This window comes from Bifidobacterium sp. RTP21102st3_E2_RTP21102_210122 (assembly GCF_040916945.1).
Lineage (GTDB): Bacteria > Actinomycetota > Actinomycetes > Actinomycetales > Bifidobacteriaceae > Bifidobacterium > Bifidobacterium longum.
Window position 1 is genome coordinate 1 of sequence record NZ_JBCPAN010000001.1, and the last position, 56869, is coordinate 56869.

59 protein-coding genes and 2 tRNA genes (1 of these 61 cut by a window edge) are annotated in these 56869 nt (G+C 59.7%); 55 read left to right on the top strand and 6 right to left on the bottom strand.

Annotated elements, in window-relative coordinates; all coding sequences use genetic code 11:
• Positions 1 to 481 (top strand): DUF3459 domain-containing protein (locus tag AB5287_RS00005; RefSeq protein ID WP_368220291.1); only part of this gene is annotated, 481 nt, incomplete at its 5' end.
• A gap of 210 nt (positions 482 to 691) precedes the next feature.
• On the opposite strand, the gene dinB is transcribed toward AB5287_RS00005, so the two are convergent.
• Positions 692 to 1966, bottom strand: a complete 1275-nt coding sequence (dinB, locus tag AB5287_RS00010) for a DNA polymerase IV (RefSeq protein ID WP_368220293.1) — start codon at positions 1964 to 1966, stop codon at positions 692 to 694.
• 228 nt (positions 1967 to 2194) lie between these two features.
• Here dinB and AB5287_RS00015 point away from each other — a divergent pair, with 228 nt between their 5' ends.
• The 9 genes from AB5287_RS00015 to rpsI all read left to right on the top strand — a co-directional run bounded on the left by AB5287_RS00015 (position 2195) and on the right by rpsI (position 11246).
• Entirely contained in the window at positions 2195 to 3142 is a 948-nt protein-coding gene (locus tag AB5287_RS00015) for a DMT family transporter (protein ID WP_007053020.1), read from the top strand.
• Positions 3143 to 3213: 71 nt separating this feature from the next.
• Positions 3214 to 3300: transfer RNA gene (locus tag AB5287_RS00020), tRNA-Ser, on the top strand.
• 376 nt (positions 3301 to 3676) lie between these two features.
• On the top strand, positions 3677 to 5020 hold the full coding sequence (locus AB5287_RS00025; RefSeq protein WP_007053796.1) for a CapA family protein: 1344 nt from the start codon (positions 3677 to 3679) through the stop codon (positions 5018 to 5020).
• 73 nt (positions 5021 to 5093) lie between these two features.
• Positions 5094 to 6110, top strand: a complete 1017-nt coding sequence (locus AB5287_RS00030; protein ID WP_007053022.1) for a D-2-hydroxyacid dehydrogenase family protein — start codon at positions 5094 to 5096, stop codon at positions 6108 to 6110.
• 61 nt (positions 6111 to 6171) lie between these two features.
• Positions 6172 to 6813, top strand: coding sequence for a YigZ family protein (locus AB5287_RS00035; protein WP_368220298.1), 642 nt, complete (start codon positions 6172 to 6174; stop codon positions 6811 to 6813).
• Between the two features lie 7 nt (positions 6814 to 6820).
• Positions 6821 to 7552 (top strand): AbrB family transcriptional regulator, encoded by a 732-nt coding sequence (locus tag AB5287_RS00040; RefSeq protein ID WP_029679970.1) that lies wholly within the window; start codon positions 6821 to 6823, stop codon positions 7550 to 7552.
• Between the two features lie 167 nt (positions 7553 to 7719).
• Positions 7720 to 9885, top strand: a complete 2166-nt coding sequence (gene malQ / locus AB5287_RS00045; protein ID WP_007053798.1) for a 4-alpha-glucanotransferase — start codon at positions 7720 to 7722, stop codon at positions 9883 to 9885.
• Positions 9886 to 10282: 397 nt separating this feature from the next.
• A complete protein-coding gene (rplM, locus tag AB5287_RS00050) occupies positions 10283 to 10732 on the top strand; it encodes a 50S ribosomal protein L13 (RefSeq protein ID WP_007053026.1) in 450 nt (149 codons plus the stop codon).
• Positions 10733 to 10754: 22 nt separating this feature from the next.
• A complete protein-coding gene (gene rpsI, locus AB5287_RS00055; protein ID WP_003829868.1) occupies positions 10755 to 11246 on the top strand; it encodes a 30S ribosomal protein S9 in 492 nt (163 codons plus the stop codon).
• Between the two features lie 90 nt (positions 11247 to 11336).
• Here the strand turns inward: rpsI and glgX are convergent, their stop codons facing one another.
• On the bottom strand, positions 11337 to 13877 hold the full coding sequence (gene glgX / locus AB5287_RS00060; RefSeq protein WP_368220302.1) for a glycogen debranching protein GlgX: 2541 nt from the start codon (positions 13875 to 13877) through the stop codon (positions 11337 to 11339).
• 283 nt (positions 13878 to 14160) lie between these two features.
• On the opposite strand from glgX, the gene AB5287_RS00065 reads away from it, so the two are divergent.
• The 6 genes from AB5287_RS00065 to AB5287_RS00090 all read left to right on the top strand — a co-directional run bounded on the left by AB5287_RS00065 (position 14161) and on the right by AB5287_RS00090 (position 21120).
• Positions 14161 to 15165, top strand: a complete 1005-nt coding sequence (locus AB5287_RS00065; RefSeq protein ID WP_012472149.1) for a zinc-dependent alcohol dehydrogenase family protein — start codon at positions 14161 to 14163, stop codon at positions 15163 to 15165.
• Between the two features lie 248 nt (positions 15166 to 15413).
• Positions 15414 to 16751, top strand: coding sequence for an MFS transporter (locus AB5287_RS00070; protein ID WP_012472150.1), 1338 nt, complete (start codon positions 15414 to 15416; stop codon positions 16749 to 16751).
• A gap of 180 nt (positions 16752 to 16931) precedes the next feature.
• A complete protein-coding gene (locus AB5287_RS00075; RefSeq protein WP_014485325.1) occupies positions 16932 to 17336 on the top strand; it encodes a VOC family protein in 405 nt (134 codons plus the stop codon).
• Between the two features lie 322 nt (positions 17337 to 17658).
• Entirely contained in the window at positions 17659 to 18909 is a 1251-nt protein-coding gene (locus AB5287_RS00080) for an MFS transporter (protein WP_012472151.1), read from the top strand.
• An 85-nt stretch (positions 18910 to 18994) separates the two neighbouring features.
• On the top strand, positions 18995 to 20035 hold the full coding sequence (locus tag AB5287_RS00085; RefSeq protein ID WP_010081604.1) for an NAD(P)-dependent alcohol dehydrogenase: 1041 nt from the start codon (positions 18995 to 18997) through the stop codon (positions 20033 to 20035).
• Between the two features lie 194 nt (positions 20036 to 20229).
• Complete coding sequence (locus AB5287_RS00090; RefSeq protein ID WP_012472152.1) at positions 20230 to 21120, top strand: helix-turn-helix transcriptional regulator; 891 nt, start codon at positions 20230 to 20232, stop codon at positions 21118 to 21120.
• A gap of 312 nt (positions 21121 to 21432) precedes the next feature.
• On the opposite strand, the gene AB5287_RS00095 is transcribed toward AB5287_RS00090, so the two are convergent.
• Positions 21433 to 22575 (bottom strand): ROK family transcriptional regulator, encoded by a 1143-nt coding sequence (locus AB5287_RS00095; protein WP_131224436.1) that lies wholly within the window; start codon positions 22573 to 22575, stop codon positions 21433 to 21435.
• Positions 22576 to 23088: 513 nt separating this feature from the next.
• Here AB5287_RS00095 and adhE point away from each other — a divergent pair.
• On the top strand, positions 23089 to 25818 hold the full coding sequence (adhE, locus tag AB5287_RS00100) for a bifunctional acetaldehyde-CoA/alcohol dehydrogenase (RefSeq protein ID WP_368220306.1): 2730 nt from the start codon (positions 23089 to 23091) through the stop codon (positions 25816 to 25818).
• Positions 25819 to 26149: 331 nt separating this feature from the next.
• On the opposite strand, the gene AB5287_RS00105 is transcribed toward adhE, so the two are convergent.
• The gene (locus AB5287_RS00105) at positions 26150 to 27181 is read right to left on the bottom strand and encodes a YwiC-like family protein (protein ID WP_013410640.1); all 1032 of its coding nucleotides are present in this window, start codon (positions 27179 to 27181) and stop codon (positions 26150 to 26152) included.
• A 232-nt stretch (positions 27182 to 27413) separates the two neighbouring features.
• On the opposite strand from AB5287_RS00105, the gene rpsJ reads away from it, so the two are divergent.
• From rpsJ to rplQ, 29 genes are all read left to right on the top strand, one after another.
• Positions 27414 to 27722, top strand: coding sequence for a 30S ribosomal protein S10 (rpsJ, locus tag AB5287_RS00110; RefSeq protein WP_003827292.1), 309 nt, complete (start codon positions 27414 to 27416; stop codon positions 27720 to 27722).
• 16 nt (positions 27723 to 27738) lie between these two features.
• On the top strand, positions 27739 to 28380 hold the full coding sequence (gene rplC / locus AB5287_RS00115) for a 50S ribosomal protein L3 (protein WP_007053031.1): 642 nt from the start codon (positions 27739 to 27741) through the stop codon (positions 28378 to 28380).
• 6 nt (positions 28381 to 28386) lie between these two features.
• Positions 28387 to 29043 carry a 50S ribosomal protein L4 gene (rplD, locus tag AB5287_RS00120; RefSeq protein WP_007053032.1) on the top strand — a complete coding sequence of 219 codons (657 nt, stop codon included), beginning with the start codon at positions 28387 to 28389 and terminating at the stop codon, positions 29041 to 29043.
• 5 nt (positions 29044 to 29048) lie between these two features.
• Positions 29049 to 29345: a 50S ribosomal protein L23 gene (gene rplW, locus AB5287_RS00125; RefSeq protein WP_007053033.1), complete on the top strand. Its 297-nt coding sequence runs from the start codon at positions 29049 to 29051 to the stop codon at positions 29343 to 29345.
• Between the two features lie 36 nt (positions 29346 to 29381).
• Positions 29382 to 30212, top strand: coding sequence for a 50S ribosomal protein L2 (rplB, locus tag AB5287_RS00130; RefSeq protein ID WP_007053034.1), 831 nt, complete (start codon positions 29382 to 29384; stop codon positions 30210 to 30212).
• A gap of 15 nt (positions 30213 to 30227) precedes the next feature.
• Positions 30228 to 30506, top strand: a complete 279-nt coding sequence (rpsS, locus tag AB5287_RS00135; RefSeq protein WP_003814508.1) for a 30S ribosomal protein S19 — start codon at positions 30228 to 30230, stop codon at positions 30504 to 30506.
• A gap of 16 nt (positions 30507 to 30522) precedes the next feature.
• Complete coding sequence (gene rplV / locus AB5287_RS00140; protein WP_007053035.1) at positions 30523 to 30882, top strand: 50S ribosomal protein L22; 360 nt, start codon at positions 30523 to 30525, stop codon at positions 30880 to 30882.
• A gap of 2 nt (positions 30883 to 30884) precedes the next feature.
• Positions 30885 to 31688, top strand: coding sequence for a 30S ribosomal protein S3 (rpsC, locus tag AB5287_RS00145; RefSeq protein WP_007053036.1), 804 nt, complete (start codon positions 30885 to 30887; stop codon positions 31686 to 31688).
• A 6-nt stretch (positions 31689 to 31694) separates the two neighbouring features.
• Entirely contained in the window at positions 31695 to 32114 is a 420-nt protein-coding gene (rplP, locus tag AB5287_RS00150) for a 50S ribosomal protein L16 (protein WP_007055335.1), read from the top strand.
• On the top strand, positions 32114 to 32365 hold the full coding sequence (gene rpmC / locus AB5287_RS00155; protein WP_003829891.1) for a 50S ribosomal protein L29: 252 nt from the start codon (positions 32114 to 32116) through the stop codon (positions 32363 to 32365). Before rplP ends, rpmC begins: the two co-directional genes overlap by 1 nt.
• Positions 32366 to 32367: 2 nt before the next feature.
• A complete protein-coding gene (gene rpsQ, locus AB5287_RS00160; RefSeq protein ID WP_007055338.1) occupies positions 32368 to 32628 on the top strand; it encodes a 30S ribosomal protein S17 in 261 nt (86 codons plus the stop codon).
• A gap of 94 nt (positions 32629 to 32722) precedes the next feature.
• On the top strand, positions 32723 to 33091 hold the full coding sequence (gene rplN, locus AB5287_RS00165) for a 50S ribosomal protein L14 (protein WP_003829893.1): 369 nt from the start codon (positions 32723 to 32725) through the stop codon (positions 33089 to 33091).
• 1 nt (position 33092) lies between these two features.
• On the top strand, positions 33093 to 33428 hold the full coding sequence (gene rplX / locus AB5287_RS00170; RefSeq protein ID WP_007053803.1) for a 50S ribosomal protein L24: 336 nt from the start codon (positions 33093 to 33095) through the stop codon (positions 33426 to 33428).
• Entirely contained in the window at positions 33425 to 33997 is a 573-nt protein-coding gene (gene rplE, locus AB5287_RS00175) for a 50S ribosomal protein L5 (RefSeq protein WP_007053039.1), read from the top strand. The genes rplX and rplE overlap by 4 nt, the downstream gene beginning before the upstream one ends.
• Before the next feature lies 1 nt (position 33998).
• A complete protein-coding gene (locus tag AB5287_RS00180; protein ID WP_003814530.1) occupies positions 33999 to 34184 on the top strand; it encodes a type Z 30S ribosomal protein S14 in 186 nt (61 codons plus the stop codon).
• A gap of 89 nt (positions 34185 to 34273) precedes the next feature.
• Positions 34274 to 34672 (top strand): 30S ribosomal protein S8, encoded by a 399-nt coding sequence (rpsH, locus tag AB5287_RS00185; RefSeq protein WP_003829896.1) that lies wholly within the window; start codon positions 34274 to 34276, stop codon positions 34670 to 34672.
• 17 nt (positions 34673 to 34689) lie between these two features.
• The gene (gene rplF, locus AB5287_RS00190; protein WP_007053040.1) at positions 34690 to 35229 is read left to right on the top strand and encodes a 50S ribosomal protein L6; all 540 of its coding nucleotides are present in this window, start codon (positions 34690 to 34692) and stop codon (positions 35227 to 35229) included.
• Position 35230: 1 nt separating this feature from the next.
• Positions 35231 to 35602, top strand: coding sequence for a 50S ribosomal protein L18 (gene rplR / locus AB5287_RS00195; RefSeq protein ID WP_007053041.1), 372 nt, complete (start codon positions 35231 to 35233; stop codon positions 35600 to 35602).
• A complete protein-coding gene (gene rpsE / locus AB5287_RS00200; protein WP_007053804.1) occupies positions 35599 to 36330 on the top strand; it encodes a 30S ribosomal protein S5 in 732 nt (243 codons plus the stop codon). Before rplR ends, rpsE begins: the two co-directional genes overlap by 4 nt.
• A 5-nt stretch (positions 36331 to 36335) precedes the next feature.
• Positions 36336 to 36521 (top strand): 50S ribosomal protein L30, encoded by a 186-nt coding sequence (gene rpmD / locus AB5287_RS00205; protein ID WP_007053043.1) that lies wholly within the window; start codon positions 36336 to 36338, stop codon positions 36519 to 36521.
• Positions 36522 to 36523: 2 nt separating this feature from the next.
• Positions 36524 to 36976: a 50S ribosomal protein L15 gene (gene rplO, locus AB5287_RS00210; RefSeq protein WP_008783622.1), complete on the top strand. Its 453-nt coding sequence runs from the start codon at positions 36524 to 36526 to the stop codon at positions 36974 to 36976.
• 273 nt (positions 36977 to 37249) lie between these two features.
• Positions 37250 to 38587, top strand: coding sequence for a preprotein translocase subunit SecY (gene secY / locus AB5287_RS00215; protein ID WP_007053045.1), 1338 nt, complete (start codon positions 37250 to 37252; stop codon positions 38585 to 38587).
• A 169-nt stretch (positions 38588 to 38756) separates the two neighbouring features.
• Entirely contained in the window at positions 38757 to 39317 is a 561-nt protein-coding gene (locus AB5287_RS00220; protein WP_007053046.1) for an adenylate kinase, read from the top strand.
• 176 nt (positions 39318 to 39493) lie between these two features.
• Complete coding sequence (infA, locus tag AB5287_RS00225) at positions 39494 to 39712, top strand: translation initiation factor IF-1 (RefSeq protein WP_003808114.1); 219 nt, start codon at positions 39494 to 39496, stop codon at positions 39710 to 39712.
• 23 nt (positions 39713 to 39735) lie between these two features.
• Entirely contained in the window at positions 39736 to 39849 is a 114-nt protein-coding gene (rpmJ, locus tag AB5287_RS00230; protein ID WP_003808136.1) for a 50S ribosomal protein L36, read from the top strand.
• A 148-nt stretch (positions 39850 to 39997) separates the two neighbouring features.
• Positions 39998 to 40375, top strand: coding sequence for a 30S ribosomal protein S13 (gene rpsM / locus AB5287_RS00235; protein ID WP_007053047.1), 378 nt, complete (start codon positions 39998 to 40000; stop codon positions 40373 to 40375).
• Positions 40376 to 40462: 87 nt separating this feature from the next.
• On the top strand, positions 40463 to 40861 hold the full coding sequence (rpsK, locus tag AB5287_RS00240) for a 30S ribosomal protein S11 (RefSeq protein ID WP_003829907.1): 399 nt from the start codon (positions 40463 to 40465) through the stop codon (positions 40859 to 40861).
• An 80-nt stretch (positions 40862 to 40941) separates the two neighbouring features.
• Entirely contained in the window at positions 40942 to 41937 is a 996-nt protein-coding gene (locus AB5287_RS00245) for a DNA-directed RNA polymerase subunit alpha (protein ID WP_007053048.1), read from the top strand.
• A gap of 99 nt (positions 41938 to 42036) precedes the next feature.
• On the top strand, positions 42037 to 42579 hold the full coding sequence (gene rplQ / locus AB5287_RS00250) for a 50S ribosomal protein L17 (protein ID WP_007053049.1): 543 nt from the start codon (positions 42037 to 42039) through the stop codon (positions 42577 to 42579).
• Positions 42580 to 42660: 81 nt separating this feature from the next.
• Here the strand turns inward: rplQ and truA are convergent, their stop codons facing one another.
• Positions 42661 to 43572 (bottom strand): tRNA pseudouridine(38-40) synthase TruA, encoded by a 912-nt coding sequence (gene truA / locus AB5287_RS00255; protein ID WP_007053050.1) that lies wholly within the window; start codon positions 43570 to 43572, stop codon positions 42661 to 42663.
• Between the two features lie 221 nt (positions 43573 to 43793).
• Between truA and AB5287_RS00260 the strand changes: the two genes are divergently transcribed.
• From AB5287_RS00260 to AB5287_RS00280, 5 genes are all read left to right on the top strand, one after another.
• Positions 43794 to 45974: a circularly permuted type 2 ATP-grasp protein gene (locus tag AB5287_RS00260; RefSeq protein ID WP_131218669.1), complete on the top strand. Its 2181-nt coding sequence runs from the start codon at positions 43794 to 43796 to the stop codon at positions 45972 to 45974.
• Positions 45975 to 46180: 206 nt separating this feature from the next.
• Positions 46181 to 46981, top strand: coding sequence for a transglutaminase domain-containing protein (locus tag AB5287_RS00265; protein WP_368220320.1), 801 nt, complete (start codon positions 46181 to 46183; stop codon positions 46979 to 46981).
• A 397-nt stretch (positions 46982 to 47378) separates the two neighbouring features.
• Positions 47379 to 47463 (top strand) — tRNA-Ser (locus AB5287_RS00270).
• Positions 47464 to 47790: 327 nt separating this feature from the next.
• Positions 47791 to 49359 carry an alpha-N-arabinofuranosidase gene (locus AB5287_RS00275; RefSeq protein WP_007055345.1) on the top strand — a complete coding sequence of 523 codons (1569 nt, stop codon included), beginning with the start codon at positions 47791 to 47793 and terminating at the stop codon, positions 49357 to 49359.
• 532 nt (positions 49360 to 49891) lie between these two features.
• The gene (locus tag AB5287_RS00280; protein ID WP_007055331.1) at positions 49892 to 50935 is read left to right on the top strand and encodes a LacI family DNA-binding transcriptional regulator; all 1044 of its coding nucleotides are present in this window, start codon (positions 49892 to 49894) and stop codon (positions 50933 to 50935) included.
• 40 nt (positions 50936 to 50975) lie between these two features.
• Here AB5287_RS00280 and AB5287_RS00285 read toward each other — a convergent pair whose 3' ends face one another.
• Positions 50976 to 51704, bottom strand: a complete 729-nt coding sequence (locus AB5287_RS00285; protein ID WP_060867792.1) for a hypothetical protein — start codon at positions 51702 to 51704, stop codon at positions 50976 to 50978.
• Between the two features lie 207 nt (positions 51705 to 51911).
• Between AB5287_RS00285 and nusA the strand changes: the two genes are divergently transcribed.
• The 4 genes from nusA to AB5287_RS00305 form a co-directional block, all read left to right on the top strand.
• The gene (gene nusA / locus AB5287_RS00290) at positions 51912 to 52979 is read left to right on the top strand and encodes a transcription termination factor NusA (RefSeq protein ID WP_007053813.1); all 1068 of its coding nucleotides are present in this window, start codon (positions 51912 to 51914) and stop codon (positions 52977 to 52979) included.
• Positions 52980 to 53248: 269 nt separating this feature from the next.
• Positions 53249 to 56176 (top strand): translation initiation factor IF-2, encoded by a 2928-nt coding sequence (infB, locus tag AB5287_RS00295; protein WP_347013260.1) that lies wholly within the window; start codon positions 53249 to 53251, stop codon positions 56174 to 56176.
• Positions 56177 to 56326: 150 nt separating this feature from the next.
• Positions 56327 to 56800: a 30S ribosome-binding factor RbfA gene (gene rbfA / locus AB5287_RS00300; protein ID WP_007052308.1), complete on the top strand. Its 474-nt coding sequence runs from the start codon at positions 56327 to 56329 to the stop codon at positions 56798 to 56800.
• Between the two features lies 1 nt (position 56801).
• Positions 56802 to 56869, top strand: the 5' end (the start) of a protein-coding gene (locus tag AB5287_RS00305) for a tRNA pseudouridine(55) synthase TruB (RefSeq protein WP_368220325.1). Its footprint extends 1096 nt past the window's final position; 68 of the gene's 1164 nt are visible here — the first part of the coding sequence; its start codon is at positions 56802 to 56804; the stop codon falls past the right edge of the window.

Below are 56869 nucleotides of genomic sequence, written 5' to 3' on the forward strand. Positions count from 1 at the left end.
CGGTCTGGCCGCGCGCAGCCGTGACAACGCGCGTACTCCGATGCAATGGGACGGTTCCGGCTACGCCGGTTTCACCGCTCCGGACGCCGCCACTGAGCCATGGATTTCCGTGAATCCGAATCATGCCGAGATCAACGCCGCCGGTGAATTCGATGATCCGGATTCGGTGTACTCCTTCTACAAGCAACTCGTTGCGCTGCGTCACAACAGCCCGGTCGTGGCCGCCGGCGACTGGCGACTGATTGACGCCGCTGATCCGCACGTCTATGCCTTTACCCGTGAGCTCGACGCTGAGAAGCTGTTGGTCGTAGTCAATATGTCCAGTCGAACCGTTGACCTGCCACGTGAGGCTGCCGAACTGGTGCAGCACGGGGTGACCGAACCGGATATCGTGATTTCCACCTACGACGCCTCGCACGCCGTGGTCTCCCTCGCCAACCGTGAGCTTGGCCCCTGGGAGGGCGCGGCCGTCCGCGTGTGAGCTAGCGTATGTTGTTCCAGACTATTTTCGTCCTTGTCTGAGGTGCCGTGCGTTTGCTTCGTCTCGGCGTACGTTGTTCCAGATGATGGGGAAATTGGTCTGGGGAAACGTATGCCAAGAGGCTGGTGCCTGCTTGGTGCCTGCCCGGTGTTTGTTGATGTCCAACGTGGAAAGCCCGCGCGGCTGGCGGGAAGCCACGCCGCAGGGCCGTCACGCCCCAAACTGGGCGGCCTTGCTGCCAAATTTGCGGCGCACAGCGTCCAGTGCGGCCTCGGCATCATGCAAACGCGCCTGTGAGGTCTGGCCGCAGGCATTGTCGGCCTCTTCGAGCATGTCATCCAGTGAAGGCTGCACGGCCGTAGCCGCCGCCTTACTGAGCGAAGACGTGCTCATACCGGCCAAGCGAATAGTTTTGGGCAGGGGAGTGGCAGACTCCGCCGAGGCCGGTAGCCCCAGCATGACTTTCAGCTGCCGCACGCATTCCGGGTACAGCACGCCGGCCGTATCGGTCGGCCGCTCCATCGTAAAAGACCGGGTCTGATAGCTCAGGTCGGCGAACCGCAGCTTCACCGTCAGCGTGCGCGCCACCAGCCCCTTGCGCCGCAGCGTGCTGGTTACTTCGTCGCAGGCCGAACGCAGTAGCCCACACACCACGCGCATATCGCGTGTATCCTCGGCCAAGGTTTCCTCGGACCCAATGGATTTCTCCTCGCGTACCGTGGTAATTTCGCGGGAATCCAACCCGTGCGAGGCCGCCCATAATCCACGTGCCGCAGCCGGGGAGCCAGTGGCACGAGTCAATGCAGCCTCATCCAGCTGAGCCAATTCAGCCACCGAATGCACGCCCCAAGCGTTAAGCCGCTTCTCCAAAGACGGCCCGATGCCCGGAATGCCACGCAATGGCATCATCTGCACGAATTCGGCCGATCGGGCCGCGGGAATCAGCAGCATGCCGTCCGGCTTGGCATTGGTCGAGGCCATTTTGGCCACCAGTTTGTTACAGGCGATACCCACTGAACACGTCACGTGGAAGCGCTCGGCCACCTGAGCGCGAATCCACGCGCCGATCGCGCTCGGCCGCCCCCACTCCAGCAGTGCGGCGGACACATCCATATAGCCCTCGTCCACCGAAACCTGCTCGAACCGGTCGGTGACGGTCAAAAACACCTCATGCATGATTCGGTGCGACATTATGCGGTAATACGCCATATCCACTGGCAGAAAAATGCCGTTCGGGCACAACTGATGGGCGCGCGCGGCCGGCATCGCCGAATTGATGCCGTATTTCCGGGCTTCGTAGCTCGCGGCGGACACCACCGCGCGCGGCCCGGTGCCGATGATTACCGGCTTGCCTTTGAGCCCGGGGTTGCGCGCCACCTCCAATGAGGCATAGAAGGCATCCATGTCGATATGCAGCACGGTGCATCCGGTCTCGTCGTGGCCCCAATCGCGTTTGGCGGCCTCAAGTCTCGGTGCGGTGCTCATGCCACCATTGTAGGAATGCCGAACGAGGTCATGCTCACTATGTGGCGCGCATGACGCGGCGCTCATTGTCATAATGCCGAATATCGCCGGAATTCCAAGGGTTTACGCACTGTGCGGCTGTTTCGCATGGTGGGTGCGATTCCACGGAATCGTCCACATTGCGTCACTGTCCGTAACGCCTTCCAAGTCAATGCGCGCTGTCCCGGCTCTCCGAGTAGCGTAAACCTCATGAAGAAGGCAGTGGTCGGTATCCTCAACCGTGTTCCCGTGGTTCTTATCGTGATTGGTGAGGCACTGGTGATTTATTTGGCTACGGCCGTCGCCAAACTTGCGTTCACCCAGCTCGATCCGCTGTACTCGGTGTGGTATCGCGTGGGATTTATGGCGGTGCTGTTGCTGCTGTGGCGCAGGCCCTGGAACAAGGCGAAGCGAGCGCAACTGTTTCACCGCGACGCCCGCAGCTGGGGGCTGGTCGTACTGCTCGGCTGCTCGCTGGTGCTGATGAATACCCTGTTTTATGTGGCCATCAGCAATATGGATATGGGCATTGCCGTGTCTATCGAATTTTTGGGACCGCTTTCGGTGGCGGTGATTACCGGCAAAAGCTGGCGCGAGCGGGTCGGTATCGGTATCGCGGCGGTCGGTGTGGTGCTGTTAGCTGGCATATCATTGGCCAATCCGTCCGGCAATGGCACGTTTTTGTATGGTCTGATTGCGATTTTGATCGGCGGGTCGATGTGGGGCATGTATATCATCACCGGCCGGCGCGTGGCGGCTGGCGGCAATTCGCTGGATAATCTGTGCATCGCCGTGACCATCGGCTGGCTGGTCCAGTCCCTGTTCCTTGGCGTGCCGGCTGTGGCTCATGTGGTTCACCCCAAGGCCGATGCCACGTGGGCGCTTGAGCCCGGCGGCTCGCTGAAGCTGCTGGCTCTGCTGTTTGTGATTTCCCTGATGGCCTCGTTCATTCCCTATGTGGTGGAGCAGATCACGCTGCGACGCACCACATCCGGCGCATTTTCGGTAATGCAATCCATCAATCCCGCCATGGCGGTGGCCGTGGGACTGGCGTTCGGCGAGATTCCCAGCGTTGGTGAAATCGTCGGTGTGGCGTTGGTGATTTGCGCGGTTATCGTTACGTTCTCCGGCGACGCCGCACCCGCGGACGTTCAATAATGTGTCGTTCGGCACGCCGTATCCGCAGGACGTGGTACAGTAATTTGCTGTTGCGCATTATTGCGTAACGTGGAGTCATGCCTGAGTGGCCGATAGGGGCACCCTGCTAAGGTGTTAGTCGTGTAAACGGCTCGAGGGTTCGAATCCCTCTGACTCCGCCGATTAAGGTTCCGGGTGAAAGCTCGGAACTTTTTTGTTTTCCGGAAACTCCGGGTTAAGTAACTCCTGAAATAACCGAGGACGGGCGGTCTCCGCTTGTGGTAAGCGGAGTCGGAGGTACGCCATTGTCCGCCCGCCTCCAAACCGCCATTTTAGTGGGCGAACGAGTGCGGCACGTCGGGAAAAGTCCGAGCGACGAAAGAAAAATGTCCACTAAGTGAGACTTTTGCGTGGTGTTCGTGAATGGTGATTGAAGATTAACCGGTTTATATATTGCTTGTCCAATCGCTTGCTCATCGCCTCCCTCCCCGCAGTACTTGACCGAGATGGGCGGTACCCTAGAGAGAGAAGAAGAGTTCCGAAGGGCGGGCAAAGATGAGCCATATCGCTGGGCAGGGGCAACATCGCTCCAACTCGACACGAACCAACCGTGCGGCGCTGATTATCGTGTTCGTGATCGTGCTCGCCGTTGCGCTGGGCATCGGCGCATGGTTCGCAACCCATCGCACGGACGGCAATGGCCCCGCACACGCCGGAGTGTCGGACGTCGCGTTGAATAAAGCGAAGAACACGCCCAAACCGGTGACCGAACATCACGGCAATTCACCGGATTGCCCGGATACGGACTGCATCGCCATGCTGGTCAACGGCGATTTGTTGTTCCATGAGGGATTGTGGAGCCATTTCCAAGGCCCGAACCCCAACGCCACGGATGGCACCGCCTTCAACTTCGACCCGCTGTTCGCGCCGATGAAGCAGTACATTCAGGCTTCGGACATCGCCGTGTGCGAATTCGAAACCCCGATCGCCCAGCGCGGCGGCCCATATGCCGCGTACCCGATCTTCAACATTCCGCCGGAAGTGGCGGATGCCGCCCGCAACGTGGGATACAACGCCTGCACACACGCCACCAACCATTCCTGGGATCAGGGGGCGGATGGCATCGCCCGTCTGTGGGACACGCTTGAGGCCAATGGCATCGCCCAGACCGGCTCGTACAAAACCGAAGCCGACTCCACCAAACCGTTGGTCATCGATTCCCCGACCGGCGGCGGCAAGCTGGGTCTGGTCACCGGCACGGTCTCCCTCAACGGCATGACCGCCGACGAGGACTGGCAGGTGGATCGTCTGCGCGAAGACGGCGACCCGAATCACGACAGCGACATCCAGCGCGCGGTAGACAAGGCCAACAAGGCCCGCGAGCAAGGTGCCGATGTGGTGGCCATCGCCATGCACTCGGTGCAGGAATACCTTGATTACGCCGATTCCTGGCAGATTTCGGAAGCCCATGAGCTTGCCGACACTGGTGCCTTCGACGTTATTTACGGTGCCGGTTGCCATTGTGCGCAGCCCATCGAGAACTATAACGGCACGTGGATTATCTACGGTCTGGGCAACGCCGTCACCGAGTCGGCGAACACGCCGGAAACCTTGGTCAACAATCAGGGTGTGACCGCACGCATCCAGTTCGCCGGCAAGAAGGGCGTCAAGGGGTCGTGGCGCGTCAACCGCATCGATTGGGTGCCCACCGCCAACGTGCATCAAGGCAACTACCAATGGTGCCCGATATCCAGCGACCATCCCATAGGCACATGTTGGGACGAAGCCTACGACGCTCAGATACGCCAACGCATCTGGGATGTCATCTATTCGATGGGCGCGGACCAGAACGTCGTCAAGGAATGGAACATCACGCAGGAGCAGGCGGCAAAGCAATAGTTGCTCGGCTTGGTCTCAAGGAGGGGAAGCCGCAAGGTGACGCTTTTCCCGCCGGCCTCCTAATGTGGAGCCCATGACCGAGATTTACGAAACCCAAAGCGAACGCACCGATCTGCCCCTCGTCGTGATGCCGTCCGTGCTTGACTCGATGATCGAGCCCATCAAGGCCCAGTTCCCCGCGCTCCACGACGTTGCCCGCGTGCGTATGTTCGAGGAATTCACGTCCGACGAGGCGACCATAGCCGAGCGTCTGAAGGATGCCGACGCCCTGCTGGTGGGCGGCTACCACATTTCGGACGATCTGCTGCGCACCATCAGCGGGCAGGGGCACGTCAAGTGCATCGTGTTCTGCGGTACCGGCGTCGCCAGCTACCTCAATCTCGATAAGGCGCGCGAGCTGAAGATCCGCGTCTGCAACGCCGAACATTATGGCGATCACGCCGTGGCCGAGCACACCTTCGCCCTTCTGTTCGAGCTCATCCGCCGCGTTGGCCAACTCGATAAGGACGTCAAGGCCGGCAACTGGGCGTGGGCCAGCGGCGATGGACTGCAACTCGCCGGCCGTCGCATGGGCATCATCGGACTGGGCGGCATCGGCTCCACCGTGGCCGGCATCGCCCGCGCCCTCGGCATGGAGGTCGCCGCATGGAATTCGCATGTGCCGCCCGAGCATTTCGAACGCTCCGGTGCCACTCCGGTCGACGATCTCAACAAGCTCATCGAAACCAGCGACGTCATCTCCGTCCATCTGCCGCTGAACAACGCCACGCGCGGCATCGTCACCGCCGAGAACCTTGCGCATGTGAAGCCCGGCACCCTGTTCATCAACACCGCCCGCTCCGAAGTCATCGAATCCGGTGCGCTGCTTGCCCGACTGCAAAAGGGCGATGTTCCCGCCGCACTCGACGTGTTCGACCATGAGCCGCTGACCGCCGACGACGCCATCTGCCATGTGCCCGGCATCGTCCTGACCCCGCACGTCGGCTGGCGTGCCGACGGCGCGTTCAAGGAGCTCACCCGCCAGATGATCGCCTGCCTGACCGCCTACTTCGCCGGCGAAGACTATAACGTCGTCGTCTCCGAACGCTGATAGCCCTGCCTAGCCTCGCGCTCAATCGAACACCCAGCCAGTCGACCACCGGAACACGCTCATGCAGACGATTCTCAACACGCCCGACGATCCTGCCCACGATTCGCTCGTCGAAAAAAAGTCCGAATTTATCGGCGACGCCGCCCATGTCGATACGCTCGACGAGGCGCTCGCGTTCGTGGCTGCGATCCGTGAGCAGCATCCGAAAGCCCGACACGTGGCGTATGCCGCCGTGTGCGGAGGCGCGGATGGGCGACTGTCCGAACGCATGAGCGATGACGGCGAGCCGTCCGGTACCGCCGGCAAGCCGATTCTCGACGTACTCAAGCAGTCGGGCACCACCGATTGCGTGGTTGCCGTCACCAGATATTTCGGTGGTATTCTGCTGGGCTCCGGTGGGCTGGTCCGCGCGTACTCATCCGCCGCATCATTGGCGATGAAAGCCGCCCGCGCCGCCCGCATCATGACCGCCAAGCGATACCGGGTCCGTCTCGAATACCCGCAGCTGGCACGATTCCAGCAGATCCTGGCGCAGCTCGGTGGCAACCAGGAGGATGAATCGTATGCGGTGAACGTCGAACTGACCGCGGTGGTGCCGCAAGATGATTGCGTGCGATTCGAGGAGCGTGTGCGGGAAGCGTTCAATGCCGCGGTGGTACCGGACCCGATTGACGTGGTCAACATTCCGATTCCGTTCGCGTGACGCCTGTATGACTAAGCTGGGCATCATGACCGACGAGAACACCACCACCCAGCGGACCCAGCCCACCGAGGCCGCAACTGAGGCTGCAATCGACACGGGCGCCCAGCAGCGGGACCAAGGCGCGCAGGCCGCAGCCGAGTCCGCCGCTCCGGTGGATTTCGAACCGCTGACCGCTACATACGAACGTCTGCGTCATTCCACCGACCCGGCCGAACTGTCCGAATTCGCCCGTCGGCCGTTGCCTGACCGTGCCGATCAGGCGGCGTTCTCCCGCGCCACCGCACTTTTGGAGGCTGTGGCCGGCAACCCGCACACCCCGGTGGCCGATCGCGTGTTCCTCGCCGACACCATGCCGTTCCCGAACGTATTGGTCAAACTCTCCGAAGACCCCGAACCGTCCGTGCGCCAAGCCGTGGCCGCCAACGGGGATGACAAGAATTGGCTGGTCGGCCGCCTGACCAAGGATCCGGTACCTGCGGTCCGGGATACGGCGTTGAAAAACAAGCGCACCAGCTGGAAGATGCGGCTTGAGGGTGCGCAGGACCCCACTGCGGATGCGGAGACATTGGATTTCTTGGGCGTACTTGGCACCGAATCCGAAGAGGGAGCACCGGCAGTGCTTTCCTCGATGGTCCGCCGTGCCGTGGCACTGAACCCCAATACGTCCGAAGCGATGCTTGCCAAATTGGCCAACGACCCCTCGGCCGAGGTGCGGCACGCCGTGGAAAGCCGCCGCTAAGCACACTATTGCTGTGTTTTGCCGCGCAAATTTGGCCGGCAATCACCCCCTGTCCACCATTGTGAGCGCTCACATCTCACTATGTGAGGGTAAAAAGTACATAATTTGGCGGAATCATGGCATTTTTCTTACGGTGTGGCGCAATCAAACGGCGTTAGACTGGGGCTATGAGTGAGATTACCGAGAGTGAAGAGCGTCTGGCCCGTCCGTTGATTCGACTGGCCAAGTTGGTCGGTGTCGGCACGAGTTATTTGGGCATGAGCCATGACTACCACGAGATAGACGATGACGTCCTGATCGAGGTGCTGGCAGCGCTGGGCATCGACGCCTCCAGCGAGAGCGCCCAACTCATCGCCATCCGACGCATTCTGAACGAGCGTTACGCCCGATTGGTGGCACCCACCGTGCTGCATATCGCCGGTAGCGAGGACCGGGTGCTGGTGAACACCGGTATTCTGGACGTGCCTTCGGCGAGCATCACGCTGGAGAATGGCGAGCCATATCAAGGCACCATTGAAGTTGGTCCTGGAGATGGATCCCAGGCCTACGACTTGGATGGTACGTTCATTTCGAATGCGGCTGTGGTCATTCCCGCCGATCTGCCGATTGGTTACCATACGCTGCACGTCAAGGTCGCCGACCGTGTGCAAGACGCCACTTTGATCAGTGCACCTGATCGCGTCGATCTGCTTGACCCGATGAAGGGCGGCAGTCTGTGGGGCTGGATGGCCCAGCTGTACTCGATTCGCTCCTCCAACTCCTGGGGCGTGGGCGATTACGAGGATCTGAAGACCATGCTGGTGGACGCCAAGCAGAAGACTGGTGCCGACTTCGTGCTCATCAATCCGGTGCATGCCGCCGAGCCGGTGTCCCCGCTCACCCCGTCGCCGTATCTGCCGGTAAGCCGTCGCCTGATCAACTTCACGTACATCCGTCCTGAGGCGATCGCCGAATATGCCACGCTCAGCGAGGGCGACAAGAATGCCGTCGACGGACTGCATGCCGACACCGAACCGCTGAACGGTGATTCCCAGCTCATCGACCGTGACGCCATGTGGCGCAGCAAGATGCACGCCCTGTGGATTATCTTCAAGGCCGGCCGTACCGCCGAACGCCAAAGCGTATTCGACCAATTCAAGGCGGACTGTGGTTCCGACTTGGAGGCGTATGCCACGTGGTGCCTGTGCTACGACAAGTGGGGGGCGCCCAACGGCGAGGAGGGCAACTGGGAGCGCAAGTTCAATCGCAACTCCCCGGAAATCGCCAATCTGCGCAAGCAGTACCCGGACACTTTGGACTTCTACCGCTGGCTGGAATGGATTGCCGCCGAGCAGCTGTCCTCCGCCCAACAGGCAGCCAAGGACGCCGGCATGCATATCGGCATCATGTCCGATATGGCCGTCGGCGTGCACCCCTCCGGCGCTGACGTGTGGTGGAATCCCGAGCGCTTCGCCAAGGGAGCCACGGTCGGCGCACCGCCGGACATGTTCAACCAGCAAGGCCAGAACTGGAGCCAGCCGCCGCTGAGCCCGATCAATCTGGAGACCACCGGCTACGAGGCCTACCGCAATATGGTGCATGGCATGTTCGCCCGTGCCGGTGCGGTGCGCATCGATCACATCCTTGGTCTGTTCCGCCTGTGGTGGATTCCCGAGAACCGTTCGGCTATGGATGGCGCTTACGTGTACTACGACTCAGACATCATGCTGGGCGTTCTGGCCATCGAGGCCTCTCGTGCCGGCGGCGTGGTCGTAGGTGAGGACCTCGGCGTGGTGCCGGACCATGTGGCCGATTCCCTGTCGAGCCACGGTATTCTCGGTTGCGCCGTTGAATGGTTCGAGCAGTGCGACGGCGTGTTCCGCGCCCCCTCCCAGTGGCGTCCGTATGCATTGGCCTCCGTGAATACGCACGATTTGCCGCCGGCCGCCGGTTACCTGGAATACGAGCACGTCAAGATTCGTGAGCGTCTGGGCTTGCTGACCGGCCCGGCCGAGGAATTCGAAGCCTCCGCCAAGGCCGAGCAGGATGCGATGCTGGCCATGCTGGTCGAGCAGGGTTATCTTGATGCCGACTTTGCCGAACATCGTGAGGATCACGAGGCGGATATCGTCGACGCGCTGTACCGCGCACTGAAGGGTTCGCCGTGCAAGCTGCTCGCCGCCTCGATCACCGACGCGGTGGGGGAGAAGCGTGCGCAGAACCAGCCGGGCACCAACAACGAATACCCGAACTGGCGCATCCCACTGGCCGACGCCAAGGGCAACGTGGTACCGCTCGAAACCCTCTTCGACACCCCCGGTGCCCAACGCTTCGCCCAAATCTTCAATTCCTGACCCGCTTTACCTCCCTCTGACGAGCCGAGTCGTTAAGCGGACAGTCCAGTGGACTGTCCGTAGACGAGGCCTGAAAGAAGCGATAGCTGAGAGAAGGCAGGGAATTGCCTCACCGTAGGTGAGTCGGTTAGCCGAAGTGGGTGGGAGAGAAACCATAAATAGGGGAAGAGAAGCCATAAACCCAATGGAGTGTCCCCAGTTGCCCTATGTCAAGCCCGGCGATATACTAGTGGATTGTTGTGTTTCCCTAAGGGGTCCTTCAAAGCGCTATCCCACTCGCCATCGAGGACTTTCAGGGAGCCCACGGATAATGAGGTTCGACGCCTCTTGGATGCGGCCCTGACCAAGCCACACCAAGCAGCTGAGACCCGGAACACAATATAGAAAAGGTAATCCAGTGAAAACTTTCACTCCGAAGCCAGCTGATCTGACTCATGACTGGTACGTCATCGACGCCACCGACGTGGTGCTCGGCCGTCTCGCCACCCAGGCTGCAATCCTGCTGCGCGGCAAGAACAAGCCGACCTACGCTCCGCACGCCGATTCCGGCAACCACGTGATCATCATCAATGCCGACAAGATTGCTCTGACTGGCAACAAGATGGGCAAGGAACTCTACTCGCACTCCGGCCGTCCTGGTGGTCTGCGTCGTGACTCCTACGCCGAGCTGCTCGAGAAGAACCCCGAGCGCATCATCAAGAACGCTGTCAAGGGCATGCTGCCGAAGAATCGTCTGGCCAAGGTGCAGCTCGACCGCCTGCGTATCTTCCGTGGCGCCGAGCACCCGCACACCCCGCAGAAGCCCCAGGTCTTCGAGATCGCCCAGGTCTCGCAGCAGGCCAAGTGAAACCTGAGAGGAGATAAGAATCATGGCTGAAAACACCAACGACTCCCAGGTTGTCGAGACCGAAGAGGAGCTCACCAACTACACCACCGAGACCAACGCTGGCGCTGGCACCGGCACCTCCGCGATTGAGCCGGGCTACGGCACCGGTCGCCGCAAGGAGGCTGTCGCCCGTGTCCGTCTGGTTCCGGGTGACGGCAAGTGGACCATCAACGGCCGCACTCTGGAGGAGTACTTCCCCTCCAAGCTGCTGCAGCGTGAGGTCAACTCCCCGATCGTTCTGCTCAAGCTCGAAGGCAAGTTCGACGCTATCGTCCTCGTTGACGGCGGCGGCACCACCGGCCAGGCCGGCGCCATCCGCCTCGGCGTTGCCCGCGCTCTGAACGCCATCGATCGTGATGCCAACCGCGCCGCCCTGAAGAAGGCTGGCTTCCTGACCCGCGACGCTCGCGTCGTGGAGCGCAAGAAGGCTGGTCTGCACAAGGCACGTCGCGCCCCGCAGTTCTCCAAGCGTTAATTTCGCTTGTCCTGTACCGAGCATACAAAGGCTCTCCGCGGAATTCCGCGGAGAGCCTTTGTGTTTGTGTCGCGCTGTCTTGAGTGTGACTCACACCTGCTTCATCAGCGTGATGCTCAGCGCCGGCATGGTCCAGACATTGTCGTCGACGGGAGTGTCCGGTGTATCATCCACAGGGGCATCGGGCATATCAGCTGATACCTCATCCCGAGGCGCGGACGAGGTGCCGTTTGCGGCGTGATCTGTTACTGGCATCGCGAATTTGATGGTATCCGCTTCATTCTCAGTCGAGGATTCCGTACGCTGCATGGCCACTTCTTCGACCATCTTGAGTACTGTCTCGCTGGCGTCCGGTACATGCTGCGTCCAGACGGTGGTGTCACCGTTCAAATCGCATTCCTCGACCTGAGTGCCATGCCCGGCTCGGCGGCCGTTGATTTCGGCCGAGCACCATTTAGGCGTCCAGTGGGTGTCTGGCGGCAGGCGGAATGTGCGGTCGTCAGCGGTGCCGTTGACCACAATGCACACGTCCACCTCACTGTTGGACAGCAATCGCATGGTGAAGCTACGTACGCCCAGATCGAACCAGTCACGCTCCATCGGCGTGGTGCCGTCGGGCAGGAACCACTGCACGCGGCTTGAGGGCTTGAGTAGGCCGAGCTGGGTCAGTCGGGTGAAGAAGTCCTCGTGGTGATACAGGTCCAGTGATTTACGTAGCGCCACCAGTCGAGACACGGTTTCCAAGCGGCGCATTTCGCGCGTCTTGTTGGTGGAATACATCCAATCCCACTTCAGCCACGTGATGTCGTTGTCTTGGCAGTAGGCGTTGTTGTTGCCGTCCTGCGTGTTGCGGAATTCGTCGCCGGCGAGCATCATCGGCGTACCCAGCGAGAGCAGCAGCATGCCGATCATGTTCATGGCCGCCTGTTCGCGTGCCGCAATGACGTCTGGATCATCGGTGACGCCTTCGACGCCGAAATTGGCGGAATGGTTCACCGACGAGCCATCAGTATTGTTTTCGCCGTTGGCTTCATTGTGCTTGGAGCGGTATCTGGTGAGGTCCGTCAGCGTGAAACCGTCGTGGCAGGACACGAAATTGATGGAGGCCGGAGCGCCACGCCCTGGTTCGGTGGCGAACAGATCGGCCGAGCCGCAGAGTCGCGTGGACATCTCCTGCAAACTGATACGCCCGAAATCGGAGCCGCCGTCCACATCCTCAAGCCAGAAGGTGCGGGCCGTGTCGCGGAAGCGGTCATTCCATTCGGCGAACGGCACGGAGAATTGGCCGGTGCGCCAGCCGAGGTTGCCCAGATCCCACGGCTCCATAATGAGCTTCAGGTTGCCCAGCAGCAGATCGGAACGCAGGGCGTAGAGGAACGGGTGATGATGGGTGAATTCGCCTTCCAGGCGGGCCAGCGTGACGCCAAGGTCGAAGCGGAAACCGTCTATGCCGATACGCTTGGCCCAGTATCGTAATGAGTCGATGGCAAAGGTGACCACATGCGTGTTGGTGAAGTCCAGCGTATTGCCGCAGCCGGTGGTGTCTTCGAGTCGACCGGTATTGGATTTTTGATGGCGATAGTAGGCCAGGTCGTCGAGGCCGCGCCAGCAGACCGTCGGGCCTTCGACGCCGCCTTCGCATGTGTGGTTGTAGACCACGTCCATGATGACTTCGAAGCCGGCCTCGTGCAGTGCGCGCACCATGTCTATGACTTCTTGGCGCACGGCGGCCGCGCCCTTCTCCTGGGCGGCTTTAGTGGCGTAGGAGGGTTCGGGGGCGAAGTAGCTGAGGGTGGAGTAGCCCCAGTAGTTCTTGCGGCCGTGTTCTTGCAGGAAGAGCTCGTCCTGCTTGGCCATAATCGGCAGCAGTTCGATGGATGTGATGCCTAGACCCTGCAGATAGGCGAGCGTGGTGGGGTGTGCGAGTCCGGCGTACGTGCCGCGCAATGATTCGGGCAGCCACGGTGCGTTGGCGGTGAAGCCTTTGACGTGCATCTCATAGATGACGGTTTTGCGCCACGGCACATGCGGGTGCTGCGGGTCGCCCTCATGCTTATGGGTATCGCGATCGTCGATGGCCACGGACACCGGCATATGGCCGAGCGAGTCTACGGTGCTCATGGCACCGTATGCCGAGCCGATTACCTTGCGGTCCACGACATCGCATTCATAGGAGAAGGCGGCGGGGGTGAGCTCCATGGAGCCGTCGATGCCCTTGCCATACGGGTCAAGCAGGAATTTGTATGGATTGAAGCGCACGCCATGTTTCGGGTCCCATGCGCCGTCCACGCGGTAGCCATAGCGCATGCCGTCCCATGCTTTGGGCAGGTGCACGTACCACAGGCCGTAGTTCGGCCCGGTCATGCGAAACAGGGTCTCGCGCAGATACAAATGTTCGATGATGCGCGTGCACACCGGGAACTCATGAATCTGCTGGATAAAGGAGATATTCGGGTCCTCGAACAGACGGATGGCGTCTTGGAAGAAAGCGCTGGGCTCATCAATGGGCTCCAGCACGCACAACCAAACCTGATCGGCGGTTTCGGAACGAACAACGACGTCAGCACCACCGTCGTCAGTGAAGTACAGCCCTGGGCGAGTGGCGTAACGATGCAACGGTGGATTTCTCATAACTCCATTGTAGACGTGTTGTTACTTTTGGTGGAAGCCCTTGATTTCCAAGGCAACACGCCGAATGAAAGTAGTTTTATAAAAATAATTTGCAAAACTGAGATAAAGAAGTTATGCTGTTCATCAACACCTCGCAAAGACAGCGAGATGAACGAAACCAATACGCGACCAATCGCCATGCAGATAGGCCTGCCGGCCGGTCACCTGGTTACCCAGCCACCCGGTCACCCGGCCCAACCTTGCTCATCGCAGTGGCGCGCTTTCACCGTAGAAAGGACCCATCATGAAGGCTCTTGTGCTCACCGGCGTCAAGGAATTCGAAATCCAGGACCTGCCCACTCCTGAAATCCAGCCCAACGAAGTACTGATCAACACCGCCTACGCCGGCGTGTGTGGCACCGATCACGACCTGTACGCCGGCCGCCCCGGTTCGGCCGCAGCCGTGCCGCCGATCGTGCTCGGCCATGAGAACTCCGGCGTCGTGGCCGCCATCGGTTCCGAGGTCACTGGTGTCAAGGTGGGCGACCGCGTGGCCGTCGATCCGAACATCTACTGCGGTCAGTGCGAGTACTGCCTGACCCAGCGCCCCGAACTGTGCGACCATCTTTCCGCCGTGGGCGTCACGCGTGACGGCGGTCTGGCCGAACAGTTCACCGCACCGGCCACCGTAGTCTACAAACTGCCGGACAACGTCTCGCTGAAGGACGCCGCCGCCATCGAACCTATCTCCTGCGCCGTGCACGGCGTGGACCTGCTGAAGCTGCGCCCCTACCAGAAAGCGCTGGTCATCGGAGACGGCTTCATGGGCCAGCTCTTCGCCCAGATCGTGCAGGCCTACGGCGTGCATCAGGTGGACCTGGCCGGCATCTTCGATGAGAAGCTCAAGCGCAACCAGGAGCTGTTCGGCGTCACGAACGTCTACAACACCACGCGCGAGGCCATTCCTGCCGAATCCTATGACGTGATCATCGAGGCCGTGGGTTTGCCGGCCACCCAGGCGCAGGCCGTGGCCGCCGCCAAGAAGGGCGCGCAGGTGCTCATGTTCGGCGTGGGCCCGCAGGAGGCGCACTTCGAGATGAACACCTACGATATCTATAAGAAGCAGCTGACCATTCAGGGCTCCTTCATCAACCCGCTCACCTTCAAAGACGCCATCAGCCTGCTCGAATCCGGCAAGATGAACGTCGCACCGCTCATCAGCCACGAACTGGGACTCGAAGAAGTCCAGGACTTCCTCGACGGCAAGATCCAGGGCGTCTCCAAGGCCGTCGTCAAGGTCGGCGAGTAGTTTCGGCACTTTGCCGGCTCCTCTCCCTGAGGGGAGCTGGCGGCGGAGCCGACTGAGGGGAGGCATCCGGCGGCGTGTATTACCACCCTCCGGTGCTGCGCACCACCTCCCGCCAGCGGAAGGAAGAGGTTTCGTCTCACGGTTTTCGCCGCCAATATAGCTTGGCCGCCGGCTTTCCCTTTTTCTTCCGGCGGCCGCATTTTTCCCTGCACCACCTCTACTGACAACGATGTTAATGGAGTCAACCCATGATTCGCTTTTTTGAAAAATTCGGTATTCCCCGTGTGTTGCTGCTTGGCTTCCTCGCCGTTGCCATCTTCATGACGGGCGATGGATTCGAGCTCACCTTCCTCTCCAAATTCATGGTCGACCAAGGCTTCTCGTCCTCGCAGGCCTCCCTGCTGGTCACTGTGTACGGCCTGTTCGCGGCCCTCGGCGGCTGGTGCGCCGGCGTGCTCGCCGAAATGTTCGGTGCCCGCCGCATCATGATGTTCGGTGCCTGCTGGTGGATCGGCATCCACCTGCTGTTTCTCGGGGTCGCCATCCCGAGTGGTCTGTATTCGCTGATTCTGGGCCTGTACGCCTTGCGCGGCATCGGCTACCCGCTGTTCATCTACAGCTTCGTGGTCCTGATGGCGCAATACATCAGCCCCGCCCGCCTGGCCTCCGCCACCGGCTTCTTCTGGACCTGCTTCTCTCTGGGCATTGGCGTGTTTGGCGCTTACCTGCCGAGCTTCATCATGCCGGTGTTCGGCGAATACAAGACCTTCTGGTTCGCACTGCCGTTCTCCATCGTCGGCACCGTCATGTGCTTCTTCTTCGTACCAAAGAACAAAATCGTCAAATCGCAAGGACTGAGCCGCAAGGAACAGCTCGCCGAGCTGGCCGAGGGTGCCACCATCCTGGTCACCAATCGCAAGGTGCTCATCTGCGCGATCATCCGCATCATCAATAACCTGCTGCTCTACGGGTTCCCGGTCATCATGCCGTTGTACCTGTGCACCACCCACAATGGCGGCATCAACATCTTCAAAACCGAGGAATGGATGCGTATCTGGGGCTTCGTGTTCGTGATCACGCTGATTTTCAACACGTTCTGGGGCTGGTTCATGGACCGCTTCGGCTGGGTATGGCCGATGCGCTGGTTCGGCTGCGCGGTGCTCGCGGTCGGCTCGGTGGCGTTCTACTACATTCCGCAGTGGTTCGGCGCGAATGCCATTATGATGATCGTCGCTTCGGTCATCGTCGGCATCGGCACCTGCGCGTTCTCGTCGCTGCCCACCATCATGACCCTGTACGCGGGCGGCAAGCAGGGCGCGGCGCTGTCCGCATACAACCTCGCCGCCGGTCTGACCACGTTCGCCGGCCCTGGCATCGCCACCATTTTGCTGCCAATTGTGGGCTATGAAGGTGTGTGCTGGACATACGCCGGCCTATACGTGCTCGCCTTCGTGCTTACCTTGTTCATCCGCCCGCAGCAGCCCGGCTTCGACGCCAAAGGCCACCGCATCAAAGGCGCAAAGGTTGCATCCGCAGAGTCCTCCGAGTCCTCGGAACCTACCGACAGCGCATCCGTGCACGTTTAGCTGCCCGAAGTAACCGTGGCCGCCGAAATGGTTGCCACTGCGAACTGATCGCAACATCATGTTGCGTCAGCAAGAAAGTATCGAGAATTGACTAGGAGTGCGGCATGGTTCTGCCGCGCCGCATACCTTGTCCGACTATCCTTAACCTTTATCCAACCACCACATTCAAAGGAGAATCACATGGCTAAGCCAATGACCGCGTTCACTACCGACCTCCAGCATTCCGGCATGATTGCCAAAGACCTGGATGAGACCATCAAGTTCTACCGCGAGGTTATGGGCTTTGAGCTCGCCGGACTGTTCATGAATGGCGAGAACCGTTGCGCCTTCCTGCGCTACGGCCACCTGACCATTGAAACCTGGGAAGGCGACCCCGCCCCGATGACCACCGGCGCCATCAACCACTGGGCTTTCGATACCCCGGACATCGAAGCCGCCTTCGAGAACGCCAAGGCGCTCGGCGTGGACTTCAAGGACACCGAGATCCAGTCCATCCCGAGTTTCTGGAAGCATGGCATCCGCTACTTCAACATCTACGGCCCCAACGGCGAGACCATCGAATTCTGCCAGATTGTGGAGGAGTAGCGGCTCCGATGCGCCCGATTCGCGCGCAATATGCGTGTCGATAGTGGCCGCAATATAATACTCAGCCTTTATTACGGGCTGGCCTGATAACTAACATTCAACGACCGGTGCACATGCGCCGGTCGTTTTTTTAGTGCCTGATGATTGTGCTGGGTTACAACAATGAGCGGCACGCTGGGCATAACAACATCCATGCAAGAAAGTATCAATTCTTGACTGTTTTCGCGCCAAAACACTGCTATTTTCGCAGCGAAACTTGTATTAACGCTCCAAAGTTGGGCGGATGAAAACAACGAAGTTTGCGTAGTAAAAGGAGACGGTCATGGCACAAGGACTGGCGCGAAAACTACTGCCGGGATTCTTGGCGATCGCAGTGTTCATGACAGGCGATGGGTTTGAACTGACCTTTTTGTCCAAGTATGTCGTCGATCAGGGATTCAGCTCGTCGCAGGCATCACTGCTGTTTACGATGTACGGATTGGTCGCGGCGCTCGCCGGCTGGTCCTCGGGCGTGCTGGCCGAACTGTTCGGAGCCAAGCGCATCATGCTTATTGGCGCGGGTTCTTGGATCGTGCTGCATCTGGTATTCATCGGTGTGGCATTGCCTAGCCACAGTTATCCGCTGATGCTGGCGTCGTATATGTTGCGAGGCATGGGCTATCCGCTATTTATCTACAGCTTCGTAGTGTTGCTTGCGCAAACTGTGGATCCCGGCAAACTGGCATCGGCCATGGGCTGGTTCTGGACTTCCTATTCCTTTGGCATCGGTGTGTTTGGCGCCTATCTGCCGGCGTTCATCACGCCGGTGATTGGTGAATACTATTCGCTGTGGGTGTCACTGCCGTTCTCGATTGTCGGCATGATTATCTGTCTGTGTTTTGTGCCGAAAACCCGTAACGCCAATCTTGACACGATGAGCTCTTCGGATAAGCTTCGTGAACTCTCTCGCGGCGTGACCATTCTCAAAGACAACCACCAGATTGCGCTTGCTGCCGTATTGCGTGTGATTTGCAATCTCACTTTGTACGGTTTTCCGGTCATTATGCCGCTGTATCTCGCCACGCATACAAACGGCGGCGGAGCTTGGTACCAGGTCACCGAATGGTCCACCATCTGGGGTCTGCTGTTCGTCGTCACCGTATTCGGCAATGTGTTCTGGGGCCGTATGGGCGATTGCTTCGGCTGGATGAGCCAGATGCGCTGGTGGGGCTGCTGGCTCTCCGCGCTCGGTACTCTCGCCATGTACTATGTGCCGCAGCTGTTTGGGCACAACCTGCCATTTATGTATGTGTGCGCCGTGGTGCTCGGCATGGGTATTTCCGCTTTCGTACCGATGGGCGCAGTATTCCCTGCTCTGGAACCTGAGCACAAGGGCGCTGCGGTTTCCGCACATAACCTCGCTTCAGGCCTGACCACATTCTGTGGTCCGTTCATCGCCACGGTACTGCTCAATACCGTAGGTTTTGCCGGAGTGTGCTGGGCATATGCCATTTGCTACATCTCTGGCTCGGTCATCTCATTCTGGATTCGCCCCGAGCAGCCGGGCATCACCCGCAAAGTGGCGGCGAACTGAGCGGTGCTCGCTGACTGTTCTCGTCAAAAACCAACAATACAAGACCCTCAAAAAAATAAATTCAACCAATATAAGGAGAAATACCATGAAAGCAGTTGTTCTCGAAGAGCAGGGCGTCATCAATGTGCGTGAGGTCCCGGACGTCAAGGATCCCGGCCCCGGTGAGCTGCGTATCGCACCCCACACCGTGGGCGTATGCGGTTCTGATTTGCATTACTACACGCACGGTCGTGTTGGCAAGTATGTTGTTGAGCAGCCAATGATTCTCGGCCATGAGGCAGCGGGCACCGTGTTGGAGGTCGGCCCCGGCGTCACTGATTTCAAGCCCGGTGACCGAGTCGCCCTCGAGCCAGGCATTCCGGATATGACTTCGCGGGCCAGCCGACTGGGCATGTACAACGTCGATCCGGCTGTGCGTTTCTTCGCTACTCCGCCGATTGACGGTTGCCTGTGTGAGGAGGTCATTCACCCGGCCGCATTCACCTACCATCTGCCTGATTCCATGAGCTTTGGCGAAGGTGCGTTGCTTGAGCCGACCGCCGTGGGCATGTGGGCTGCCACCAAGGCACGCATCAAGCCCGGCGATGTGTGCGTGGTGACCGGCTCGGGCACAGTGGGTATGCTCACTGCCTCTGCTGCGCTCGCCGGTGGCGCTTCCAAGGTGCTTGTTTCGGATGTGTCTTCCATCAAGCTGGGTATTATCGGCCAGATTCCGGGCGTTATCCCCGTGGATTTGACGACGGAGGACTTGGTTGAACGTGTACGCGAAGAGACCGCTGGGTGGGGTGCTGATGTGGCATTCGAGTGTTCCGGCGCGCCGAAAGCTTATGAGACGTTCTGGAAGCTGATTGCCCCGGGCGGTTGCGCGGTGCTCGTCGGTATTCCGGTCAACCCGGTACCGATTGACGTGACCGAGCTGCAGGCCACCGAAGTGCGTATTGAGAACATCTTCCGTTACGCCAATGTGTACCAGAAAGCCATCGATTTGGTCGATAGCGGCCGACTTAACCTGAAGCCGTTCATCACTGACACGTTTGCCATGAAGGACGCCAAGGCTGCCTTCGACCGTATGGATGAGGGTCGTCCGGGCGATATCAAGTTGCAGATTACGGTCAATCGAGACTAATCCGTGACGTGTTGATGACGAGATGATTGCCCGATGAAATCCTGCGGCATATGTTGGCGTTTCCCTTTTTCCGCCCGCACTTATGTGCCATATCCGTAGGATTCCGGCGGGCAATCATCTCGCCGTAGTTGTTCCACCGGTAAAGTACGAAATATGGCGAGCTGTACTGCGCAACGTTGACAAGGAGGTCTGCGATGGATGCGCGAAACTTGACTGCGATTCCTCATTCGGATGCGGGCTCGCTGGAAGTGATTGTGCCCGATGGGGATGCGGCCATACGTTGGTCAAGCCACGGGTATCCGAGCTCTCTGGCCAAATGGCATTATCATCCACAAATCGAAATTCATCTTATCCGTGAGGGAAGTGGACAACTCATGGCGGGGGATGGACTCATGCCATTCGTGCCGGGGCATGTGGCGATGATCGGATCCAATCTGCCTCATAATTGGTTGTCGGATATCATTCCTGGAGAACGGCTCTCTCATCGTGATGTGTTATGCCATATACGTCCGCAGACTATGCGACTATTGACCGCCGCTTTTCCCGAGACTTCCGGTTTCGAAACGGTATTGCGCCGTTCGCAGCATGCACTTGTACTGTTCGGTGATTCGGCACGTGAGGCCGGCGAGCTATTAGTGGCCATGGGAGAACATAGTCCAGTTAGACGGGTTGCCGACCTTATTGCTATTCTGACGGTATTCGAGCAGGCATCAGCGCAGGAAAGCCAGACCGTGGTAACGCCGGAATACAATCCAGAGATTGCGGTTGGCGCGGAGGATGGGATCAACGCCGCCATCACCTATATTTCCACACATCTGGATGAGGTCAGCTTGCAAGGTGCCGCTGATGCGGCGGCGATGAGCGTATCCACCTTTTCTCGCTTCTTCAAGCGAGTTGCCGGCATCGGTTTTGCTGATTTTGTTCGACGGCTTCGAGTGGGGCGTGCTTGTCGTTTGCTGACTTGCACAAACATGCCCATTGCCAAGATTCAACAGTTGAGCGGATATACGAATGCCTCGAATTTCAATCGTCGGTTTCTGGAAGAAACCGGTATGACTCCATCTCAATATCGCCGAGAACATTGATTGCCGCCCCGGTCTGGGCGGTGTCACGGATCCGTGCAAGAAAGTACCATAAGTGGGTTTCTTGGTATCAGATAGGGCCAATGCTGCCGTTTAGGCTTGAAAATACAACGAAGTGGTTAGATGCGCATAAAGTGCATCGGCTCCAAGGAGGCAGCAATGAATGATAATTCGGTATGGCCGGTAGTGATTGCGGTAATGGTCGTGCTTGCGGTGGCCGTATGCCTGGCCATGGCTGGTGACATCCGGTTTGCCGTGATTGGTGTTCTATGACTGTCTCCATGAGTCCCGAAACCGCTGCCGCCTAGGCGGAAATCAGCCGCGTACCGCAGCACCACAGATATCGTCGAGATAATTCTCGGCGAATCGCAATGCGGCACCGATGATGTTCTGGTCTTCGGCGCAGTAGCTCTTGCGCAGATTGAAATGGTCGGTGCCGAACGGGCTGCGTGCGATGACGCGCGTCTTCAGATCCTCGATGTCGCTGTCTTCAAGATGCTGGGCTGCTTCACCGCCGACAATCACGTCGCCCGCGATGATGGATCGCGCGTTGACGATGGCCTGCGCCACGTAATCCAGCCACTCATCCATGCGCTCGCGATGATGCCGTTCGCCCTGCTCAAGCACGCTGAAGAAGCCGGGAATGCTTTCGTAATCCTCGGGCAAGGTCTCCGGCGAGCAGTAGGTGTCCATGCAACCGCGCTGGCCGCAGTAGCATTCGCGGCCGCCCGGCACCAGCGTCATGTGTTCGATGGCGCCGTTGCACTGGTTCGGGCCTTGATACAGTTTGCCCCCCGCGATCACCGCGCCGCCCGGGCGTCGCTCCAGATAGACGCACACCGCATCGGTGAGCGTGGAGTCGAACCAGAGTTCGGCCATGGCTGAGGCATCGGAATCGTGGATCATCATGCACGGGTAATGGACCGATTGGCTGATGGTTTCGAGCGTGAGCCCAGTGTTGCCCATAATGGTGCCGAAGATGATGGTGGTGGCGTCGGGGGAGAGGATGCCTTGGATGGCGAACGAGACGCCGAGCACCTTGCCGTGCTTCTTTTCGACGTCGGCGGCGAAGTTGTTGATGATGCCGCCGATACGCTGGTAGTAAACGTTGGTGTTGCGGTAAGGCAGGGCATCGTTGCGTTTTTCGATGACGTTGCCGTACAGGTTAATCGCGCACAGGCGCAGTTCGTTGGAACGCATCACTACCCCGATGGCAGTGCGATGATCGGGATTGAACTCATAATTTTGCGCCTTGCGCCCGCCGGTGGAATCCTGCAGTTCGCCTTTGCGGATGAGTCCGTCATCTTCTAGTGCGCGCAGATTTTGGGTGATGGTGGGCAGGCTGAGGCCGAGTTCGCGTTCCAGTTCCTGCTTGGTGACATGGCTATGGCCATACAGATACTGGGTCATGGCACTGCGGTTGTGCGCTTTCACTGCGGTCGATGGCATTGCCCTCATATTTACCCCTTTGTGCGATGAGATATATGCAAGTATACTTTATGAAAGTGGCTTTCATGTGCCTCGACGCGGAGATTGTGAGACAAAAATCGTATATTTGTAGGCGATTTGGGTACTTTTTTAAACCAATTTTCTAGAAATGTGGAGAAAATGAGTACTTTTGGAAACTTGATTTAAAAAAGTTGTCGGATTGCGTTGTTTGCAGTCATGTGATTTTCGGTAAAAAGTGAACAAAAAGTACCAAATCGCCGAATAAAGTGAGAATTTGTTCGATATTTCGCACAACTCTTAACAAAAACTGTTCAATATCGCACGTGAAACGCCGTCGATTTTGTGCGTATGCATCGCGCCGGACCGTTCAGTATATTGTGCCTCAGGTCACATATGCAATGTGACAACGCATCACCGGTCATTTTCGGTTACTGAGGCGGTATCCCGCTGGTGCAACTGAGGTGACGAGGCGATGGCCCAGAACTTTGCCATATACCCCAAGAAGATCGAGGAGGACCCCAAGTGGCAGAAGCAAAGAAGAAGGTCGAAGCTACCAAGCCGACTCCAGAAGAGAAGCAGGCCGCAGCTGAGGCCGAAGTTGACGCGCTGGTTGCCCGCGCCAAGAAGGCTCTCGACGAATTCGAGAACCTCGACCAGAAGCAAGTTGATCGTATCGTCGCCAAGGCATCCATCGCCGCTCTGAACAAGCACCTCGTTCTCGCCAAGATGGCCGTCGACGAGACCGGCCGTGGTCTCGTGGAAGACAAGGCCACCAAGAACATCTTCGCCTGCGAGCACGTCACCAACTATCTGGCCGGCCAGAAGACCGTGGGCATCATCCGCGAAGACGATGTGATGGGCATCGATGAGGTCGCCGAGCCCGTCGGCGTGGTCGCCGGCGTCACCCCGGTCACCAACCCGACCTCCACCGCCATCTTCAAGTCCCTCATCGCCCTGAAGACCCGTTGCCCGATCGTCTTCGGCTTCCACCCCGGTGCGCAGAAGTGCTCCGTTGAAGCCGCTAAGATCGTGCGCGACGCCGCCATCGAAGCCGGTGCTCCTGAGAACTGTATCCAGTGGATTGAGCATCCGTCCATCGAGGCCACAGGCGCCCTGATGAAGCATCCGGGCGTGGCCACGATCCTCGCCACTGGTGGTCCGGGCATGGTCAAGGCCGCTTACTCCTCCGGCAAGCCCGCCCTCGGCGTGGGTGCCGGCAACGCCCCGGCCTACGTTGACACCGATGTTGACATCGTGCGCGCCGCCAACGATCTGGTGCTCTCCAAGCACTTCGATTACGGCATGATCTGCGCCACCGAGCAGGCCATCATCGCCCACAAGGACGTCTACGACCAGCTCGTCAAGGAGCTCAAGGTCCGTAAGGCCTACTTCGTCAACGCCGAAGAGAAGGCCAAGCTGGAACAGTACATGTTCGGCTGCACTGCCGGTTCCGGCGTCAAGCCCGTGCTGAACTCCGCGGTGCCGGGCAAGTCCCCTCAGTTCATCGCCAAGGCTGCTGGCTTCGAGATTCCGGCCGACGCCACCATTCTGGCCGCCGAGTGCAAGGAAGTCTCCGACGACGAGCCGCTGACCCACGAGAAGCTCGCTCCGGTGCAGGCCGTGCTCAAGGCCGACAACAAGGAGCAGGCCTTCGAGATGTGCGAGAAGATGCTCAAGCTGGGTGCCGGCCACACCGCCGCCATCCACACCAACAACCAGGAGCTCGTGCGTGAGTACGGCGTCCGTATGCACGCCTGCCGCATCATCTGGAACCAGCCTTCCTCCCTTGGCGGCATCGGCGACATCTACAACGCCATCGCCCCGTCGCTGACCCTGGGCTGCGGCTCCTACGGCGGCAACTCGGTGTCCGGCAACGTGCAGGCCGTGAATCTCGTTAACATCAAGCGCATTGTTCGGAGGAACAACAACATGCAGTGGTTCAAGATCCCGGCCAAGACCTACTTCGAGCCGAACGCCATCAAGTACCTGCGCGACATGTACGGCATCGAGAAGGCCGTCATCGTGTGCGATAAGGTCATGGAGCAGCTCGGCATTGTTGACAAGATCATCGACCAGCTGCGCGCCCGCTCCAACCGTGTGACCTTCCGCATCATCGACTACGTCGAGCCGGAGCCCTCCGTCGAGACCGTCGAAAAGGGCGCTGAGATGATGCGCGAGGAGTTCGAGCCGGACACGATCATCGCGGTTGGCGGCGGCTCCCCGATGGATGCCTCCAAGATTATGTGGCTGCTCTACGAGCACCCGGAAATCGCCTTCTCCGACGTGCGCGAGAAGTTCTTCGATATCCGTAAGCGCGCCTTCAAGATCCCGCCGCTGGGCAAGAAGGCCAAGCTGGTGTGCATCCCGACCTCCTCCGGCACCGGTTCCGAGGTCACCCCGTTCGCCGTGATCACCGATCACAAGACCGGCTACAAGTACCCGATCACCGACTACGCGCTGACCCCGTCCGTGGCCATCGTGGACCCGGTGCTGGCTCGCACCCAGCCGCGCAAGCTGGCCTCCGACGCCGGCTTCGACGCCCTGACCCACTCGATGGAAGCCTACGTGTCCGTGTACGCGAACGACTTCACCGACGGCATGGCCCTGCACGCGGCCAAGCTCATCTGGGACAACCTGGCTGAGTCCGTCAATGGCGAGCCCGGCCTGGCCAAGACCAACGCTCAGGAGAAGATGCACAACGCCGCCACCATGGCCGGCATGGCATTCGGCTCCGCGTTCCTCGGCATGTGCCACGGCATGGCCCACACCATCGGTGCCCTGTGCCACATCGCCCACGGCCGTACCAACTCCATCCTGCTGCCGTACGTGATTCGCTACAACGGCCAGATTCCTGAGGAGCCCACCTCTTGGCCGAAGTACAACAAGTACATCGCCCCGGAGCGCTACCAGGACATCGCCCGCAACCTCGGCATCGACACCGGCAAGACCCCGGCCGAAGCCGTGGAGAACCTGGCGAAGGCCGTCGAGGACTACCGTGACAACAAGCTCGGCATGAACAAGAGCTTCCAGGATTGCGGTGTGGACGAGGACTACTTCTGGTCCGTGCTCGATCAGATCGGCATGCGCGCCTACGAGGACCAGTGCACCCCGGCCAACCCGCGCATCCCGCTGATCAACGACATGAAGGACATCGCCGTCGGTGCTTACTACGGTGTCTCCCAGGCGGAAGGCCACAAGCTGCGCATCGAGCGCGAGGGTGAGGCCGCTACTGAGGAAGCCTCCGAGCGTTGATTGCAGGCGGTTTGTGGTTGGTGGCACCATCAGTAGCCACCAACCGCGGTGTTGCAGCTTAGTGTCTGCATAGCGCGACACAAGGAGCCCGACCCCATTACAGGGGCCGGGCTCCTTTGCATATGTGGTGCTCCCTCAGCCAGCAGGTACACCTCCATGGGGTGGTAACCCACTCATGGGGCGGTAACTTGCCCATGGGGCGGTGAAAACCCCATGGGGCGGTGTACGAAAACGGCTCTATTCTGCGGAAGGTAAAATTTTACCGTCCGCCCCATGGGCCAATTACCGCCCCATGAGGGAATTACCTCCCCATGGAATCGCTGAAGCGTCGCTAAATCGCCGCAATGATGCAGCCAAAAGCAATAAAGCTGGCAAACGCCTCGGTAATGCCGGTCACCACGGGCTTCAAGGTTGTGCGCCGTGTAACCACCGGCAACGCAACGGCGCGGGCCAACAGCAGCACAGTCATCGCAATCAGATACGGGCTGCGTCCAGCCGGCACGGCGGCTAGCAGCAATAGCGCCACATGCCATACCCACGAAGCCGCCACGTACGAACGCTTCCCGCGTTCCCGGATCATGGTTTTGACCACCAAAACCGACCCATACTGCGTCAGCGCAAACAGCACGGTGGCAATCAGCCCGCTCACGGGCAATGAACCCGCGGGCCACCAGGCGTGAAGGTCGAATATCTGGCTCAAATCTGGCATATTCCGAATCGCGGCGCGTGCGGCGGTGACATCAGCGGCTGCGCACGAGGCATGTGCTGCGTTGATGGGCATAACACATGCCGTCTCAACAGTGCTGCCAAACGACGCGATCACCGTGGCCATGGCCGACGCGGCAATCACCGACACGGCATTGCCCCACAGCGAGCGCTCCTTCCTCAGCCACGAGGACAGCATCGACAGCGCAACCAGCACTATATATAAGGGAGCCCAACGCAGTATGCCGGTATGCGTAATCAGGAATGGCAAGCCGATGACGATGAGCGCTACGGCATAAGTGAGCATCGGCGGCAGATAACGGCGTGAAAAGTGTGCTTTGAACCAGTGCGCGGCGCTGAACTGCACGCAATAGCACACGGCCCACGTCGCCAATAGCCAAAGCGTATCAAGATTAGGCCCGCCGATAAAGAAGCCAGCCACAGCGGGCAGCATAACCATTACCCATGCGCCAGGTTGGTTGTCGAACCAATCGCGTTTAAGAGTCTTGCGGCGGGAAGTCATATCTGTCATGATATCGCAGCGAATGGTTCTCAATAAGAAAGATGTGAGACCTGCATTGCGACAATCGAACAGACGCCGAGCGGCTATGCCGCGAGGTAATACGAACGGCATGAGCGCGACACGCGCGAACTCCACTGTCCCACCTCAATGCTTGAATAAACAAGTTGCCTGATTTGGGCTCGCAAATTGGAATTAAAAAAGCGAGCGCGGGCCGGGAGCCACTTCAAGTGAAGTGACAGCCGGAAACCGCGCACTGATGTCGGATGACCGCCAGAGGACGTATGTCCAAGGGAGGCCATGCGCGCCGGTGCCCTAGAAGCAGGTTGGTAAACAGTACAACGAACATCGCTAGAAAGGGCGGACGGCAATGGCGGGACAGAAAATCCGCATCAGGCTTAAGTCCTATGACCACGAGGTCATCGACCAATCGGCGAAGAAGATCGTCGAAACGGTGACGAACGCGGGCGCAACTGTTGTTGGCCCCGTTCCGCTGCCGACCGAGAAGAACGTCTTCTGTGTTATCCGTTCTCCTCACAAGTACAAGGATTCTCGCGAGCACTTCGAGATGCGCACTCACAAGCGCCTCATCGACATCGTGGACCCGACCCCCAAGGCCGTGGACTCCCTGATGCACATCGATCTGCCTGCGGACGTCAACATCGAAATCAAGCTGTAAGGGAGGAGGAAGCATTATGTCTAATCGCAAGGCTCTGCTGGGCAAGAAGCTCGGCATGTCCCAGGTGTGGGACGAGAACGGCTTCTTCGTGCCCGTCACTCTTGTCGACGTGTCCACCAACGTGGTGACCGCTGTGAAGACCGAGGAATCTGACGGCTACAAGGCTGTCCAGCTCGGCTACGGCGCCATCGATCCCACCAAGGTGACCAAGCCGCTGGCTGGCCACTTTGCTAAGGCCGGTGTCACCCCGCGTCGCCACCTCGTCGAGGTGCGCACCGACGACGTCGATCAGTTCGAGGCCGGCCAGGAACTGGCCGCTGACCTGTTCGAAGAGGGTGCTGAGGTCGACGTGACCGGCACCACCAAGGGTAAGGGCTTCGCCGGTACCATCAAGCGTTGGGGCTTCAAGTCCTACCGCCGTACTCACGGTTCTCACAAGAACGAGCGCCGTCCCGGTTCTGTGGGCGCATGCGCCACTCCGAGCCGTATTCTCAAGGGCAAGCGTATGGCCGGCCGCATGGGTCATGTGACCGCCACTACCCAGAACCTGACCGTCGTCTCCGCTGATGTCGAGAACGGCATCCTCGCCATCAAGGGCGCCATTCCTGGCCCCAAGGGCGGCATCGTTCTCGTCCGCTCGGCTGTGAAGGGAGCCTGATAAACCATGGCAAACGTTACTCTGAACGTCACCGACGCCAAGGGCCAGGCCACCGGCACCGTTGAAGCTCCTGAGGCTCTCTTCGGCGTTTCCGCCGAGGATGTCCAGGCTCACATCCCGCTGATCCACCAGGTTGTCACCGCTCAGCTCGCTGCTGCTCGTCAGGGCACCCACGCCACCAAGACTCGTGGCATGGTTTCCGGCGGCGGCAAGAAGCCGTGGAAGCAGAAGGGCACCGGTCGTGCTCGTCAGGGCTCCATCCGTGCACCGCAGTGGTACCACGGCGGCACCGTGTTCGGCCCGCAGCCGCGTGACTACTCTCAGCGCACCCCCAAGAAGATGAAGGCCGCAGCTCTGCGCTACGCCCTGTCCGATCGCGCCAACGCCGGTCGCGTTGCCGTGGTGGAGTTCGGTATCACCGAGCCGTCCACCAAGGCCGCTGTCGCCGCTCTGGCCCCGATCACCGCGGACAAGTTCACCACGGTCGTCTTCACTCGCGACAACATCAACGAGTGGCTCTCCGTGCGCAACATCCCGACCGTTCACCCGATTTTCGTCGATCAGCTCAACACGTACGACGTGATTACCTCGCAGTACGTGGTCTTCACCAAGGAAGCCTTCGAGGCTTTCGTGGCTGCCAAGACCGAGCCGAAGGAGGCCTGATTTAGATGGTCGCTATTCACAAGCCCGCTCACGACGTGATTCTTAAGCCCGTCGTCTCCGAGAAGAGCTACGCCGCTTCCGACCGTGGCCAGTACACCTTCGTGGTGGCTCCGGATGCGAACAAGGTGCAGATCAAGCAGGCAATCGAAGAGATCTTCAAGGTCAAGGTGACGAACGTCAACACCCTCAACCGCGCTGGCAAGAAGCAGCGCACTCGCACCGGTTTCGGCCAGCGCGCTTCCCAGAAGCGTGCGATCGTGACCGTCGCCGAGGGCCAGACGATCGACATCTTTGGTAACTGAAGGTTAGCCGAGAAAAGTTAAAGGAAGAACTACATTATGGCTATCCGCGTTTATAAGCCGACGACCGCAGGCCGCCGCAACGCGTCCGTCTCGGATTTCTCCGAGCTGACTCGTTCTACGCCTGAGAAGTCGCTGGTTCGCAAGAAGTCCAAGACCGGCGGTCGTAACTCTTACGGCCGTATCACCTCCCGTCATCGCGGCGGCGGCCACAAGCGTCAGTACCGTCTCATCGATTTCAAGCGTTGGGACAAGGACGGCGTGCCCGCCAAGGTTGCCGAGATCGAGTACGATCCGAACCGCTCCGCCCGTATCGCCCTCCTGCACTTCGCAGATGGCGAGAAGCGCTACATCATCGCGCCGAAGGGCATCAAGCAGGGCGACGTCATCGAGACCGGTGCTCAGGCTGATATCAAGCCGGGCAACAACCTGCCGCTGAAGAACATCCCGACCGGTACCGTGGTTCATGCCATCGAGCTCCGCCCGCTGGGCGGCGCTAAGATTGCTCGTTCCGCTGGTGCTGCCGTTCAGCTCGTCGCCAAGGATGGCGCCTACGCTCAGCTGCGTATGCCGTCCGGCGAAATCCGCAACGTCGACGCGCGCTGCCGCGCTACCGTCGGCGAGGTCGGCAACGAGGACCACGCCAACATTCAGCTCGGCAAGGCTGGCCGCGCCCGCTGGATCGGCCGCCGTCCGATCACCCGTGGTGAGTCCATGAACCCGGTCGACCACCCGCACGGCGGTCGTACCCGCGGTGGTAAGCCGCCGGTCTCCCCGTGGGGCAAGGGCGAGGTTCGTACTCGTCGTCCGAAGAAGGCTTCGAACAAGATGATTGTTCGTCGCCGTCCGTCCGGCAAGAACCGCAAGTAAGGGAGTATCGAGAAGATGACTCGTAGCATCAAGAAGGGCCCCTTCGTCGACGCCCACTTGCAGAAGAAAGTCGACGAGCAGAACGAGAAGGGCACCAAGAACGTCATCAAGACGTGGTCCCGTCGTTCGATGATCACCCCTGATTTCATCGGACACACCTTCGCCGTTCATGATGGTCGCAAGCATGTCCCGGTGTTCGTCACCGAGGCCATGGTTGGTCACAAGCTGGGTGAGTTCGCCCCCACGAAGACCTTCAAGGGTCACGTGAAGGACGACAAGAAGGCCCGTCGCTAAGGATAAGGAATAGAACATGGAAGCTAAAGCAATCGCTCGTCACGTCCGCGTGACGCCGCGCAAGGCTCGCCGCATGGTCGACCTCATCCGCGGCAAGAAGGCGACCGAAGCCGTCACCATTTTGAAGTTCGCCCCTCAGGCTGCGGCCCTGCCGGTCCGCAAGACCCTGGAGAGCGCCATCGCCAACGCTCGTGTGAAGGCCGACAAGGCCGGCGAGCCGTTCCGCGAGAACGACCTGTACATCAAGGAGACCTACGTTGACGAAGGTGTGACCCTCAAGCGCTTCCGCGCTCGTGCCCAGGGCCGCGCTGCTCGCATCAACAAGCGCACCTCCCACATCACGGTCGTCGTGGCTAACAAGGAAGGAGCCCGCTAAAGATGGGTCAGAAGATCAATCCGTTTGGCTACCGTCTGGGCATCACTGAGAACCACCGCTCCAAGTGGTTCTCCGACTCCAACAAGGCCGGCGAACGCTACCGCGACTTCGTGCTTGAGGATGATCAGATCCGCAAGGAGATGAGCAAGGACCTCGAGCGCGCTGGCGTGTCCCGCATCGTCATCGAGCGCACCCGCGACCGCGTTCGCGTCGACATTCACACCGCCCGTCCGGGCATCGTGATCGGTCGTCGTGGCGCCGAGGCTGAGCGCGTCCGCGCCAAGCTCGAGAAGCTGACCGGCAAGCAGGTCCAGCTCAACATCTTCGAAGTCAAGAACGCCGCGCTGGACGCCCAGCTCGTCGCTCAGGGCATCGCTGAGCAGCTGACCAACCGCGTCACCTTCCGTCGTGCCATGCGTAAGGCCCAGCAGGACGCCATGCGCGCCGGTGCCAAGGGTATCCGCATCAAGCTCTCCGGCCGCCTCGGCGGTGCGGAAATGAGCCGTTCCGAGTTCTACCGTGAGGGCCGCGTTCCGCTGCAGACCCTCCGCGCCCTCATCGATTACGGCTTCTTCGAGGCCAAGACCACGTACGGCCGTATCGGCGTCAAGGTCTGGATCTACAAGGGCGACATGACCGAATCCGAGTTCGAAGAGCAGCAGGCTCAGCAGAACAACCGTCCGGGCCGTCGTGGTGGCGATCGCCGCCCGCGCCGTGGCAACCGTTCCGCCGCCCCGCAGGCCGCCGAAGCCCCCAAGGCTGAGGCTCCCGCCGAGGCCGCTCCGGCTGCAGAAACGAAGGAGTGAGCAAGAATGCTTATCCCCAAGAGGACTAAGTACCGCAAGCAGCACCGCCCTGTGCGTTCTGGCATGTCCAAGGGCGGCAACGAGATCAACTTCGGTGATTTCGCCATCCAGTCCCTCGCCCCGGCCTACGTGACCAACCGTCAGATCGAAGCCGCGCGTATCGCCATGACCCGCTACATCAAGCGTGGTGGCCGCGTGTGGATCACGATCTTCCCGGATCGTCCGCTGACCAAGCACCCGCTCGGTGCCCGAATGGGTTCCGGTAAGGGTGCCCCGGAGTTCTGGATTGCGAACGTGCGCCCTGGTCGCGTGATGTTCGAAATCGGTGGTGTGTCCGAGGACGTCGCTAAGGAAGCCCTCCGCCGCGCTATCGACAAGCTCCCGATGAAGTGCCGCATTATCGCACGTGAAGGTGGTGATATCTGATGGCAGTCGGTACCGCTGATTACTCCATCAAGAATCTCAACGAGAAGACCAACGCGGAAATCGAAGGCTTCTTGAAGAAGTCCAAGGAAGAGCTGTTCAACCTGCGCTTCCAGCACGCCACCGGTCAGCTCGAGAACACCGCCCGTCTCAAGGCTGTCAAGAGCGATATCGCCCGCATGTACACCGTGCTTCGCGAGCGTGAGCTTGGCATCAGCCAGGAGCCGGCCGCTACCGAATCCAAGGAGAAGTGATTATGGCTGAAGAGCGTAACTTCCGTAAGGTTCGCCGCGGCTACGTCGTGTCCGACAAGATGGACAAGACGATTACCGTCGAGCTCGAGCAGCGTTCGACCCACCCGCTGTACGGCAAGGTCGTTCGTTCCACCAGCAAGGTCAAGGCCCATGATGAACACAACGACGCCCACATTGGCGACCTCGTGAGTATTATGGAAACTCGGCCTCTGAGCAAGACCAAGCGCTGGCGTCTCGAATCCATTATCGAGCGCGCCAAGTAAGTAAAGTTCGGCAAGGCTCGCCATTTACCGGGGCATTATGGGCAACCACGATGCCCCGGTAAATGGGGAGAACCAGCTCGGCTAAGGAGAATCAATGATTCAGCAGGAAACGCGGCTTCATGTCGCCGACAACACGGGTGCGAAGGAACTCCTCGCCATCCGCGTGCTCGGCGGATCGAAGCGACGCTATGCCGGCATCGGCGACGTGATCGTCGCCTCCGTCAAGGACGCCATTCCTGGCGGGTCGGTCAAGAAGGGCGACGTGGTTAAGGCCGTTGTCGTCCGTACCGTCAAGGAATCCCGCCGTGCGGATGGTTCCTACATCAAGTTCGACGAGAACGCCGCCGTCATTCTCGGCTCCGGCCGTGAACCGAAGGGCACTCGTATCTTCGGACCGGTCGGTCGTGAACTGCGCGAGCACAAGTTCATGAAGATCGTGTCCCTCGCCCCGGAGGTGATCTGACATGGCAGCCAAGATCAAGAGCGGCGACCTGGTCAAGGTCATCCGCGGCAAGGACCGCGGCAAGGAAGGCACCGTCAAGCAGGTGCTCTCCAACGATCGACTAATCGTCGAAGGCGTGCAGATCGTCAAGAAGCACGTGCGTGCAACGCAGCAGGGCCAGCAGGCTGGCATCGTCTCCACTGAGGCTCCGATCCATCGCTCCAACGTGATGGTCATCGACCCGGAGACCAAGCAGCCGACCCGCGTTGGCATCACCGTTAAGGAAGAGGCGCGTGACGGCAAGGTGAAGACCGTGCGCGTGCGCGTCGCCAAGAAGTCCGGAAAGGAGCTGGCATGACCGATACTACTGTCGAAGCGCCGGCCACCCCGCGCTTGAAGGTCAAGTACAACGAGCAGATCATTCCTGAGCTCGAGAAGGAGTTCAAGTACTCCAACCCGATGCAGGTTGCTCGTGTCCAGAAGGTCGTCGTCTCCATGGGTGTTGGTGCCGCTGCCCGCGACTCCAAGCTCATCGAAGGTGCCGTCAAGGACCTCACCCTGATCACCGGCCAGAAGCCGAAGATCACTAAGGCCAAGAAGTCCGTCGCGCAGTTCCACCTGCGTGAAGGCCAGGCCATCGGTGCGTACGTCACCCTGCGTGGCGACCGCATGTGGGAGTTCCTGGACCGTCTGCTGACCCTCGCGCTGCCCCGTATCCGCGACTTCCGCGGCATCAACGGCCACCAGTTCGATGGCCAGGGCAACTACAACTTTGGTCTCACCGAGCAGTCCATGTTCCACGAGATCGATCCTGATTCGATCGATCACGTGCGCGGTATGGACATCACTGTGGTGACCTCCACCAAGGACGACAAGGAAGCTTACGCGCTGCTGAAGCACCTCGGCTTCCCCTTCAAGGAGAACTGATATGGCAAAAACCGCTCTTAAGAACAAGGCGGCCGGCAAGCCGAAGTTCAAGGTCCGCGCTTACACGCGCTGCCAGGTCTGCGGTCGTCCCCACTCCGTCTACCGCAAGTTCGGCCTGTGCCGCATCTGCCTTCGTGAGAAGGCTCACCGCGGTGAACTGCCCGGCGTTACGAAGTCCAGTTGGTAAACATCGACGCTGAAGGTCCGCGGCCCGAACGCTTCTAGAAGAAGCGTGAGGGCGGCGGAAACCATAGCGAGAAAGGGCAACAAGCCCAAATGACAATGACAGATCCGATCGCAGACATGCTTACGCGTCTGCGTAATGCGAGCGCGGCCAAGCACGAAACCGTGGATATGCCGTACTCCAAGTTCAAGGCGAACATCGCCGAGATCCTGAAGCGTGAAGGCTACATCAAGGACTTCACCGCTAAGGAAGCCAAGGTCGGCCAGACTCTTGAGGTCACCCTCAAGTACGGTCCGAACGGTGAGCGTTCCATTCAGGGTATCAAGCGCATCTCCAAGCCGGGCCTTCGTCGTTACGCGAAGTCCGACTCCCTGCCGATGCCGCTCGGTGGCCTGGGTATCGCCATCATCTCGACTTCTTCGGGACTGCTGACTCAGAAGGAATGCCTCGACCGAGGCATTGGCGGCGAAATTGTCGCCTTCGTGTGGTGAGAAAGGAGAGCTGAAACATGGCATCGCATATTGGTAAGCTCCCCATCGCCATCCCTGCTGGCGTTGAAGTCAAGATTGAAGGCCAGAACTTCTCCGCCAAGGGCGCTAAGGGTTCTGACTCCTACGTGGTTCCGGAAGGCATCACCGCTGCCGTTGAAGGCAACGAGATTGTCCTGACCGCCGCTGATGACCTGCGTCCGACCCGTGCCAAGCACGGTTTGGCTCGTTCCATCATGGCCGGCATGGTCAAGGGTGTTCACGATGGCTACTCCAAGACTCTTGAGATCGTCGGCACCGGTTACCGCGCCGTCGCCAAGGGCCAGGGCATCGAGTTCTTCCTCGGCTACTCCCACACCATCACCGTCAACCCGCCCGAAGGCATCACCCTGAAGGTGACCGACGCCAACCACGTGGTTGTCGAAGGCACCGACAAGCAGGTCGTGGGCCAGGTTGCCGCCAACATCCGCAAGCTGCGCGCTCCGGAACCCTACAAGGGCAAGGGCATCAAGTACTCCGATGAACGCATCCTGCGCAAGGCTGGAAAGGCTGGTAAGTGATATGAGCGTTGCTATTCTCGGAAAAGGCAAGAAGGTAGCTCTCAAGCGCCGTCACGCGCGTATCCGCAAGCGCATCTCCGGTACCCCCGAGCGTCCGCGCCTGGTGGTCACCCGCTCCAACCGTCACATGGTTGCTCAGGTGGTCGACGATACCAAGGGCATTACCCTGGTGTCTGCCTCCACTCTTCAGGCTGACTTCGCCGGCTTCGAAGGCACCAAGACTGAGGCCGCCAAGAAGGTCGGCGAGCTGATCGCCGAGAAGGCCAAGGCTGCCGGCATCACCGCAGTCGTGTTCGACCGCGGTGGCAACAAGTACACCGGTCGCGTCGCAGCCGTTGCTGATGGCGCCCGCGAGGGAGGTCTTGCACTGTGAGCGACAACGAAACGAAGGAAACCCAAGTGGCTGAAGAAACTCAGAACACTGTGGCGACCGAATCCAACAACGAGGACCGCAAGGGTCGTCGTGGCCAGCGCGGTGAAGGCCGTCGTGGCGAGCGTCGTAACCGTCGTGAAGAAAACCACGGCGACGAGCTGCTCGATCGCGTGGTGACCATCAACCGTGTGTCCAAGACCCACAAGGGTGGCCGTACCTTCAGCTTCGCCGCACTGGTTGTGGTCGGCGACGGCAACGGCACCGTGGGTGTCGGCTACGGCAAGTCCCGTGAAGTCCCGGCCGCCATCGCCAAGGGCCAGCTGGACGCCAAGAAGCACATGTTCTCTGTGCCTCGCGTCCGCGGCACCATCACCCACCCGGTTCAGGGTCACGACGCTGCTGGCACCGTCCTGCTGCGTCCGGCCGCCCCGGGTACCGGTGTAATCGCCGGTGGCTCCGTGCGCGCCGTCATGGAATGCGCAGGCATCACCGACGTCCTGACCAAGTCGATGGGCTCCGCCACCGCCGTTAACGTGGTGCGCGCTACCGTCGACGCCCTCAAGCAGCTCGAAGAGCCCGAGGAGATCGCCGCCCGTCGTGGCCTGGCGCTCGACGAGGTCGCTCCCGATGCTCTGCTGCGCGCCCGCGCCGCCGGCATTGCCGAGGCTCGCAAGGCTCGCGAAGAGGCTGCTGCCGCTAAGGCCGCCGAAGAGAAGGATGGTGAGTGATACTCATGGCTAAGAACCTGAAGATTACCCTGCACCACGGCATCGTGAACCGTACCCCGGCTCAGCGCGCCACCGTCAAGACCCTCGGCCTCAACAAGATCGGTAAGACCGTTGTCCGCGAGGACACCCCGGCCAACCGTGGTCTGGTGAACGCCGTGCGTCACCTGGTCACCGTTGAGGAGGTTGACTGATTATGGCAGATAACGAAATCCTGCAGATGCACGACCTGAAGCCCGCCCCGGGTGCCAAGAAGGACCGCACCCGTGTGGGCCGCGGTGAAGGCTCCAAGGGTAAGACCTCCGGTCGTGGCGCCAAGGGCCAGACGAAGCGCAACCACGTGCGTCCGGGCTTTGAAGGCGGCCAGCTGCCGCTGTACATGCGCCTGCCGAAGCTCCGTGGCTTCAAGAACCCGTTCAAGGTCGAGTTCCAGGTCATCAACATCGCTCGTCTCGTGGAGCTCTTCCCCGAGGGCGGCGAGGTTGCTGTGGCCGACCTGATCGCCAAGGGCGCTGTTCGTGACAACGCTCCGGTGAAGGTTCTGGGCGACGGCGAGACCACCGTGGCTTTCACCCTCAAGGGTGTTAAGGCTTCGGCTTCCGCCAAGTCCAAGATCGAGGCCGCCGGCGGTTCCGTTTCCGAGGACTGATTAGTCCTACGGGGAGCGCAATAGGCTGTACAACCCCCGCCCGCCAATAGGTGGACGGGGGTTCCCTTTTCTAAAAAATTGTTGTTCTGAGTGCAGAGAAGCAGTCTCAACACAATGATCGTTTTGAGTATGCTTCCCCCCGTTCAGTACGACGGAGCATAATTCAGGTAACATTCGCGAGACATGAAGTGGCCGAAGTAGGCACTTTAGACTATGCTTGTTCGTTAGTTTGTGTATTTCGCGCGATTGGCGCGCTATTGGGAGGAAATCTAGGTGAGGACACTAATCCAGGCCCTGAAAACCAAAGAGTTGAGGAAGAAGATTCTCTTCGTCCTGTTCATCATCATCGTCTACCGCATCGGTTCGTTCATTCCGACCCCTGGCGTGGACTACAACGTGGTGAACAAGTGCATGGCCACCATCGGCAGCGCCTCCCAGGAGAACTTCATCGGACTGGTGAACCTCTTCTCGGGTGGCGCCATGCTCCAGCTGTCTATCTTCGCGCTGGGCGTCATGCCGTACATCACCGCGTCCATCGTGGTGCAGCTGCTGCGCGTGGTCATCCCCCGCTTCGAGGCCCTGCATAAGGAGGGCCAGTCCGGCGAGGCCAAGCTCACCCAGTACACCCGTTACCTGACCATCGGCCTGGCCGTGCTCCAGTCCACCACCATCCTGGTCACCGCCCGCTCCGGCGCCCTGTTCAACTACCAGTGCGACCAGGTCATCCCGGACGGCTCCGTGTTCAACCTCGTGGTCATGGTCCTCATCATGACCGGCGGCACCGGCCTGATCATGTGGATGGCCGAGCTCGTGACCGACAAGGGCATCGGCCAGGGCATGTCCATCTTGATCTTCATGTCCATCTGCTCCGGCTTCCTGCCGCAGCTGTGGGAGATCGGCTACGGCACCAACGGCACCGACGGCGACTGGCTCAAGTTCGGCATCGTCGTGGGCGTGCTCGTGGTCATCCTCATCTTCGTCGACTTCGTCGAACTGTGCCAGCGCCGCGTCCCGGTCCAGTACACGCGCCGCATGATCGGCCGTAAGATGTACGGCGGCTCCTCCACCTACCTGCCGCTGAAGATCAACATGTCCGGCGTCATCCCGCCGATCTTCGCCTCCTCGATCCTCGCCATCCCGACCCTGATCGCCCAGTTCGGCAAGTCCGACCAGTCGTGGGTCAAGTGGATCAACGCCAACCTGGCGAACACCACCTCCGTGTGGTACATCGCGCTGTACGCGCTGATGATTGTGTTCTTCTGCTTCTTCTACACCTCGATCACGTTCAACCCGGACGAGACCGCGGACAACATGAAGCAGTACGGCGGCTTCATCCCCGGCATCCGCGCCGGCAACGCCACCAGCCGCTACCTGACCTACGTGATGAACCGACTCAACACCGTCGGCGCCGTCTACCTGCTGTTCGTGGCCCTGATCCCGACCGTGCTGATCATGGCCCTCGGCCTCAACGCCAAGCTGCCGTTCGGTGGTACCACGATCCTGATTATCGCGGGCGTGGGCCTCGACACCCTGCGCCAGGCCAAGGCCCAGACCGAACAGTTCCAGTACACCGGCTTCCTGTTCGAAAACGTGGACCACAAAGAGGGCTGACGCCCGCTTGGCAGCGGTCGCCCGCAATGGGCAGGCGGCCGCGCGAGGAGTGGAACAGTCCAGTGGACTGTTCCACGACGGAGCAATCTTTCTTCCGCATATAACTCAATGGCTCCCTTAACCAAGGGAGCCAAAACCGTATTAATAACCGACATAAAAGGAGACCACCATGCGTCTGCTCATCATGGGCCCCCAGGGCGTGGGCAAGGGCACCCAGGCTGCTCTGCTCGCCGAACACTTCAACATCCCCACCATCTCCACCGGCGACATCTTCCGCTACAACATCAAGAACAAGACCGAACTCGGCCTTGAGGCGATGAGCTACACCGACAAGGGCGAGCTGGTTCCGGACTCCCTGACCAACAAGATCGTCAAGGATCGTCTGGCCAAGGAAGACTGCAAGAACGGCTGGATCCTCGACGGCTACCCGCGTAACGCCGCCCAGGTCACCGCTCTCGACGAGATGCTCGCCGACCTCGACACTCCGCTCGACCACGTGGTGGCCCTCGAAGCCGCCCGCGACGTGCTGCTGGAGCGTATGAAGAAGCGCGCCGCCGAGCAGGGCCGCGCTGACGACACTCCGGAGGCCATCGCCAAGCGCCTGGAGACCTATGAGAAGGAAACCGCTCCGCTGCTCGACATCTACGAGGCCCGTGGCCTGCTCGTCGTGGTCAACGGCGTCGGCGACATCGACGAGATCAGCGGCCGTATCATCAGCCACCTCGAGTAGTAGGTTCGGCAGCCCGGGCAACAAGCCGGAGTGATGCCGAAATACCACATCAACGTTTCCATACCCCTGTGCGACACGCCGAGTGTTCGTACAGGGGTATGTGCGTATATAGTTGACAGTTGGTGTGTCTTCGGATATGCCATAGTAATCATCCAACGGAATAGGACTAGAGGCACATGGCAAAAGACGGTGTGATTGAAGTCGAAGGACAGGTCGTGGAAGCACTGCCTAACGCGATGTTCCGCGTTGAACTCGAAAACAAGCACATCGTGCTCGCCACGATTTCCGGCAAAATGCGTAAGAACTATATTCGTATTCTGCCGCAGGATCGTGTCGTGCTCGAAATGAGCCCTTACGACCTGAACCGCGGACGCATTACGTACCGTTACAAGTAAAGGTACACAAGAAAAGGATAACCATGAAGGTCAGCCCTAGCGTGAAGAGGATCTGCGAAAACTGCCGCGTGATCCGCCGTCACGGCCGCGTCATGGTGATCTGCGTCAACCCGCGCCACAAGCAGCGTCAGGGCTGAGAGCAGATTCTCCAGCGGCACTAAGTAAATAAGGCACTCTCTCACAGTGCTTCCCGCAAGGGAACGACACTGAACCACGGGTACGTAGGCCCGTGCCGGGTAACCGGGCGAGCGGGTGCAAGACCTACGGCAACAAGAAGGAATCGCAATGGCACGTCTTGCCGGAGTCGACATCCCCAATGAGAAGCGCATCGAGATCGCCCTCACCTACATTTTCGGTGTGGGTCGCACTCGTGCCAAGGAAACGCTTGCCGCGACCGGTATTAGTCCGGACATCCGCGTCAAGGATCTCACCGACGAGCAGCTGATTACGCTGCGTGACTACCTCGAAGCCAACTACAAGATCGAGGGTGACCTGCGTCGTGAAGTCGATGCAGATATTCGTCGCAAGATTCAGATCAACTGCTACCAAGGCCAGCGTCACCGTAAGGGACTTCCTGTGCGCGGCCAGCGCACCAAGACCAATGCTCGTACCCGCAAGGGCCCGAAGCGCACGGTCGCCGGAAAGAAGAAGGCCACCAAGTAGTCGGTGGCATGATTCGGGCCACGGGATGATTTTCATCCCATCGCCCGAACGTCAACAACAAAGTTCGTTACTAGGAAACGAGGGTCAATGGCAGCGCCTAAGCAAGCCGCTCGTAAGCCCCGTCGTCGCGACCGCAAGTCGGTCCCGGTCGGCCAGGCTCACATCAAGTCCACTTTCAACAACACGATCATTTCGATCACCGATCCGTCCGGCGCCGTGGTGTCCTGGGCGTCCGGTGGCGATGTCGGCTTCAAGGGCTCCCGTAAGTCCACGCCGTACGCCGCTGGTATGGCTGCCGAGTCCGCCGCCCGCAAGGCGATGGAACACGGCGTCAAGAAGGTCGACGTGTTCGTCAAGGGCCCGGGTTCCGGTCGTGAAACCGCCATCCGTTCCCTGCAGTCTGCGGGCCTCGAGGTTGGTTCCATCACCGACGTCACCCCGCAAGCCCACAACGGCGTTCGTCCTCCGAAGCGTCGTCGCGTCTGAGCACTCAGCAATACCAAATCCATCCAAAACCGCCTGACCGGTGAGTGCACCACCGAGTTCAAGCTGAAAGGATAACCACAGTGCTTATTGCACAGCGTCCGACTCTTACCGAGGAATCTCTGAATCCGCAGCGCTCCCGCTTCACCATCGAGCCGCTCGAGCCTGGCTTCGGCTACACGCTCGGCAACTCGCTGCGTCGCACGCTGCTGAGCTCCATCCCGGGTGCTGCCGTGACCTCCGTGCGTATTTCCGGTGCCCTGCATGAGTTCACCACTCTGCCGGGTGTCCAGGAAGACGTCACCGAGATCCTGCTGAACATCAAGGGCATCGTGCTCACCAGCGAATACGACGAGCCTGTGGTCATGTATCTGCGCAAGAGCGGCAAGGGCGAAGCCGTGGCTGGGGACATCACCCCGCCGGCCGGCGTCACCATTGCCAACCCGGAGCAGCACATCGCTACCCTCGCCGACGATGGCGAACTCGAGATCGAGTTCACTGTCGAGCGTGGCCGTGGCTATGTTCCTGCCCAGATGAACAAGCAGGACAACGATGAGATCGGCCGTATTCCGGTTGATTCCATCTACTCCCCGGTACTCAAGGTGAGCTACAAGGTCGAGGCCACCCGTGTGGAACAGCGCACGGACTTCGACAAGCTCATCCTGGACGTGGAGACCAAGCCCGCCATCTCCCCGCGTGACGCGGTGGCTTCCGCCGGTTCCACCTTGGTGGAGCTCTTCGGCCTGTGCCGTGAGCTCAACGCCCAGGCTGAAGGCGTCGAGGTCGGTCCGGCCCCGGTGGCCGAGGAGACCAACCCCGAGATGGCCGTTCCGATTGAGGACCTCAACCTGACGCAGCGTTCTTACAACTGCCTCAAGCGCGAGGGCATCCACACCATCGGTGAGCTTGTCTCCCACACCGAGCAGGACCTGCTCGACATCCGCAATTTCGGTATGAAGTCAATCGATGAGGTCAAGGAGAAGCTGCAGACCTTGGGCCTGAGCCTCAAGTCCTCGCCGATGGCCTTCGATACCAATAATCTCGAAGGTGGCACGTTCTTCTCGCCGGAAGACGAGTGATCTGCCTCTTTGACCAATCGTTCGTTCACTAGGCAAGCAGATGTTCGGGCATATGCCCACCTGCTTGCCTGAAGAACGGACATATAAGGAGTAAACCCAATGCCTACACCTAAGAAGGGCCCGCGTCTGGCTTCCAGCCCCGCACACGAGCGCCTCATGCTGGCAAACATGGCGACCAGCCTGTTCCAGAATGGCCGCATCACCACCACGCTGCCGAAGGCCAAGCGCCTTCGTCCGCTGGCAGAGCGCCTGATCACCTTCGCCAAGCGTGGTGATCTGCACTCCCGCCGTCGCGTGATGCGCGTCATCCGCAACAAGTCCGTGGTGCACATCCTGTTCACCCAGATTGCCGAGCAGATGGAGCAGCGTGAAGGTGGCTACACCCGTATCGTCAAGATCGCTCCGCGCGTTGGCGATGCCGCTCCGGCCGCTGTGATCGAGCTCGTCACCGAGCCGGTTGCCAAGAAGGCTGTTGTGAAGGAAGCTGAAGCCGCCGCCAAGGTTGCCGAAGAAGAAGCTCCGGCCGTTGAGGCTGAGGCCACTGAGGCTGCTGAGGCTGTTGAGGCTCCGGTCGAGGAGACCGCCGCCGCTGAGGCTGAGGCTCCCGCTGAGGAAGCTGCTGACGCCGAGAAGGCCGAGTGAGCTGAATAGCGTTTCGCTAAGCTAGCTGAAAGGGCTGGAATCCGTTTGGGTTCCAGCCCTTTTGCGTTGTTTTCATAGAATCTACAACGTACGTACGGCCCGAATGGCCTCGGCTCTTGCGGCCAGCTGATCATCGGCGGGATATGCGATATGCTCCAAAGTCAGGCCCTGCGGCGCAATCGGCCCGCTTGAGCCTTCACGTACTGGCTCGGCCATTTTGCCGGCAAACCACTCCAGTGATTTGCGTCCCGAACCAACTTTGATGCATGAGCCGACCAGGGAGCGCACCATATTGCGGGCAAAGGCGTCCGCCACAATCGTGAACACTACCAGGCCGGACTCCAGCGACGGAGTCCGATATGCTTCATGCGATGCCATCTCATCCGGTACTAGGGGAGTGATCGGCACCCGCCGCCAATAGGCGGTCTTGACTTCACGGATCGTAGTGCCTCCCGGATTCGGAGTGGCGAAGGAACCAAAATCGTGCAGGCCGATGGTCAATGAGGCTGCGCGGTTCATAAGCTCCAGATCCAGCGCTTCATCCACGGTAAGTACGCATCCACGCAGGCGCGGGTCGACCTCAGACGAACGATCGGCGACCCGATACACATAAGTGCGCTCCAATGCGGAGAACCTGGCATCGAAGCCGACCGGAGCTACGGCAATGCCATGAATGACGATGTCCGAAGGCAGCACAGCCTTGAGTCTGCGAGTCAGCGCCTCGGTGACCGGAATGGTCATGTGACCTACGCAGCGATTCAGTACCTCATCGGATACATCCAGATGCGCCACTTGGTGGGAGGCATGTACACCGGTGTCGGTGCGTCCAGCCACTGTCAAGCGTAACGGTTCGGCCGCGTCATCGGTCGGCACCCGCAGCACCTTGTGCAGCGCATCTTCAATGGTGCCTTGCACTGTACGAAGATTGGGCTGTTTGGCCCAGCCATAGAATCCGCCGCCGTCGTAGGCCAAGTCAATGCGCAGTCGTGTCATAGCCATTCATTGTAACGAGTGTGGTCGGCGAGATGAGTGCGGTCGTCAAGATGCACGCGGCCGGCGAAGTGACCTGCCTGTAACATTCTCGCGCGTTTGTTGAAACGGGCCCGCCTTAGGTTGAAACCATCAAACCCGGTTACGGCTTGCGGCGTCAGCGTGCGCTCAAAACGCCTAACCGCTTGAAGCCACAGAAGCCGCCACAGCAAGGAGCAGGCACGATGATCGAATCCGCAGCACGCAGACTGGCCCATGAACTGGTAAACCGCCGCGAAGCGATCAATCGAGAGCTGTCCCGCAACGGTGTGCGTTTCGGCATCTACAAGAACGGCGAATACCATGACCGGCTGTTCCCGTACGACCCTGTGCCGCGCATTATCGAATCCGACGAATACGACGAATTGGAGAAGGGCCTGAAGCAGCGCGTCAACGCCCTGAACGCCTATCTGAAGGACATTTATTCCGATAAGCGCATTATTCATGATGGCGTCGTGCCGGAAGAATACGTATACACCTCGGCCGGCTACTTCCCGCAGGTCAACTGTGTGACCCCTCCCGGCGGCATTTTCGCGCATATCGCCGGCGAGGACCTGGTCCAAGGCGAGGACGGCCGCTGGTGGGTGCTGGAAGACAACCTGCGCATCCCCTCGGGTGCCAGCTACCCGCTGTTCGTGCGCGACATCGAGCGCCGCATCTCCCCGCGCCTGTTCCGCGACGTTCGTATTCGCGATAATCGCGAATACCCGCGCCTGTTGCGCAAAGCCATGGACTTTGTCTCCACCGAGGGCATCGCCGTGGTACTGACTCCCGGCCGCTACAATTCCGCGTTCTTCGAGCACGCCTATCTGGCGGAGAAAACCGGTGCGGCGTTGGCCTTCCCCGAAGACCTCGAAGTGGTGGACAACAAGGTCTACTTCCTCGACTACGCCGGCAAACGCCACCGTGTGGGCGTGGTTTACCGCCGCCTGTCCGACGAATTCCTCGACCCGTTCGCCTTCAATCCTGATTCGGTGATCGGTGTGCCCGGTATCCTGTCCGCCTACCGCGCGGGCAACGTGGCCATCGTCAACGCGCCGGGCAACGGCGCGGCCGATGACAAGGCCGTCTACTACTTCGTGCCGCAGATGATCAAGTACTATCTCGGCGAGGAACCGATTCTCAACAACGCGCCCACGTACATGCCGATGTTCGAGGCCGACCGCAAGGAAGTCCTGAATCGGATGGGCGAGCTGGTCATCAAGGATGTGGCCGAAGCCGGCGGTTACGGCGTGGTGTTTGGTTCGTCGCTGGATGCCGCCGCACGTGAGGAGCTCGCCAACCGGATCAAGGAGGAGCCGCGTCGATTCATTGCCCAAGAGGTGATTCAGTTCCGTGATATCGATGTGGTGGACCCGAAGACCGGCGAGATGTCGCCGCGCAAGTGCGATTTGCGTGCCTTCGTGGTCACCGGCAAGAATACGCACGTGTGGTATTCGGGCTTGACTCGATACTCGTCGGTGCCCGGCCAGATGATTGTCAACTCGTCGCAGGGTGGCGGATTTAAGGATACGTGGGTGTTGGCACCCGAATCCGGCATGGAGCACGAGTACGGTGCCGAAACGCAGGTGGCGAACCTGCTGAGCCAGTCCCGCCACCATTCGTTGTCGCTGGTTACCGCTTCCAAGGCAGACAACCTGTATTGGCTGGGTCGATACACCGAGCGCGCCTTCACCACGCTGAACCAGTTCTTCCCGTTCTACGATCGTGTGATGGACACCGATGTGGACGCCTTCCGTCCGTTCGCTCACGCACTCGACCTGCCCGAAGATTTCGAGGACTTCGACGGGTTCGTGAACAGCTTCCTGTACGACGGGTCCAATCCTGATTCGGTGCGGTCGGCCGTAACTTCCGCATTCAACAACGCCGTGATTCTGCGCCCGGAATTGAGCTCGCGTCTGCTGCAGTACGTGGAGTTGGCGATGACCAATATCACCGATGCCGCCAAATACGCGGCCGATGCCGAGGACATCTACAAGCAGCGCGATATTACCGATGACATGCTCGCTTTCTGGGGCGGCATCGAGAATTCGCCGGTCGACCCCACGCTGAAGGCGTTCATCTTCATCGGCAAATATCTGGAACGCATCGACCTGTACACGCGCTTCGGCCTGACGATGGAGGATCTGGAAGCGCCGCTCAAGAAGCTCGCCGCCTATTCGATGACCTTGGACGGCATGCCGCTGCCCAGCTGCTTCGCCGACGGACTGAGCTGGCTGGTCGGTCAGCTGCCGTCTCGCGGATATCAGGAAGTCGCCGACCTGCTGAAGAAGTACCTTGACGACTACTCCGGCCGTGTCAGCGCGCTGGCCATCAAAGACATGGGCTCACTGAGCTCCATGAACATGGACGCCAAGCGTCCCTGATCCCGACCTGACACCCTGACGGGTTCAAATGCTATGGTGGTATGGCGAAAAAACCGTGCGCCCGAGTGCCGGCCTGTGCATATCAGCAGATTGCCGGAATATATGCGTGGGCTGTGAGCGCACGGACCATACCTCAGCCATGGCTGTAGTGTTGTTATCCCGAGAATATGCCGGTTGCCGGCTCGTGTGTAAGTGCAGGAGACGTTGTGAAAAAACTCGTGTTCGACTATGAGATGAGGCTGTCCTTCAGCGCACCGGTCACCGATCACAGGTTCCAGCTTCGCTGTATTCCCTCCACTGGCCCTCGCCAACAGGTGATTGACGTGGAAGTGAAGATTCAGCCCGAAACCGAACTCGAAACCACCATCGACTCCTTTGACTCCGTGGTGATGACCGGATTCATCCCTGAGCCGCACGACATATTCAGCTACTCGGTGACCGGTATCGCCTTCGTGGACAATGCGCATATCCATAAGGAAGCCTATAAACCGCTGTACCGATTCAATTCAGCGCTCACCATTCCCGGCCCGAACGTGGAGGCGATGATCGCCGTATGCCGCGAACGCTTGGCGGCGCTGCCTTCCGACGCCACTCCGGTGCAGCAGGCTGCCGAAGTGATGGATGAGGTCTACAAGGCGTTTGTGTATACGCCCGGTTCCACCACGATTCGCACCACCGCCGAACAGGCCTTGGCTCAGCGCAAGGGCGTATGCCAGGATTATGCGCACGTGATGCTGTCCGTGTGCCGGCATGTGGGATTGACCGCGCGCTACATTGCCGGTTTGCTTGGGGGAGAGGGCGCGACCCATGCTTGGGTCGAGGTGTATCAGGATGGCCGATGGGTCGGACTGGATCCCACGCATAACCGATTGGTGGACGACAGCTACATCACCATCGCCCACGGCCGCGATTACCGCGACTGCATGCTCGACATCGGCGTCTTCTCTGGATACAACGTCCAGCAGTCCCAATGGGTCAACGCCTCCGTCCACGAACAGGTGGCATAAATAAAATTCCAAGCCCCCTCTGATGAGCTGAGCCGTGAAGAAAACGCCGGAGGCGTTTTTAGGCGAAGGCGAACGACAGTGAGCAAATAAAATGGCAGCTGGAAAGCTGTCCTTAATTGCGTTCGAGCTGTCAGCCGTAAGGCTGACCGAGGGAGAGACCACTCAATGCAGAGTGGCCCCGTCACCGCTTCTACCACCACCAATATTCGGATTTTGGTAGTTGAAGAATTCGGATTTTCGCAGTTGACCAATTCGGACTGTTAATCGGCTCATCGTCTGACCCATCGCAATCTCACACAAAATCGCATTATCCCACGCCGAATCGAGCTCAGCGAAACTCCGATTTGCCAGGTCGGCAGAATGTGGCATAATGAACAAGTTGCCATTTTGGCAGCATGGATAAGTGTCCGAGCGGTCTAAGGAGCACGCCTCGAAAGCGTGTGAGGTGAAAGCCTCCGCGAGTTCGAATCTCGCCTTATCCGCCTTTAGGGTTCCGGGTTTGTCCCGGAACCCTTTTTGTTTTTGATACGAACGTCCGTATTCGCTCCTGTGCTGTATCGTATACGGCGTGTCGGGTGGAAAATAGCGAAAAGGATAACGTTGTACTCAGCGGGACTTGCGTACTAAGTACAACCATCGTATTATCGATATCAACAGAAGTACAAGGTTGTATTAAATATCCAGAACGCACATTCACCGCTGATTGGCGATGCCGCAAAACAGGTGAACCAAGAAGATGGGCCGATTGCTTTTGGTATTTAGCACAACGTTGTCTTGCGGTATTGAAGACAACGATTAAAGGAGAGCACATGTCCGAGCATTCGCACGACAATAAACCGGGGGAGCTGGAGGAATCTCGACTCGTCGTCGATAATGACTTTGAAGTAGCTCCGGTCAACGACAGACTGTTCGGGTCGTTCGTGGAGCATCTGGGTCGCTGCGTATACGACGGCATCTATGAGCCGGGCCACCCCGAAGCCGATGAAGACGGTTTCCGCAAGGACGTCATCGAACTGGTCAAGGAACTCGGCGCTACCACGATTCGCTATCCTGGCGGCAATTTCGTTTCCGGCTATCGCTGGGAGGATGGCGTTGGTCCTCGTGATGAGCGGCCGCGTCGCCTGGACTTGGCATGGCATTCCACCGAGACCAATCAGTTTGGTCTGCACGAAATGGCGAAATGGCTGGAAAAAACCGGCGGCAACGAGCTGATGGAAGCCGTAAATCTGGGTACCCGTGGTCTTGAAGAGGCCCTCGACCTGTTGGAATACGCGAATATTCCCGGCGGCACCAAGCTCTCCGAGGAGCGTCGCGCCAATGGTGCCGATCAGCCGTTCGGCATCAAGATGTGGTGCTTGGGCAATGAGATGGATGGCCCGTGGCAGACCGGTCACAAGTCCGCCGAGGATTACGGCACCTTGGCGGCCTCGGTGGCGGCAGGTATGCGCGCCATCGATCCGAACGTTGAACTGGTGGTCTGTGGTTCATCCAGCCACGTGATGGACACCTTCGGCAAGTGGGAAGAAACCGTACTTGAGAAGACGTTTGACAACGTCAACTTCGTCTCCTGCCATGCGTACTACCATCCGGAACTTCAGCCTGATGGCACCCGTGACATGAAGAGCTTCCTTGCCTCGGGCGTCGATATGGACGGTTTCATCAACGATGTCGCCGCCGCCATCGATGCAACCAAGGCCCGGCTGAAGAGCAAGCACGACGTGTTCATCTCGTTCGATGAATGGAATGTCTGGTATCTCAACGAAGAGCCGAGCAAGAATCCGGAAGGCATCGGCAATTGGCCGGTTGCCCCGCGCCTGCTCGAGGATGTGTACAGCGCCGCCGACGCCGTGGTGTTCGGTGATCTGATGATTACCCTGCTCAAGAACGCCGACCGCGTGCACGCCGCCAGCCTGGCCCAGTTGGTCAACGTAATTGCGCCGATTATGACCGAACCGGGCGGCCCGGCGTGGCGTCAGACCACGTTCTATCCGTTCTCGCTGACCGCAAAGCTCGCCAAGGGCGGCACGGTGCTTGAACCGAAACTGGCTTCCGGAACGTATGAAACCGACAAATACGGTGAAGTGCCGACGATCAATTCCGTAGCCGTGCGTGGTGAGGACGGTACGATCAGCGTGTTTGTGGTCAATCGCTCCATGGAAGCGGCCAATGACTTTGCCATCAAGCTGCCGGAAGGATTCGCACTTTCCGCGGTCGAGGCGCAAACCCTGCACGAGGATGATCTGCTGGCAAAAAACACGCTGGAAGACCAGAACCGAGTCGTTCTGCACCCCAACACCACCATCACGTCCGACGTCGATACCGGCACTGTGCGTGTGACCTTGCCGCCGGTCTCCTGGACCGCCGTGCACGTGAAGTGATTCGAGTGACGGTGGCGCATGACAGGGCGCAGTCTCTTATGGTTGCTGTGCCCTGTACAACCACCAAGCAATACCCAAACAATCATCAACATGCCCGGATTGCAGAAAGAGAGGTTCGGATTCGCCACTAATGTAATGTGGCATACCAGTCAGAGGAAGACAATGCCGTCATTCACATCGACTGGAACAATTCGATACCCAACAAAGGAATAAGGAGAAAAGACGGGTATGTAAAAAGCTAGGTTGAAAGCCGGTGGTCAGAAAGTCCCTTGTTCGGATGGCGTGCGTGCGTTTCTTCAACCAGAAAGTTTAACCTCTACGTTCGATCGTCCTGCAGCATTGTCAGAAGGATATTTGCCTAATGGTGCATGGGGCCCAACGGAGGAAAGCTCCTTGGCTGAATTCTGAGGTTGAGGGGTAGATGATTCCGATATGAGGAGGAGATGCTCGACCCGACTGTGACTTACCATAATAAGAACATAATGACGCTGTTGAAGGTGTGTCATGTAATAAGCAGAAATGGATTCGAACAATGGGAAACCGCGTAACTATCAAGGACGTGGCGCGTGAGGCGAACGTCTCCATCAAGACGGTTTCCAATGTGCTGAATGACACTGGCAGTATGAGACCGGATACACGTCGCCGTGTGGAAGAGGTGATGCACAAGCTTGGATATACCGTCAATATTTCGGCGCGTGCAATGCGATCTGGCGGCACAAAGCTTATTGGACTCAACATCTTCGATTTCTCGCAGCCGTTCGTTCCTTTTTTCACTGACAAGGTCATTGAATACGCAAAAGAACGCCATTACGGTGTAGTCATCAACACATATGGTTCCGACGGTGAAGGGTTGGTTGCCAGCGTTGACGAGTCCTATCGTTTAGGGGCGGAAGGATGGATTCTGTTCGTAATGTCGCCGCTCGCGGATGAAGGGGCCGTTCTGGAGCAGCCATATCCGATTGTAACGACCGGAGACCATCTGGCCTACGGGAAAAGCGATTGGATCACCATGCCCAACATTGAATCCATCTCCACGGTTGTAGGAAGATTTTTGGATGAAGGTGCCCAAACGGTTGCTCTGATGGGTGTTCTTCCTGAACTGGTGGATGAGGCAGTGCTGCGTCGTCAGACGGAAGGGACCCAGGCGTTACGCGCCCAAGGATATGTGAAGGCATTTGAAGAGCGCGGATTATCGGTGAATTGGCGGTATGTGATTCCGGCAGAAAGCATGAATCAGCGTGAAGGTATGCGCGTGACAAAAGCTATGCTAGACAAGCTCCCATGCCCGGATGTTGTAGTGTGTCTCAATGATGCCATTGCTTTAGGCGCAATTCATGAATTGCAACGACGTGGTTTGCGTGTACCTGACGATGTACAAGTGGTCGGCTTCGATAACGTGCCGGAAGCCGAGTACTCGGTGCCGGCGCTGACCACCATCGATCCTCATATCGATGATTATGCCAAGCATGCCGTTGACATGCTTATCGACCGCATCGAAGGATACTCAGGCCCGGCCCGTACGTACACCACCGATTTCACATTGGTGGAACGTGCCTCAACTCGACTTGCCCACTAGCATCCAACAAGTTCGCATCGGCTTCGTGAGGAGTGTGTGTCTACTCGAACAATGCGGCGTCAGTCGCTGGGTAGCCAAGTTGGAACGCGGTGTAGGCGTGCTTGGCGGCCAGTGCGGCGAGGATGAGCAGCGTATCGCTCTCGGTGGAAGATTTCGATTCGGTCACGGCCTTGATCTGCGCGCGGGCGCAGTCCATTTCGATGGCGGCGGCGGTCGGTACGGTTTGGCCGCTTGCCTTGTCGGCGATGGTGGTGGGGTTGGCCAGTAGTTGGTCGATGGCATAGACCTTTTGGCGGGGGTCGTTTTGGCCGGAAGAACTGGATTGTGCGCCGGAATCATCAAAATTGCCGTTCGCCAGCGCAACCAACTGCTGCCCGGCGGTCTTATGTATATCGCTCAACGCCAACGTAGCCCCAGCGGTCTGTCCTCGTGCGGCCAAGACCTCGATAGCGAATCCGGCGCGATCCTCGGCCACGGCCATCGCATCCAATACCGATCGATCAACGTTGGCGGACGTGACGCCATCAAGACGCGCCGGCGTCACCTCAGGCGCGGACTGCCCGAATTTATCGGCCAGAAAAGCCAGCCATTGCTTGGTCTGCGCGTCACGTAACGTTCCCTCGGCAAAACGACCCGAACAATACCCGGCAACGTCAATCCAAGCCAGGGGAGCGGCCAGACCGGTGGCATACTGCTCTAATAACGGCGTGCCTTCAGCCGGATGGGTGGCGTAGCCCGCCAACGTCATCGCTTTCTCGCAAGGGGTCATTTGAGCTTCTGCCTCGGCCCGTCCGGCCAGTCGCGGCATCGAACACGCCGAAAGCGAACACAGCATCGCGCTCGCGCATAGTACGGATGCCAAGCGCCGGGTAAACCGTCCTGAAGAGAAGCGTGTCTGCATGGAAACATACACTAATAGCTAACTGTGACTACTCATAGGCCATGCGCCACATAACTTCATAGGAGGTACGGATCGATGGAACTGGACCTGACAGGAATACACAAGCTCGCCGCCGAGCAAGGAATCGACCCCGAAACCCTGGATGATGCGCTGGCAGAGGCCCTGCGCCTCGCCTACCTCAAGACCCCGCACGCCGCCAAGCACGCGCGCGTGGAGCTTGACGAACGTTCCGGCAACTTCACCGTGTGGGCCGCCGACGAAATTCCGGTCGAACCCACCGAAGACAACCCTTACCCCGTTCCCAAGCTGGGCGAGGAATACGATGACACCCCGCGTGACTTCGGCCGTCTCGCCGCAGCCACCGCACGCCAGGTCATCACCCAGCTGTTCCGCCGCGCCGAAGATGAGAAGGTATTCGGTGCGTTCTCCGGCCAGAAGGGCAAGCTCATCACCGGCATCATCCAGCAGGATGCTTCCGACCCCTCCAACGTGCATGTCGCGATGGGCGATGTCGAAGCCATTCTGCCTCGCCGTGAGCAGGTGCCCGGCGAACGTTACCGCCACGGCGAACGCATCCGCGTGTACGTGGTGAACGTGGCCCGTGGCATCAAGGGCCCGGAAATCGTGGTGTCCCGCTCCCACCCGGAGCTGGTCCGCAAGCTGTTCGAGCGCGAAGTGCCGGAACTGGTCTCCGGTGCCGTGTCCATCATGGCCATCGCTCGTGAGGCCGGCGCCCGCACCAAGATCGCGGTCAAGGCCAACACCGATGGCGTGAACCCGAAGGGCGCGCTGATCGGCCCCGGCGGCGCTCGCGTGCGTGCCGTTATGGAGAACCTTGGCCCGGAGAAGATCGACATCGTCGACTACTCCGACGATCCGGCCAAGTTCGTGGCAGCCGCGCTGTCCCCGGCTGTGGCCACCGGCGTGCAGGTGATCAGCGAGAAGAACAAGACCGCCATCGCCTTCATCCACGACGACCAGCTATCCCTGGCCATCGGCAAGGAAGGCCAGAACGCACGACTGGCAGCCAAGCTGACCGGCTGGAAGATCGGCATCGAATCCGCCGAGGCCCATGCCAAGAAGGTCGCCGCTGAAAAGGCCGCCCAGGCTGCGGCCGAGGCTGCTGCTCCGGAAGCCGAATAGGCCGCCGGGCTCGAAGGCGAATGATCTTCAGGGCGCATTATTTCCTGATACGAGCCGCGTCAGCAATGGCGCGGCTCGCTGCGTCTACGCTATCCAGCGCTATGAGTATGCTTGATTGGCGTATGTGGGCTGGCGCAGTGTGCGCGAAATCGCCCACACCAGAGACGAGGTAACACGATCATGGTCGCACGATGAGACAGGGTAGGCTTGCCGTCATCACCAACTGACCACGCCCATGCACGCGCGTGGTCACAGAATAGGAGTAATTAGTGGCGAAACCACGCGTATACGAACTGGCTAAGGTTTTGAATGTCGATAGCAAAACCGTGCTTGAGAAGCTTAAGGACATGGGAGAATTCGTCAAGTCCGCTTCTTCTACGATTGAACCGCCGGTAGCCCGGCGTCTGAAGGCAGAGTTCGCCAAGGACAACGCCAAGGGCGATTCCAAGCCCGTGCAGCAGCGCCGCCCGGCCGCACCTTCGGCCCCGGCTTCCACTTCATCTTCCGCACCGACTCCGGCCGCTCCCGCACGTCAGGCATCGCCTGCCTCGGCACATCAGCAGGCTCCGACTCCGGGTGCACCGACACCGCGTCCGCAGGGCGGCGCACGCCCCGGCATGCCGACCCCCGGCCGCCACGGTCAGAACGACAACCGTGAGAATGGTCGCGATAATCGCGAAGGCCGTGAGAACGGTCGTCAGAGTCGCCCGAACGATCGCCGTAACAACGATCGTCGTAACAACCAGGGCCGTCCGAACAATGGCCAGCCGGGGCAGCATCAGAACAACCGCGACAATGCTTCGGCTCCGCGCCCGCACGCTCAGGGCGGCGCCGGTGCCAATGGCGGCAATGCCGCTTCAAACGCGATTCCGCGCCCGCACGCTCAGGGCCCGCGCCCGGGCAACAACCCGTTCTCCCGCAAGCAGGGTATGCACACCCCGACGCCGGGTGATATTCCGCGTCCGCATCCGATGGCTCGTCCGACTGCTGATAACGGTCGTGGCGGTCGTCCGGGCCGTCCCGGCCAAGGCCAGGGGCAGGGCCGCGGCTTCCGTGGCGGTCGTCCGGGCCAAGGTGGTCAGGGCGGTCCGCGTCCCGGCCAGTGGGGCCACAACCGTCCGGGTCAGGGCGGCGGCTCCCAGGGTGCCGGTCAGGGCGGCGCACGCGGCGGCTTCCGTGGGGGCCAAGGCGGCGGCAATAACTTCCAGGGTGGCGGTGCACCGAGCAACGGTCCCGCACGTGGCGGCGGTCGCGGCGGTCGCGGCGGTGCCGCAGGCGCATTCGGACGTCAGGGCGGCAAGTCCTCAAAGGCCCGTAAGAACCGTCTGGCAAAGCGCCATGAGTATGAGGAGCTGAAAGCACCGACCATCGGCGGCGTTCGCATCCCCAACGGCAACGGCCAGACCATCCGTCTGCGTCAGGGCGCGTCCCTGGCCGATTTGGCGGAGAAGATCAACGTCAACCAGGCCGCGCTGGTCACCGTGCTCTTCCACCTGGGTCAGATGGCTACCGCCACCCAGTCCTTGGATGAGGAGACCTTCCAGATTCTGGGCGAAGAGATCGGCTGGAACATCCAGCTCGTCTCCGCAGAAGAGGAAGACAAGGAACTGCTCCAGCAGTTCGACATCAACCTTGACGAGGAAGAACTGCAGGATGACGAGGATCTCAAGCCTCGCCCGCCGGTCGTTACCGTCATGGGCCACGTCGACCACGGTAAGACACGACTGCTGGATACCATCCGCAAGACCAACGTCATCGCACGTGAGGCCGGCGGCATTACCCAGCGCATCGGTGCCTACCAGGTCACCGTGAACCTTGAAGGCGAACCGCGCAAGATCACCTTCCTCGATACCCCTGGCCACGAGGCGTTCACCGCCATGCGTGCCCGTGGTGCCGAGCTCACTGACGTCGCGATCCTCGTGGTCGCCGCCGACGATGGTGTGATGCCCCAGACCGTTGAGGCCATCAACCACGCTCAGGCCGCCAAGGTGCCGATCGTCGTGGCCGTCAACAAGATCGATGTGCCCGGTGCCAACCCGGAGAAGGTCCGCGGCCAGCTCACCGAGTTCGGCTTGGTCCCTGAAGAGTATGGTGGCGACACCATGTTCGTCGACATCTCCGCCAAGCAGAACCTGCACGTCGACAAGCTGCTCGAAGCCGTGCTGCTCACGGCTGACGCTGAGCTGGACCTCCGCGCCAACCCCGACATGGACGCCCGTGGTGCCACCGTCGAAGCCCGACTCGACAAGGGTCGTGGTGCCGTGGCCACTGTGCTGGTTCAGCAGGGTACGCTCCACGTGGGCGATGCCATCGTGGCCGGCACTTCGTACGGCCGCGTGCGTGCCATGCTCGACGAGAACGGTCAGCCGATGGAAGCGGCCGGTCCGTCCACACCTGTTCAGGTGCTGGGCTTGACCTCCGTGCCCACCGCCGGTGACCTCTTCCTGGTCGCCTCCGATGATCGTGCCGCTCGCCAGATTGCCGAGAAGCGTCAGGCCACCGAGCGTGCCGCCCAGCTGGCCAAGCGTCGCAAGGTCGTCTCCCTCGAGGACTTCAAGAAGAAGTTCGCCGAGTCCGAGATCGACATGCTCAATATTGTCATCAAGGGCGATTCGTCCGGTTCTGTCGAGGCGCTCGAGGATTCCTTGATGAAGATCGAGGTATCCGACGAGGTCGGCATCCAGGTCATCCACCGCGGCGTCGGTGCGATCACCCAGAATGATGTCAACCTGGCCACGGTCGACAAGGCCGTTATCATCGGTTTCAACGTGCGTCCGAACCGTCAGGTCGCGGACCTCGCCGAGCGCGAGGGCGTGGAGATCAAGTACTACTCGGTCATCTACCGTGCGATCGAAGACATCGAGGCATCCCTCAAGGGCATGCTCAAGCCGGAATACGAAGAGGTCGTCACCTCTCACTCCGAGATCCGCGAGATCTTCCGCTCCTCCAAGTTCGGCAACATCGCCGGCGTTATGGTGCAGGACGGCGAGGTCAAGCGTGGTACGAAGTGCCGTATCCTGCGCAACGGCGTGGCCACGGTCAACGACCTCGAGATCTCCTCGCTGCGTCGCTTCAAGGACGACGTTCAGTCCGTCAAGGAAGGCTACGAGGCTGGTATCAACCTCGGCACCTTCAACGACATTGAACTCGGCGACATCATCGAGACCTTCGAGATGCGGGAAGTCGAGCGCAAGTAGTCATTGTTAAGCCCCCTCTGACGAGGGGGCTGTCAGCCGCAGACTGACTGGGGGAGAGACATGGTAGTTCCATGATTTTCTCTCCCCCAGCCTCACTGCGTTCGGCAGCCCCTCGTCAAAGGGGGCTCAAGTCTAGAAAAGGAAATTCCTATGGCAGGAACCAACCCGCGCGCCGCACGTATTGCGGCCTTGATTCAGCGTGTCGTCGCCTCCTCCATTGAGCGCGAACTGCATGACAAGCGACTCGCCAGCATCACCGTCACCGAAGTCCGTGTGACCAACGATTTGCAAATCGCCAAGGTCTACTGGACCCAGCTCGGCCACGAAGGCCATGAGGAAGGCGAACGCAAGCGCGCCCAGCAGGCCCTCGATCAGGCCAAGGGCCACCTGCGTTCTCTGGTGGGCCACAAGGCTGGCCTGCGTCTGACTCCGCAGCTCCAATTCGTGTTCGATGAAGTGCCCGGCGAGGCTCACGAGATCGAAGACATTCTCGCCGTGGCCAAGAAGCGTGACGAAGAACTCGCCCGTGCTCGCGCCACCGCCCAGTACGCCGGCGACGCCGATCCGTACAAGCATGACGACGAGCCCAGCGACGACTTCGAAGACGACTCTGACGAGGAGTAGTGTGCTTCATACAACACCCAGCGGTCTGCTCATCATCGACAAGCCGCAAGGCGTGACCAGCTTCGACGC

What these genes read in the sequence shown, in the direction of transcription:
- dinB (WP_368220293.1), bottom strand. Translation starts at nt 1,966, where the DNA reads ATGAGCACCGCACCGAGACTTGAGGCCGCCAAACGCGATTGGGGCCAC.
- AB5287_RS00015 (WP_007053020.1), top strand. Translation starts at nt 2,195, where the DNA reads ATGAAGAAGGCAGTGGTCGGTATCCTCAACCGTGTTCCCGTGGTTCTT.
- AB5287_RS00025 (WP_007053796.1), top strand. Translation starts at nt 3,677, where the DNA reads ATGAGCCATATCGCTGGGCAGGGGCAACATCGCTCCAACTCGACACGA.
- AB5287_RS00030 (WP_007053022.1), top strand. Translation starts at nt 5,094, where the DNA reads ATGACCGAGATTTACGAAACCCAAAGCGAACGCACCGATCTGCCCCTC.
- AB5287_RS00035 (WP_368220298.1), top strand. Translation starts at nt 6,172, where the DNA reads ATGCAGACGATTCTCAACACGCCCGACGATCCTGCCCACGATTCGCTC.
- AB5287_RS00040 (WP_029679970.1), top strand. Translation starts at nt 6,821, where the DNA reads ATGACTAAGCTGGGCATCATGACCGACGAGAACACCACCACCCAGCGG.
- malQ (WP_007053798.1), top strand. Translation starts at nt 7,720, where the DNA reads ATGAGTGAGATTACCGAGAGTGAAGAGCGTCTGGCCCGTCCGTTGATT.
- rpsI (WP_003829868.1), top strand. Translation starts at nt 10,755, where the DNA reads ATGGCTGAAAACACCAACGACTCCCAGGTTGTCGAGACCGAAGAGGAG.
- glgX (WP_368220302.1), bottom strand. Translation starts at nt 13,877, where the DNA reads ATGAGAAATCCACCGTTGCATCGTTACGCCACTCGCCCAGGGCTGTAC.
- AB5287_RS00065 (WP_012472149.1), top strand. Translation starts at nt 14,161, where the DNA reads ATGAAGGCTCTTGTGCTCACCGGCGTCAAGGAATTCGAAATCCAGGAC.
- AB5287_RS00070 (WP_012472150.1), top strand. Translation starts at nt 15,414, where the DNA reads ATGATTCGCTTTTTTGAAAAATTCGGTATTCCCCGTGTGTTGCTGCTT.
- AB5287_RS00075 (WP_014485325.1), top strand. Translation starts at nt 16,932, where the DNA reads ATGGCTAAGCCAATGACCGCGTTCACTACCGACCTCCAGCATTCCGGC.
- AB5287_RS00080 (WP_012472151.1), top strand. Translation starts at nt 17,659, where the DNA reads ATGGCACAAGGACTGGCGCGAAAACTACTGCCGGGATTCTTGGCGATC.
- AB5287_RS00085 (WP_010081604.1), top strand. Translation starts at nt 18,995, where the DNA reads ATGAAAGCAGTTGTTCTCGAAGAGCAGGGCGTCATCAATGTGCGTGAG.
- AB5287_RS00090 (WP_012472152.1), top strand. Translation starts at nt 20,230, where the DNA reads ATGGATGCGCGAAACTTGACTGCGATTCCTCATTCGGATGCGGGCTCG.
- AB5287_RS00095 (WP_131224436.1), bottom strand. Translation starts at nt 22,575, where the DNA reads ATGAGGGCAATGCCATCGACCGCAGTGAAAGCGCACAACCGCAGTGCC.
- rpsJ (WP_003827292.1), top strand. Translation starts at nt 27,414, where the DNA reads ATGGCGGGACAGAAAATCCGCATCAGGCTTAAGTCCTATGACCACGAG.
- rplC (WP_007053031.1), top strand. Translation starts at nt 27,739, where the DNA reads ATGTCTAATCGCAAGGCTCTGCTGGGCAAGAAGCTCGGCATGTCCCAG.
- rplD (WP_007053032.1), top strand. Translation starts at nt 28,387, where the DNA reads ATGGCAAACGTTACTCTGAACGTCACCGACGCCAAGGGCCAGGCCACC.
- rplW (WP_007053033.1), top strand. Translation starts at nt 29,049, where the DNA reads ATGGTCGCTATTCACAAGCCCGCTCACGACGTGATTCTTAAGCCCGTC.
- rplB (WP_007053034.1), top strand. Translation starts at nt 29,382, where the DNA reads ATGGCTATCCGCGTTTATAAGCCGACGACCGCAGGCCGCCGCAACGCG.
- rpsS (WP_003814508.1), top strand. Translation starts at nt 30,228, where the DNA reads ATGACTCGTAGCATCAAGAAGGGCCCCTTCGTCGACGCCCACTTGCAG.
- rplV (WP_007053035.1), top strand. Translation starts at nt 30,523, where the DNA reads ATGGAAGCTAAAGCAATCGCTCGTCACGTCCGCGTGACGCCGCGCAAG.
- rpsC (WP_007053036.1), top strand. Translation starts at nt 30,885, where the DNA reads ATGGGTCAGAAGATCAATCCGTTTGGCTACCGTCTGGGCATCACTGAG.
- rplP (WP_007055335.1), top strand. Translation starts at nt 31,695, where the DNA reads ATGCTTATCCCCAAGAGGACTAAGTACCGCAAGCAGCACCGCCCTGTG.
- rpmC (WP_003829891.1), top strand. Translation starts at nt 32,114, where the DNA reads ATGGCAGTCGGTACCGCTGATTACTCCATCAAGAATCTCAACGAGAAG.
- rpsQ (WP_007055338.1), top strand. Translation starts at nt 32,368, where the DNA reads ATGGCTGAAGAGCGTAACTTCCGTAAGGTTCGCCGCGGCTACGTCGTG.
- rplN (WP_003829893.1), top strand. Translation starts at nt 32,723, where the DNA reads ATGATTCAGCAGGAAACGCGGCTTCATGTCGCCGACAACACGGGTGCG.
- rplX (WP_007053803.1), top strand. Translation starts at nt 33,093, where the DNA reads ATGGCAGCCAAGATCAAGAGCGGCGACCTGGTCAAGGTCATCCGCGGC.
- rplE (WP_007053039.1), top strand. Translation starts at nt 33,425, where the DNA reads ATGACCGATACTACTGTCGAAGCGCCGGCCACCCCGCGCTTGAAGGTC.
- AB5287_RS00180 (WP_003814530.1), top strand. Translation starts at nt 33,999, where the DNA reads ATGGCAAAAACCGCTCTTAAGAACAAGGCGGCCGGCAAGCCGAAGTTC.
- rpsH (WP_003829896.1), top strand. Translation starts at nt 34,274, where the DNA reads ATGACAATGACAGATCCGATCGCAGACATGCTTACGCGTCTGCGTAAT.
- rplF (WP_007053040.1), top strand. Translation starts at nt 34,690, where the DNA reads ATGGCATCGCATATTGGTAAGCTCCCCATCGCCATCCCTGCTGGCGTT.
- rplR (WP_007053041.1), top strand. Translation starts at nt 35,231, where the DNA reads ATGAGCGTTGCTATTCTCGGAAAAGGCAAGAAGGTAGCTCTCAAGCGC.
- rpmD (WP_007053043.1), top strand. Translation starts at nt 36,336, where the DNA reads ATGGCTAAGAACCTGAAGATTACCCTGCACCACGGCATCGTGAACCGT.
- rplO (WP_008783622.1), top strand. Translation starts at nt 36,524, where the DNA reads ATGGCAGATAACGAAATCCTGCAGATGCACGACCTGAAGCCCGCCCCG.
- AB5287_RS00220 (WP_007053046.1), top strand. Translation starts at nt 38,757, where the DNA reads ATGCGTCTGCTCATCATGGGCCCCCAGGGCGTGGGCAAGGGCACCCAG.
- infA (WP_003808114.1), top strand. Translation starts at nt 39,494, where the DNA reads ATGGCAAAAGACGGTGTGATTGAAGTCGAAGGACAGGTCGTGGAAGCA.
- rpmJ (WP_003808136.1), top strand. Translation starts at nt 39,736, where the DNA reads ATGAAGGTCAGCCCTAGCGTGAAGAGGATCTGCGAAAACTGCCGCGTG.
- rpsM (WP_007053047.1), top strand. Translation starts at nt 39,998, where the DNA reads ATGGCACGTCTTGCCGGAGTCGACATCCCCAATGAGAAGCGCATCGAG.
- rpsK (WP_003829907.1), top strand. Translation starts at nt 40,463, where the DNA reads ATGGCAGCGCCTAAGCAAGCCGCTCGTAAGCCCCGTCGTCGCGACCGC.
- rplQ (WP_007053049.1), top strand. Translation starts at nt 42,037, where the DNA reads ATGCCTACACCTAAGAAGGGCCCGCGTCTGGCTTCCAGCCCCGCACAC.
- truA (WP_007053050.1), bottom strand. Translation starts at nt 43,572, where the DNA reads ATGACACGACTGCGCATTGACTTGGCCTACGACGGCGGCGGATTCTAT.
- AB5287_RS00260 (WP_131218669.1), top strand. Translation starts at nt 43,794, where the DNA reads ATGATCGAATCCGCAGCACGCAGACTGGCCCATGAACTGGTAAACCGC.
- AB5287_RS00275 (WP_007055345.1), top strand. Translation starts at nt 47,791, where the DNA reads ATGTCCGAGCATTCGCACGACAATAAACCGGGGGAGCTGGAGGAATCT.
- AB5287_RS00280 (WP_007055331.1), top strand. Translation starts at nt 49,892, where the DNA reads ATGGGAAACCGCGTAACTATCAAGGACGTGGCGCGTGAGGCGAACGTC.
- AB5287_RS00285 (WP_060867792.1), bottom strand. Translation starts at nt 51,704, where the DNA reads ATGACCCCTTGCGAGAAAGCGATGACGTTGGCGGGCTACGCCACCCAT.
- nusA (WP_007053813.1), top strand. Translation starts at nt 51,912, where the DNA reads ATGGAACTGGACCTGACAGGAATACACAAGCTCGCCGCCGAGCAAGGA.
- rbfA (WP_007052308.1), top strand. Translation starts at nt 56,327, where the DNA reads ATGGCAGGAACCAACCCGCGCGCCGCACGTATTGCGGCCTTGATTCAG.